Origin of the sequence: Hoyosella altamirensis (assembly GCF_014191505.1) — a bacterium.
In the GTDB taxonomy this organism is placed as follows: Bacteria; Actinomycetota; Actinomycetes; order Mycobacteriales; family Mycobacteriaceae; genus Hoyosella; species Hoyosella altamirensis.
In genome coordinates, this window is the sequence record NZ_JACHWS010000001.1 from 1653208 (window position 1) to 1710878 (window position 57671).

Genomic DNA, 57671 nt, shown 5'->3' on the forward strand with positions numbered 1-57671 from the left:
GTTGGTCGAGGCGGGTTCGGCACGGTCTATCGATGCGTCCAGGCGGCTGTGGGACGTGTAGTCGCCGTCAAGGTCTTGTCCTCCGACCTCGACCGCGACAATCGCGAGCGCTTCCTGCGCGAGGGCCACGCCATGGGACGGCTCTCCGGACACCCGAACATCGTCAACATCATTCAGGTCGGGACTACCGATTCGGGCCGCCCCTACATCGTCATGCCCTTTCACCCGCGTGATTCGCTCGCCGTCCGGTTGCGCCGCCATGGCCCAATCGCCTGGAGCACGGCGATAAGCATCGGCGTGAAACTTGCGGGCGCGCTCGAAACCGCGCACCGCTGCGGAACTCTTCATCGTGACGTCAAACCCGGCAACATCCTGATGTCGGACTACGACGAACCACGCCTCACCGATTTCGGTATTGCACGCATCGAGGGGGGCTTCGAAACCGCCACCGCGGCGTTCACTGGCTCTCTTGCCTACACCGCGCCGGAGGTCCTCGAGGGGAACAAACCAACGCGCGCGGCGGACATCTATGCTCTCGGTGCTACCTTGTTTGCGCTGATCACGGGTAAAGCTGCGCACGAGCGGCGCACCGGGGAGGAACTCGTCGCGCAGTTCGTGCGCATCACGACACAGCCGCTACCGGACCTTCGGGAGCGAGGCATACCCGACGATATTTGCGCCGCGATCGAGAAGTCCATGGCAATCCGCACTGAGGATCGCTGGCAGACCGCCGAAGAGCTCGGCCACGAACTTCAGGCTGCTCAGGAACGTCACGGACTGCCCGTGGACGATATGGCGATTCCCGAGTTCGACGCCGATGATCTCGACACCGCCAGCTCTGCGTGGCCGGCGGACGGCGCGGCCGACTTCGAGGAAACCGAGGCCTCACCACGCGCACCCGAGTTCACCGGGCCGAGCGAAGTACACGCACCCGCCGGGGAAAGCCGCGAAACGCAGCCGCCCAGCATCCCAGTCGCGCCTGTGCCCCCAGTCGCGAACCCCGCAGCGCCCCCGCCGATTCCAGTGTCGCCGGAACCCAGTTCCGGGCCACCGGATAAGTCGTCATCACGCCGGAACTCTCGTGTGCTGACTTATGCGGCGATCGCCCTCATTCCCATTCTTGTCATCGCGGTGGGCTGGGCGGTGTGGCCGCGCACCAGCCCGGCCACCTGTACACAGCCGCCCTACTCGGCTGAAGAATGCACGTTCGAAACCGTGGCTGATTCCTGGTCACCGTATCCAGACGCGCCGCTAGCGCGTCAGCAGACAGCGACTGCCGTCGATGATGGCGGCATCGTCTGGGTCATTGGCGGGCTCGACGAGAACGGAACGAGCACTGAGGCGGTACGGGGCTACGACCCCGGTGGCGGAAGGCAATGGCGTACAGGTCTCAGTCTCCCGGAGCCGGTGGACCACGCCGCCGCCGTGTTCTACAACGGGGAACTCGTCGTGATCGGTGGCTGGCTGGACGGGGGCAGCACCACCACCGGTCAGGTACTTGCACTCCGGGACGGGCGGAGGTGGGTCGAACTGCCTCCCCTCAATCATCCGCGTGCTGCCGCCGCAGCGGCCGTCGCAGGAGGCAAGATCGTTGTCTTCGGCGGGCAGTCTGGTGGCGAACTGGTGCCCGAGACCGAGGTTTTCGACGGTGAACGATGGGTCGACACGGCTGCGCTTCCAGTTCCGCGTGAACACCTCGCGGCCACGACCGATGGGTCCTTCGTCTACGCGGTCGGAGGTCGGCAGCTATCTGTCGACGACAACACCGCTGCGCTCGATCGGTATGATCCCGAGGCGGAAACCTGGACGAGCTTGCCCGAAATGCCAACACCTCGCGGTGGGCTCGGCGCGGCATTCGCTGATGGCCGCATTCTCGCGGTGGGCGGCGAACTCCCAGACCGGGTCAGCGGTGTCACCGAAAGCTACGACATTGCTACACAGACGTGGTCTCGGCTGCCTGAGATGACGACGCCCCGCCACGGCATGTCCGTAGCCGCGGTGAGAGGCGAAATGTTCGCCATAGGCGGGGCCAGCCAGATCGGCCACCGCGGCACCACGAACGCCACGGAAACACTTCGAATCCCTGCTCCGCGTACCGACCCCGACTGGTGGGTGGAAACCGCGCGCTCCAACACACCACGGCAGTGGGCGGCAGCAGCGGTGGTCGACGAACTCCTGTGGGTAGCGGGCGGCATAGATGATCGCGGGTCCACCACTCTCGTGGAGGCGTTCGATCCGAGTGGCCGGCCTCCCGATTGGCGCCGCGGAATCGCTCCCCCACTGCCTGTCGACCTGAATCACGCAATGGCAGTCAGCTACCGAGGTGAGCTTTTCGTCATCGGCGGCTGGTCAGCGCAGGGCGGTGATACGTCGGCGATCGTTTCGGATCGTGTGTTCGCGTTACGCAACGGGCAGTGGGCGGAAGTCGCCTCGCTGAATCACGCACGCGCCGCTGCCGCAGCCGCGGTGGTCGGGAACCGGATCGTTGTGTTCGGTGGCCAGGCCGATGGTGAACTGGTTGGCCCCACCGAGGTGTTCGATGGCAATGAGTGGACCGTCGCTGGTGACATTCCAACACCACGGGAACATCTCGCAGGCGCGAGCGACGGTACATACGCCTACGCGATCGGTGGACGCGCCCTAACTGTCGACAACAACTCGGCAGCAGTCGAACGATTCAACCCGGCGACTGGCGAGTGGGCCTTCATGCCGGGCATGCCAGAAGCGCGTGGCGGAGTCGCAGCCACATACGTCCCCACTGCGGCACGCGAGGGATACATCGTCGTGGCGGGTGGCGAAGAGGCCGCGCACGTTCTCGATATCGTCTACGCGCTCAATCCAGCGACGGGCGCCTGGACGCAGCTGCCTGATCTGCAAACTGGCCGTCACGGAATGTCGCTGACAACAATCGGTGACACCGTCTACGCAATCGGCGGTGCGACCCGGCCAGGCCACACCGCCTCAACGAACGCTGCGGAAACTCTGCGCTTCGGATGAACGCGTGTCAGACGCACAAACCATCGTCGGTGACACCGCGGGCGCACATCACGGTGCGCTCGACAGTGCGCAGAGTAACCGTTCCGTTCTCCTCGATACCGAACACCAGCAACCGATAGCCCATCGTCGCGTCGTCACCGAGCCCGATCACGTCATAGGTGACTTCGTGAAGGTCCCCGCGGGTCGCCGGGCCAGACTGCACGACTCGCGCTGGCGGCTCCACGGGCGCGAAATAGTCAGCGACCATCTCACCGAGATCTTCGATCGAGTCCGCCGTGTATCGGCCTTCAGATTCTACGATTTCGCTCGTCGCGTCATCGGTCTGACCGAGCTCGGTACTATTGCGCGCGTTAAGCCAGCCGCTGCCCTCATCGCTCTCCACCTCGAACCATGTTGAGTCGGGCAGTTGCCAGTTGTTTCCAGTGGCGGAAAGAGTCACAGTCAATGGGTCCAGTTCGGCGACAACTGATTCCGTAGCCCCAGGGTCCTCAAGCAGCGCGATCGTGTCCGGGTAGGTCACGCCGACGATCGCGACGTCCGCCCCCTCAGACGGCCCGAACAGACTCGGTTCACCGGGCAGCGCATCCTCATCATCTGCAGGCGCCTCGGTAATCGGTTCCTCAGCAGTGGCAGGCGAGGTGCCCGGCACAGTGGTTTCGCCAGGGTCGGGCGCGTCTGGCTGTGCACACGCGGACACTACAAGGAACGCCACGGCGGCGCCCGCGACGACAAGTCGTTGCTTAACACGGCAGTCCATGCGCCCCATGCTACGACCCGGTGCCCGGTTTGCGGATAACGTCGCAGCAGCCGTGACCCTGCCGATACCTGAAGGTTTCCCACTGGCACTCATCGGCGAGGATGGAGGCATGCCTACGCCCGCGACGTCACCACATTCGCCGGTGACCGCCACCGTGAACCCCTGGGCTGGGCTGTGGGCTTTGTGTCTCGGCTTCTTCATGATCCTGGTGGACACGACAATCGTGACGGTCGCAACCCCGACGATCATGCGGGAACTCGATACCGACATCGCGACAGCGGTGTGGGTAACGAGCGGCTATCTGCTGGCCTTCGCGGTGCCATTGCTCATCACAGGACGCCTCGGCGATCGGTTCGGTCCTAAACGCGTATACATGGCCGGGCTCATCACGTTCGCCTGCGCGTCGGTCGCATGCGGTCTGTCCGGCAGCATCGCCATGCTTATCGCCGCCCGCGTGGTGCAGGGACTTGGGGCATCGCTGATGTCGCCGCAAACAATGGCGATCATCACGCGAACGTTTCCGCCCGAGCGTCGTGGCGCTGCGATGGGCATGTGGGGCGCGGTGGCGGGAGCCGCAACTCTCGCTGGTCCCCTGCTCGGCGGTGTCATCGTGGGCACGCTCGGCTGGGAATGGATCTTTTTCGTCAATATCCCGCTGGGCGTCCTCGCATTCGTGCTTGCGTGGCGGCTCGTGCCCGACCTGCCGCGGACAGCACGGCGAATCGACGCGCTGAGTGTGGCCCTCAGCGCGTGCGCGGTGTTCCTCATTGTCTTCGGGATTCAGGAAGGCTCGAAATACAGCTGGGGAATCATCATCGGATTCGTTTCCATACCGCTCATCATCGCGGCCGGAGTCGTGACCTTCGCGCTTTTTCTGCTGCGCCAGGCGATTGGGACGCACGACCCGCTGCTACCGCTTTCGATCTTCCGTGACCGCAACTTCTCGCTGGCAGCCTTCGGTATCTCCACCATGGGCTTCGCGTCGGTAAGCATGTTCCTGCCGGTCATGCTCTACGCGCAGGAGGCCCGCGGATTCTCTGCCGCGCGGGCCGCCCTACTGCTAGTGCCTGTCGCTGTTCTCGCGGGCGTCCTCGCCCCGTTGGTGGGGCGTGCCGTTGATCGTATCGACGCCCGGATGATCGCTGTGCCGTCCTTCCTTCTTCTCGCTGCATCCACCGCGTGGCTGGGTCTGATAATGCGCCCAGACACCGAGTTCTGGCTGCTCGTGATCCCGCTGACGCTCATCGGCATCGCAAACGCAGGAATCTGGTCACCGCTATCAACGACGGCAACGCGCGCGCTCGCACACACCGTCGCGGGTGCGGGTGCGGGCGTCTACAACACCACTCGGCAGACGGGCGCTGTACTCGGCAGCGCGGGGATTGCCGCGCTGATGGCGATGCGCAGCACGGCACTGGGGGTGCCGGTAGCTCCGGACGGCAATACGGTCGTCCCTACGGGTTCCGCTGATGCGTTCAGCATCGCGATGGGCCAGTCGCTTTTCCTCCCCGCAGCCGTCCTGCTTGCGGGTGCTGTGGCAGCGTTCTTCTTCGTACCTCGTCACTATCGCACTCCAGCACCGACCGCGTCGTAACCGAGCCTGCCGACGCTGCCGGCGCTGCCCGCCCAGCACTGCGTGGATTTCCCGTATTTCGTTACATCTGGATCACGTATGTGGTGATCTGATCCAACGCGGCTGCCGACTGAGTCCGAGGTGACTAGGGTCGGGTCCGTTCTATTTGCCAGTGACTAGACGCCAAAAACAACGAGAAGGCATGCGGGTCAATCGCGAGCAGAATCGTGGCGCGTGAGTGCGTGGGAGCACGGCGGGCAGGTTGTTTCGTATGCCGCAGATGGAAGGGAAACCGTCCCCGTGGAGACGACAGCAAGGAAAGCCCTCAGTAATGCACGGCGAACTGGATACTTGGCGGGTGCAACGGTGTTTGCGGCCGCGCTGAGTGGCTGCGCCAGTGGATCCCTCACAGTTGACGAACTCGCCGAGCAAGGCTCCATCAGCGTTGGCTTCGCAGGAGAAGCGCCCTACAGCTTCGAAGAGGCCGGCCAGCTCACCGGTGGCACGGTTGCCCTGCACCGCGAAATCTTCGGGGCGCTCGGCATCGGCGAAGTCGATGGTATTCAGACGGAGTTCGGTTCGCTGATCCCCGGCCTGAACGCGGGTCGCTTCGACGCCGTCAGCGCCGGCATGTCCATCCTTCCTGACCGCTGCGAGCAAGCAGCGTTCAGCGAGCCTGAAATCGTCTACACGACCGCCTTGATGGTGCCGGAAGGCAACCCGCAGGGGCTGACTGACATGCAGTCCATTGCTGATGCGGGCGCCAGCATGGTCGCCCTGACCGGAGCGATCGAAGTTGATTACGCGAACGCGCTTGGGATCGACGTCACACCTGTGGGCAACCCCGTCGACGGCATGGACGCCGTAATCGGCGGGCGTGCTGACGTGTTCGCGCTCACCGGTGTCTCACTGAACTACATGGCCGAGAACCGCCCTGACGCGCCCGTCGAGGTCACCGAGTCTTTCGTGGCGGAAATCAATGGAGTCCCGCAAGTCGGTGCTGGCGCGACAGTGTTCCGCCAGGATGACACGGAACTGCTCGACGCCTACAACGAGCAGCTCGCGGAGATCAAGTCCGACCCCGATCGCTGGCTCGAGATCATGGAGCCCTTCGGTTTCAGCATCAATGAGTTCCCTGGTCCGGAGCTCACGACCGAAATGCTCTGCGAAGGTGTCCCCGGTATCGGTGACGGCGGTGCCGACGAGGACGGTGAATGAGCAATTTCGACGCGTTAAGAGAAGCGCTCCCCCGCATCATTGACGGCGTCATCGTCACTGTGCAGCTCACGCTCGGGGGAGCGCTGCTCGCACTCGCCGTCGCGATACTATTCGGGCTCGCCGCCCGTCTGCGCAATCCAATTGTGCGGGGCGGCGCCAGGGCGTTCATCGAGGTCTTCCGGGGCACTTCCCTGCTGGTGCAGGCATTCTGGCTGTTCTTCGTCCTCCCCGCCTTCGGGATCCGTCTAGACCCGATCGTCGTAGGCATCCTGGCCTTGGGCCTCAACTATGGGGCCTACGGGGCCGAGGTGGTACGCGGCTCCATCAACGCTGTCGCCAAGGTCCAGTGGGAAGCTGCGATCGCGCTGAACTTCAGTCCGGCGCAGCGCATGCGGCGGGTGATCTTCCCGCAAGCCTGGGTCCTGATGATCCCAGCGCTGACGAACCTCATGATCCACCTGCTGAAAGGCACCGCGATCGTCACTGCGATCACTTTGCAGGACCTGACATTCCAGATCAATCGTCTCCGGGAGAGCACGGGCGACACGTTCTTCGCGTTCGGTATCGCGCTCGTCATCTATTTCATACTCGCCTACATCCTCACGCTGGTGATGCAGCTAGTAGAAGCGCGCGCGAAATTCAAGCTCGGGCGCGGCCCTTCGATGCGCGAGATATTCAAGCTCAAACCTGACGTCGACGAGGCCGTGACCGTGGGGAGGAGGTAGCCATGTGGAGCTGGCATCACGCGTGGGAGTCGCTTCCAGTCCTCCTGGAAGGCTTCCGCATCACCCTGCTCGCCACTGTCCTGGGCTTCGCGATCGCCGCCACTGTCGGACTCGTCGTGGCGGTGCTGCGCATTGCCCTGCCGAAATGGCTCAGCTGGCCGCTGCACGCGGCGATGGAGTTCGTACGCCTCACACCACTGGTCGTGCAGCTCCTTTTCGTCTTCTACGCGGTACCGCCCGGCGTATCGGGCCTGCAGGTCGGCATCATCGTGCTGGGCATCCACTACTCGGCCTACATGGCTGAGGTGTACCGGGCAGGCATCGAGGATGTGCCGAAGGGACAGTGGGAGGCCGCGCGAGCGTTATCGCTGCCACCGACACGTACCTGGCGGGCGGTGATTCTCCCGCAGGCGATCCGGCGGATCATCCCGTCGCTCGGCAACTATGCGGTGTCAATGTTCAAAGACACCCCCTTCCTCTTCTTCATTTTCGTGGCTGAGATGGTGACCCGGGCGCAGCAGTACGGCGGGCAGACATTCCGCTACACAGAGCCGATCACCATCGCTGGGGTCATCTTCCTCATCGCCAGCCTCGTAACCGCCTACTTCATCCGGAGACTGGAGAACCGTTATGCCACACAGCCAGGGTGAGCCTCACCCGAAGATCCGGTTTGAGGACGTCGTCAAGCAGTTCGGCGACAACGTTGTGCTCGACCATTTGAACTTCACCGTCGACCGCGGTGAGAAGGTCACGCTGATCGGTCCTAGCGGCTCGGGTAAGACAACGATCCTGCGACTGCTAATGACCCTCGAGAAAGTCAACGAAGGTGTCATTTGGGTCGATGACAACCCGTTTTCGCATGAGCAGCGGAAAGGCTCGCTTGCCCCGGCAAGCGAGAAGTACCTTCGGCAGGCGCGACGCAAAATAGGGATGGTCTTCCAGCACTTCAACCTCTTCCCGAACATGACGGTGATCGAGAACCTGACCGAGGCACCGGTCCATGTGCTCGGGCGAAGCAAGGAAGAAGCAGTCGACCGGGGCAGAAAATTACTCGACATGGTGGGTCTTGCGGAGAAGGAGAACGCGCACCCCTCGCAGCTTTCGGGCGGTCAGCAGCAACGCGTCGCGATCGCCCGGGCACTCGCGATGGACCCGGAAATTCTTCTGCTCGACGAAGTGACCTCAGCTCTGGACCCCGAACTGGTCGTCGGCGTACTCAATGTCCTTCGCGACATCGCGCTCTCCACCGACATCACCATGCTCATCGTGACGCACGAAATGCAGTTTGCGCGCGACGTTTCGGACCGCATCCTCATGTTCGACAAAGGGAGAATCATCGAGGAGGGCGCACCTGAGCAGATCTTCACGGCACCACGAAACGAACGTACGAAAACGTTCTTACATGCGGTGATCAGCCACTGAGCCCCTCTCCAGCGGCTGGGCGGGGAATCGCCCAGCCCAGCCTTCCAAATGCGGGCCGTACGCCACAAACCGGGCCCCGAGTGGCCTAGTTCACGAACTTACCCGTACGATCTTGTCGATCGTGATAAATCTTCCCCAGTGGACTGCGATAAAGGAGCACGCGTGGGTAAGGCACAAAACGCTGGCGGCAGTGGCCGGCGAACGCCAGCACTCAGGATACTGGTCGCGCTCGCCGCGCTACTCATCCCACTTGTCAGCGCCGCCCCGGCAAGTGCACAGCCCGGCCCTCGTGTCGACCGGATCGATCGCATCGGTGATCGATTCGCGATTGTGCATGTCTACTCCCCCTCGATGAATCGCGTGATTCCCAATGAGGTGTATCTTCCTGCCAACCAGGGCGCGGCAAGTCCGACCCTCTACCTCCTCAACGGAGTTGACGGCGGCCAGGAAGGCAAGAGCTGGTTCCAGAGCACCCGGCTACGTGACTTCTTCTCGAACAAGCATGTCAAGGTTGTCAGCCCGATCGGTGGGCGCTACAGCATGTACGCCGACTGGCGGCACCCCGATCCGGTGCTGGGCGTGAATAAATGGCAGACCTACATGACGTCGGAACTGCCGATTGCGATCGATAACGCGTTCCCGTCGACGGGGCGCAATGCGGTGGGCGGACTTTCCCTCAGCGCTGCTTCCGCTCTTGACCTCGCAGTCCAGGCGCCGAACCGGTATCAGGCAGTCGCCTCTTACAGTGGCTGCGCCCGGACCAGCGCTCCGGAAGGCGTCGCGGCGAACGCGGCGGTCGTCGCGTTCGGCGGCGGAAATGTCTTCAACGCCTTCGGCCCGCCGGGTGACCCCTCATGGGTTCAGCACGATCCCTTCGTCAACGCAGAACGCCTCCGCGGTAAAGCAATCTACCTCGCGGCTGCGAGCGGTATCCCGGGCCCAGCAGACGGAGTGACGGGCCTCGCTGTCATCGGACAGACCCTCGGACCGGGGGCCGTAGAGTTCGCAACGAACCTGTGCTCGATGGCTTTCAAGAGCCGGCTGGATTCCCTCGGGATTCCCGCGACGCTCTCTCAGCAGGCGACCGGTGCACACACCTGGGGGCTGTTCGAGCAGCAAATGCGTGATTCGTGGCGAGTGATCGGCCCCGCGATCGGCGCGTGACGGTGAACGCCCGCTAGCGTTGCCTGTGTGATCTTCCTGATCCTGGCACTGACGCTGTCGGGCATTTTCCTGTACCGGCTCCTGAGAGAGCCCAGGCGCCTCAGCAACGGTGTCTACTTGATCTTCGCCCTCATGCTGACGGCACTCTGGGCGATGACTGGTGACACCGCGACCCCACTCCCCGCACTAGTCGGGCTCTTGGTCCTGGCCTCGCCCTTGCTCGTTCTCGCGCTTGCCGGTTTCCTGCTCACCAACGGCGTCGTTATGGTGCGCCGCGAAGGCGTATCAGCCGCCAACATGCTGTCATTCCTGGCCGGTTCCCTCCTGCTGGCGCTGCCGGTAGGTGCAGCGCTTGCCATCGCATCCGGCTCTCCCGTGCTCACAGTGGCCGCCCTCTCCCTCACGCTCGCAAGCACTTACGCAGGTTTCGCATTCACCTGCTTCCTGCTTTATGCCTGGGTGTACAGTCGGCTTCCCGTGCGCCGCGGGCATGGTGCGATCATCGTGCTCGGCGCTGGGCTGCTCGATGGCGAGATCCCGCCGCTACTCGCCAATCGGCTCGATCGTGCGCTCGCTCTCTACGAACGCGAACGCAAAGCGGGCCATCGGCCGGTCATCGTCCCATCGGGTGGTCAGGGCGATGATGAGCCAATGCCCGAAGCGCACGCGATGGCACGGTATCTGACAAGTCGCGGGATAACCCCGGCTGAACTTCTGCCTGAAACGCGCTCCACGTCAACCGACGAGAACCTCCGCTACAGCAATCACGAATTGACTGCAGCCGGTGTACAGGGCCGACTCCTTGTCGTGACGAGTAACTATCACGTGCTCCGCGCCGCGATTCTGTCGCGCCACCTAGGCCTTCGCGCGCACGTCACTGGTGCGCCGACAGCACGCTATTACCTGCCGAGTGCATTCCTGCGCGAGTTTGCGGCACTGATGGTGCAGTACCGGGCGCTTAACTTCACGGCATGTGTTGTGCTGTTGGCGGTCCCACCGCTGCTGTATCTAGTGGGGGAAGCGCTGCACACTGCCTGGTAATGCGGGTTTGCGCTGAGAGCAAAAGGGACAGATTTCAACGGCCCCACCATGAGTGAGCCTGATGGCCTACGGTGGGTGGCATGACGATAGCGTCCCGTGCACGGCCCGCGATGCCGTGGTTCCGCCGGACCGTCGCCGCAGGTTCCGCGAGCGCGCTGTTACTCACCGGAGGGGCCGCGGCTGCGGGCGCGCTTCCAGCTGCGAATTCTCCTGTTCAGCAGCAGTATCTGTCAGCGCCAATCCTGTCAGGCATCGATGCGATGGACGTACCGTCGCCCCTGCCTCCGCAGGGCAGCCTGATCAGATCGTCGCCGCTCGACAGCACGGTGAGTGTCCCCGATTCGGGGCTCAGCTACCGAATTCTCTACTCGACGCTGAATCAGCGGGGCGAGCCGGCAGTCAGTACGGGGACAGTGTCTGTGCCGCCGGGCACGCCGCCGCCCGGAGGCTGGCCCGCCATCATCTGGGGACACGGAACCACAGGTATCGGAGATGACTGCGCTCCCTCCACATTGCCGAGCAATCCCTCGCGAGAAGTCGCGGCCAACTACCCGTCCTACTGGCTGCGTCAGGGCTACGCCGTCGTCGCCACGGACTACGCAGGCCTTGGAACCCAGGGCCTTCATGCCTATCTGAATACCCAGGCCGCTGCGCACAGCATGCTCGATGCGGCGACAGCGGCGCACGAGCTCAATCTTCGGCTCTCGCGGACCGCCGTGGCGCTTGGACATTCTCAGGGCGGTGCCGCAGCCCTCGCGGCCGCCAATGCCGCGCCCCGTAACGGTGCGCTGGACTTCCGCGGTGCGATAGCCGTTGCCCCTGCGGCACACACCGACGCATTGCGGCAAAGCGCGCGCCCGTCACCAGAGACTCTTCCCGGAAATCTGACCGCGTATGTTCTCTACGCACTTGCTGGCTTCCGAGATACCTACCCTGACTTGGATATCGACGCCCGTCTCACCGACAAGGGCCGAGAACTTCTTGCACTCGCGGAACGTCTGTGCAGCTCAGAGATGGGTGCTGCGGCTAGGCCGTATCGCATGAATGAGCTCTTTGCAGAGCCGCTCGGCGACATCCCCGGATTCGATCAGGCACTCGACGAATATATGCGTCTACCCTCGAACGGCTACTCCACATCGTTGCTCATCGTCAGCGGGCTAGATGACGATCTGCCTCCTGAGCCCGCGATCAGCCTCGCTGAGAACATCCGGGCAAGCGGTGGCCACGCGGTCAGCCGGACCTATCCGGGCGCTACACATGTGAGTGTGCTCGAGCATTCCCTCGATGATGTGCAGAGTTTCATTGGTGCACTCTTCAGCCCCAACCCGGAGCGGGCATTAGATGCGGCGGGATTTTAGCGAAATACGGTGAACTGGCGCGCATTACGGGCGTGGCGCGAATAGGGTCATCACAAGCAGTGCTGACCGTCGAGGAGTTCACGTGATGAAACGAACTGGCCGCCTAGTCGCCGCATTAACTATCAGTGCTCTTGCGCTGACAGCATGCTCAGGAGAACCCGGTGACCCACTCGCGACCGATGGACCATCCGGGCAGGTCGTAGTGGGTTCAGCCAATTTCCCGGAGAATGTTCTGCTCGCGGAGATCTACGCGCAGGCACTCGAGGCAGAGGGCACGACTGTGCGGCGCCAGTACAACATCGGCAGCCGCGAGATCTACTTCGGACAGGTTGAGCGCGGGGCTATATCCGTGCTCCCCGAATACAACGGCGCCCTGCTCGCCTACGTGGACGACGGGAGCGACGCCCGGACGACCGACGAGATCAACGAAGAGCTGCGCGCGGCGCTGCCCGAAGCGCTCACAATTCTCGATTCCGCGCCCGCGGAGAACAAGGATTCATTGGTTGTCACCGAGGAAACCGCGGACGAATTCGAGCTGAGTTCGATCGAGGACCTGGCACCCGTTGCCGCAGAAATGCGCATCGGGGCTGCCCCCGAGTTCCGGGACCGGCAGCAGGGACTCGTTGGGCTCGACGAGGTGTACGGCATCGAGTTCGGCGAGTTCGTGCCCACTGATAATTCCGGACCGATCACGATCAGCTCGCTCGAACGAGGAGACATCGATGTTGCGAATATCTACTCGACAGACCCATCACTGACCACGCGGCCGTTCGTTTCACTTGACGACCCGGAAGCGGTGTTCGGTTCGCAGAACGTCACCCCGCTAGCAGGGGCAGAGGCACTCGATGAGCAGAGCATCTCCGTGCTGAACGATGTGTCCGCCCGGTTGACCACTGAAGTTCTGACCGAGCTCCTCAGCCAGGTCGTCGTTGAACGTCGTGACGTTGACGAAGTTGCCCGCGAATGGCTGGAATCCGCTGGTTGATGATCACTTTCGATGAGGTTACCAAGCGATACCCGGACGGGACGATAGCGGTCGATGGCCTGTCACTGGACGTGCCCAGTGGTTCGCTGACGGTTTTCGTCGGGCCGTCGGGGTGCGGGAAGACCACCTCGCTCCGCATGATCAACCGCATGATCGAGCCGACATCCGGCCGCATCATGCTTGGCGGCCAAGATGTCCTCACCCGCGACGCCCATCACCTCCGACGCGGGATCGGATACGTCATCCAGCATGCCGGACTATTTCCGCACCGCACCGTCATCGACAATGTCGCCACTGTGCCGAGATTGCTCGGTGCCTCACGCCGGGATGCGCGGTCGCGCGCCGCGGAACTACTCGAACGTGTCGGGCTGGGCAGCGAGTTCGCGAAGCGTTACCCGTCGCAACTCTCGGGTGGCCAGCAACAGCGCGTCGGGGTAGCCCGTGCACTCGCGGCGGACCCTCCCGTGCTGTTGATGGACGAGCCCTTCTCCGCTGTCGACCCGGTAGTCCGAAAAGATTTGCAACAGGAACTGCTGCGGCTGCAATCGGAGATCAGCAAGACGATCGTCCTCGTCACCCACGACATCGACGAAGCGATCACTCTCGGCGACCGGGTTGCCGTCATGCGTCCTGGAGGTACGCTCGCGCAATACGCGGCCCCTGCGGAACTCCTGACCGAGCCTGCCGATGATTTTGTGGCCGAGTTTCTCGGCCTCGATAGAGGTGTTCGCCTGCTGTCTTTCTTTGGCGCGAATGGTCTTCCGCTGCGCACCGACATTGTTGTCTCGCATTCAAACCACGAACAGCTCAGGGCAGCGCAATCCGGTGAATGGTTACTGGTCACCGACGACGATGACCGTCCACTCGGCTGGCTCGACGGTGCCGCATCCGGCGACGGAACATCGCTCGGCTCCGCTGCGCTCCACAGCATCGGGCACGGATACACACCGGAGACCGATTCGTTGCGCGCTGCACTCGACTCCGCGGTCCTCTCCCCCTCAGGACACGCGGTTGCGCTGGACGGGGACCGTAGGGTCCTCGGTGTCATCAGTCAGGAAGACCTCGCGCAGCAGATCCGCAAAGCGCATCTTCGCTCGTCGCGGAAGGCAGTACCGTGATCGTGGCGCTGTCGACGTTCAGCATCCCTAGCTACCTCGGCACATTTACCGAGTTGCTCGGCCAGCATTTGTACATGGCGCTGACCGCGTCACTTCTCGGGCTGGTCATATCGCTGCCTGCGGGGCTCGCGTGCGTGCGATGGCCGCGCCTCTATCCTCCCGTACTCGCGGTTGCGAGCGTGCTGTACTCCATCCCCTCACTCGCGTTCTTCGTTCTCCTGATCTCCTTCACCGGCATTACACCCACAACCGTGATCCTCCCTCTTGCGCTCTACACGCTTTCCGGACTGATACCGAATGTGGTGGACGGCTTGCGGTCGGTTCCATCTGAGACTCGGCAGGCGGCCACTGCGATGGGAATGCGCCGTCCGCGTCAGCTGGTCACAATCGAACTGCCCCTCGCATTCCCAGCCGTGATGGCCGGTCTCCGCGTTGCGACAGTCGCGAACATCAGCATGGTCAGTGTGGGCGCCCTGATCGGCATGGGGGCTTTCGGCTCCCTCTTCACCGCGGCGGCGCAACTCGACCGGGTAGAACTCGCTGTGACGGGCATCGTCATCACGATCATCATGGCGCTGACCGTAGATCTCGTGCTGCTTGCCGCACAGTGGTATGCCACACCGTGGACGCGTGCGGGCGGCTCAGCACCGATCGCACGGCGCACACCATTTCGTTCGCTGCGCCGCGCCACGCGGCAGACATTCGCACCGGGGGTGCGGACTCCATGACGACGCTCTGGTTCTATCTCACCGACTTCCTGAGCAACCCGGAGAGCTGGCGTGGCACCGACGGCATCCCCAACCGGATGATGGAGCATGCTCTATATACGGTCCTCGCGCTCGTGATATCGATTGTGCTGGCGTTCCCAGTGGGTCTGTGGACGGGTCATTCGGGTCGCGGCGGAGCGGCACTCACCGCCCTCGCAAACTCGGCGCGCGCACTGCCCACCTACGGTGTGCTTGTTCTGCTTGTGGTCCTGATGGGCATCGGGCTTGTCCCCGTCCTGATACCTCTCGTCGCGCTGGCTATACCCCCGATTCTTCTGAACACTCATGAAGGTATTCGCGCAGTTAACCCGCAATTGACCGACGCTGCGCGCGGAATGGGCATGACAGGCTCGCAGGTACTACTCCGGGCGGAACTCCCTGTCGCACTGCCGTTCATCCTGGTCGGTATGCGGACCGCTGCTGTTCAGATTGTCGCAACCGCAACGATCGCTGCCGCCGTCAGTTTTGGTGGCGTCGGGCGCCTCATCGTCGACGGTCTGGCCCGGCGTGACTTCACGCTTGTCGTGGGCGGAGGCGTTCTAGCGGCCGTCGCTGCACTCATCGTGCTCGCGTTCTTCGCTGCGCTGCGACGCTTCCTTGTGTCTCCTGGGCTGCGCGCTCACGCCAAGGGCGGGCACTGAGCCGGAACGATCCGGCAGTACCCGCCCCGTGCGCTGCGCGAAATCAGGCGAACGGCGACCCTGAAATCGGTGTCAGCGGTGTGAAATCGCGGCTGCCGAGGTGCTCCGGCCGTGGTTGCGTTCCTGCGAACGGCTGCTCGAGCAGATTGTCCACGCTATTGAACACCAAGAAAATGTTCGCACGCGGGTAGGGCGTGATGTTGTTCGACGACCCGTGCATTGAATTCGAATCGAAGAACAGGGCGCTGCCAGCGGGCCCCGTGAACTGTTCGATACCGAATTCGTATGCGAGCTCCGTGATCGCGTCCTCGCTTGGGACACCGATTCGCTGCTCCTGCAGTGAGGATTTGTAATTGTTTTCCGGCGTTTGACCGACGCATGGCACAAATGTGCGGTGCGCGCCCGGCATTAGCATCAGTCCGCCGTTGAACGGATAATTGTCAGTCAGCGCGATTGATAAACTAACCGCGCGCGGGACGGGCATTCCGTCTTCCGCGTGCCACGTCTCGAAATCAGAATGCCAGTAAAAACCCGTACCAGCAAATCCAGGCATGCAATTGATCCGGCTCTGATGAATGTACACATCGGACCCGAGAATCTGCCGCGCACGATCAAGAATTCGCGGAGTTCGGACCAGCTTGTCGATCAGGGGGCTGACCTCGTGCACCGCGAAAATCGAACGAACTGTGTCGGAACCGCGTTCCCGCACAATCAGTTCGGTCTTCGCGAGCTCGGGATCAGCCGAAAGACGCTCCACTTCCGACCAGCAGTGCTGGATCTGCGCGGGCGTCAGGAGCCCCTCTTCGATGTGGAAGCCTTTTGCTTCATACCTGGAAAGGGCATCGGCCGTAAACGGCCCCGGAGTGCTGCCCCACCTTGTGGGATGAGGGCGCCCGAAGCTGGCTGCCCTTGAGGAAAGACGCGAGGGATAAAGGTCACCAATCGCGTTCCGAGCGGTTGTCATATTAACACACCCTCCTAAATCAGAGCCTGCGGCAATAAGCAGGCACAGTTATTAGTCGGACGCAACCACGGTAACGCAGTTCTCGTTACCGTGGAAACTCACGGATGCAACGGCGCGCTTCCGGCGTTACAGCGGGTGACAAATTCACCCTCAATTAGTGGCGTGGATCACAGATGTCACGCATTGCGTAATGCGGAGCTGCGGTACGGACTCACCCGCTGCGGTTCAGAGGCTTTCCCCGGTCCACGTCATCAGAGAACCGCCTAGCGCGAGAGGCACCCGGAGACCAACACCACGTGCGTCCTCATCAATAAGTACCTCCTCTCCACAGCCGGGATACTTCAATTCGCTGGTGAGCGCGCGCGGCGTGCCAAGCACATCACCGTGGCCCAGCTCCAACGTGTGCATCACCAGCGGAGCTGTGTCCACCCGAGCGCACAGTGTGCCGCGCCAGAACCCCAGACCGTGCTCGCCCCACCGGCCGATCTGAACACGTTCGTTCAGCCGTACCACGGCAGACGCAGCGAGTTCCAATTCAGTCGTCGCGTCGTGCTCCGCCCGGCCAGCCACGATCAGGGGTTCTGGCTCCCAATCCAGATACCCGTCAGTCCCGACGCCAAACATCCAGTGGGAAGCCGATCGAACGAACTTTTCCCCAGGCAGCGCGACAGAAGCTGCAACGGAGCGGACAATAAGTCGCGCGCCATCACCGACTGTCACTCGTGCGCTTATCTCATCGCCACCGAGCGGGGTCATCGCTGTTCCGATCACATGAACCGTGTCCGGTCCCGTTATCCGCGCGGCCAGGCCCCCCGATGACTGGATACGGGGCGAGCGGCCTTTTTCTGCGTCGATTACCAGTTCAGTGCGCATGTACTCCGTCAGCTCCGGAGTCTGATTCTGTTCCGGAGCTGAATCGCTGCACCTGCGCACGTACCCACTCCAGCACGGGACTCGCGGTGGGGTCCTGTGTCAAGGAGGTGAAAACCGTGGGGCGCCCTTCCCGGACCTTGGCCGCGTCACGATCCATCACTGAGAGGTCTGCACCGACCAGTGGAGCGAGGTCAGTTTTGTTGATCACCAGCAGGTCCGAATAGGTGACGCCAGGCCCACCTTTGCGGGGCACCTTATCCCCGCCTGCCACGTCGACCACGAAGATTTGCACGTCGATCAGTCCGGCGGAGAACGTCGCGGTCAGGTTGTCCCCACCCGATTCGACGAAGATGAGATCCAGCGGCGGATTCGTTTCGATCAGGTCATCGATCGCGTCGAGGTTCGCGGTGATGTCATCACGGATCGCTGTGTGTGGGCATCCTCCGGTCTTGACGGCCGTAATACGTTCGTCCGGCAGCACTGCGTTGCGGCGCAGGAAGTCGGCATCCTCGGTCGTGTAGATGTCATTAGTGAGGACAGCGAGTGACAACTCCGCATACAGTTCCCGGCACAGACTGGCGACAAGCGCTGTTTTTCCCGAGCCCACGGGCCCTCCGATGCCGATGCGCACCGGTTCGCCTGGCCGCCGCTCGCGTGCAGGACGGGCTGCGGCATGGGAATGTGGTTCTCCACCTAGAAGATGCGGGGGCATTGGCACTCTTTCTCTCAGGACACGAACAGCGGCATCTCACGGCGGGTGTGCCGCTCAGCCAGAACATCGAACAATGGGTCAGACAAGCTCTGCAGCTCGGTAGCCGCGCGCTGGGCGGTCGCATCGCACAGCGATGACAGGGTGAACGTTATGCGGGTCACGTGCGCCGGATCGAGCGCGAGCAGTCGTTGCGCTGCCGTGGCTGATCCCGTCATCGCCGTGTAGACAACGGACAGTGCAGTTTCCTGCGGGGTGAGGTCACATCTGCGGGCTACCGCGCCAGCGACCACGGGCAGGTGAGGCTTGGCGGTGAAGCCGGTCCAGTCGTCTCCGGGCCACACACTGCGCGCCAGCCGGAGAAACCCTCTGCCCTGTGCTCGGGATGCGGCACGGGCGGCAGGTGACGGGGTGCGCGCGTCAGTCTCGGCATCAGCCTCGCTGATGCCGAGACCGTCGCACACCGCAGCGGCAACCGAGCCCGCCACTAGACCGCTGGTGCGAATTCGTCGTACCAAAAAAGCTTCGAGGGTGCCCAGGTCGCGAACAAGACCGGACGTCACGGCCTCTTCCATGCCACCGGAATGGACGTGTCCCCCGATCGGCAGCCTCGAATCAGCCAGGGCGAGAAGATTACTCAGCATCACGTCAGAACAGAAAGTATCGCTGAGCCATGGGGAGTTCCGCAGCTGGCTGCTCGTTCCACACTTCACCGTCGATTCGCACCGTGAACGTATCGGGGTCCACCTCAATCGACGGGCGGGCATCGTTGAGCGGCATGTCGGCCTTACCCACCGTCCGGGTGTCCTTCACCGCGACAAGGCGACGATCGCAGGCGAGTCGCTCCGCGAGACCATCTTCAAGCGCGACCGGCGCTACGAAGTGGACCGATGTTGCCGCAGCGACTTTGGGTGCGGCACCGAACATGGGGCGGGGCAACGCGGGCTGAGGAGTGGGGATTGAGGCGTTTGCATCGCCCATCGCGGCCCACGCGATTGCACCGCCTTTAACGACCGCATGCGGGCGGACGCCGAAGAACGCCGGGTCCCAGAGAACGAGGTCCGCGAGCTTTCCCGGCTCGATGGAGCCGATCTCACCGTCAAGACCGTGCGCGACTGCAGGGCAGATCGTGTACTTCGCTATGTAGCGCTGCACACGATTGTTGTCCGCAGGACCGTCGCCGGGTAATGCACCCCGCCGTTTTTTCATCATGTGTGCTGTCTGCCAGGTCCTCATGATGACCTCACCGACGCGTCCCATCGCCTGCGAGTCACTGCCAATCATGGAGATTGCGCCGATGTCGTGGAGCAGATCCTCCGCCGCGATCGTCGAGGGCCGGATCCGGCTCTCCGCAAAAGCCAGATCTTCCGGTATCGAAGGGCTGAGGTGGTGACACACCATGAGCATGTCAAGATGCTCGTCTACCGTGTTCACGGTGTGCGGACGGGTGGGGTTAGTCGAACTCGGCAGCACATTCGGGTGCGACGCTACGGTGATGATGTCGGGCGCATGGCCGCCACCTGCACCTTCCGTGTGATACGCGTGAATGCTGCGGCCTTTGATCGCGCCGAGCGTCGATTCGACGTAGCCAGCCTCATTGAGTGTGTCGGAATGCAGGGCGACCTGGATACCTGAGGCGTCGGCCACCCGTAGGCACGCGTCGATTGCTGCGGGTGTCGAACCCCAGTCCTCGTGCAGTTTGAGGCCGGACGCCCCGGCGCGAATCTGCTCCCACATGGCGTCTTCGCTGACCGTGTTGCCCTTGCCGAGCAGCGAGAAGTTCATCGGCGAGGAATCAAGCGCCTCCAACATGCGGGCGAGATGCCAGGCGCCAGGGGTGACAGTGGTCGCTTTGCTGCCTTCAGCAGGACCGGTGCCGCCGCCGATCAAAGTCGTAAGCCCGGACCCAATGCCCTCGTCGAGAATTTGCGGACAGATGAAGTGCACATGGCAGTCGATGCCGCCGGCAGTGAGGATTTTCCCGTTACCCGCGATGATTTCAGTTGACGGGCCTACAACCAGGCTAGGGTCGATCCCGTTCATCGTGTCCGGGTTACCGGCCTTGCCTATTCCCACGATCCGGCCGTCGCGGATGCCGACGTCCGCCTTGATGACGCCCCAATAGTCAACGATGACCGCTCCGGTAATGACAGTATCGGGCGCGCCATCCGCGCGTGTGGCGCGTCCTTGACCCATCGACTCGCGCAGCACTTTACCGCCGCCGAAGACGGCTTCGTCGCCCGCTCTGCCTGGCCCGCCGGACCGGTCTTCAGTGATTTCGATGAAGAGGTCTGTGTCCGCGAGCCGGATGCGGTCCCCGGCAGTGGGCCCGAATAGCTCCGCGTAGCGCGCTCGACTTATTCGTGTCATCAGCGATCCAGCTTTCCGGGAGGGGTGAGGCTCAGGCCATGCACTTCGCGGGTGCCACCGAGAGGAACAAGGGACACAGTGTGCGCGATGCCAGGTTCGAACCGGATCGCGGTACCCGCGGGAATGTCGAGTCGATGCCCGTGCGCGGCCGCGCGGTCAAAGTCGAGTGCCGGGTTTGCTTGCGCGAAGTGAAAGTGGCTGCCCACCTGAACGGGGCGGTCGCCAGTATTGACCACCTCAGCCTCGATTCGCTTAGCACCGTCGTTCAATGTGAGTTCACCCTCAGCGGTGATGACTTCCCCCGGAATCATGCGGCCTCCTCGGGCGCTGCTAACGAATGGGATGGTGGACAGTCACGAGCTTCGTTCCGTCGGGGAAGGTTGCTTCTACCTGGACGTCATGCAGCATCTCGGGGACACCTTCCATCACGTCGTCACGCGTGAGAACTTCCCGGCCAGACGCCATGAGTTCGGCGACCGTACGCCCGTCGCGAGCGCCCTCGAGAACGTGGTCGGTGATGAGCGCGACCGTCTCCGGGTGGTTGAGCTTCAGGCCACGCGCTTGCCTTCTCCGTGCGAGGTCCGCGGCATAGCTGATCATGAGCCTTTCTTGCTCATGCGGCGACAAACGCATCGAATCTCCTCCGGCTGGGCCACGGCGGTGCTTGGGGACTGCTCAGTGCTCGGCAGGTGCGAGGTTAGCAGCCAGTTCACCACGTGTCGTTCGGCGATTCAGGAAAGGTGAAAGCTGTTAACGGGGGCTTAACGTGACGCCGCCACGCTGGGTTGACGAGACTGAGCAGCCAGCGAAAACGACAGGCTGTGAGATGATGGGACAAAACGAATCCGAACCCACAATTTGTTAGGGGGGTCGCAGGTGACTGGAGTTCTAGTCGGACTCTTGGTAGTCATTCTCATCATCGCCGTTATCGCCGTGATCGCTGTCGTCAGCATCTACAACGGACTGGTAACGCGCCGCAACGGTTACAAGAATGCGTTCGCGCAGATCGACGTCCAGCTGACGCGCCGGCATGATCTCATTCCGAACCTGGTAGAGACTGCCAAGGGCTACATGAAGCACGAACAGGGCACGCTCGAGGCTGTCATCAATGCGCGAAACTCTGCTGTGTCCGCGCAGAACAGCGCCCGCCAGAACCCTGGCGACCCGAACTCGATGAACGAGCTTGCGGGGGCGGAGAACACGCTGACGCAAACCCTGGGGCGCCTGTTCGCACTCACTGAGTCCTACCCGGATCTCAAAGCGAACCAGAACATGATGCAGCTTTCCGAGGAACTCACCTCCACGGAAAACCGTGTGGCCTTCGCACGCCAGGCGTACAACGACGCCGTCATGGCCTACAACAACAAGCGGGAGGTGTTCCCGTCGAACATCATCGCGGGGATGTTCAACTTCCAGGCTGCTGCACTGCTCGAAGCAGAAGGACCTGACACGCGTCAGGCTCCGCGCATCACCTTCTGAGGGCCGCTCGATCAACGGGACGCGCGTCACTGACTTCGCGTCCCGTTGTGGTTTCACTGTTAAGGGTCGATGTGCGCGTGGGAGAGACACATGAATTTCTTTGAGCGCCAGAAGCAAGTGCGCCGGTCTTCGACAAGGCTGGTGGTGCTCTTTATTGTCGCGGTGCTGGCAATTGTGATGCTCGCTAACCTTCTAGTCGTGGCCGCCTCGCTTTCTGGCGGCTCCGATCCGGGCGAGGTCGCGACATTTGCGGTCCTGGTGACAATAGGGACGCTGGTCTTCATCGGCGGCGTGTCATTCGTCCGCACCATGTCGCTGCGCAGCGGCGGTGGCAGCAAGGTCGCGCTGGCGCTCGGGGCGGTACCAGTGCCCGACGACACGACGGATCCGCACCTGCGCCGCTACCGCAACGTCGTTGAGGAAATCGCGATCGCCTCGAGCACACCGGTACCCGATCTGTTCGTGATGCCAGGTGAGCGCGGCATCAACGCGTTCGCCGCAGGCTACACGCCTGCAGACGCCGCGGTGGCCGTCACCCAAGGCGCACTCGAGCGGCTCAATCGCGACGAGCTTCAGGGTGTGATTGCCCACGAGTTCAGCCACATCATCAACGGCGACATGCGTCTCAACATCAGGCTCATCGGAGTGCTTGCGGGATTGACGGCACTGTCCGTTATTGGTCGGGTCCTGCTCTATTCCGGTGGCGGCAGGCAGCGCGGGAACAACAACGCGGGTGCCCCCATCGCGCTCATCGGCATCGTAGCGCTGCTCGCCGGCTTCATCGGGGTTTTCTTTGGCCGCCTCATCAAAGCAGCCGTCTCGCGCCAGCGTGAGTTTCTCGCCGACGCTTCGGCCGTGCAGTTCACTCGCCAGACTTCCGGGCTGGCGGGCGCTCTCAAGAAGATTGGCGGCCTCGACGACGGGTCAAAACTGCGCAACGCGAAGACTGAGGACGTCAGTCACATGCTGTTCGGCGAAGGGATGAACTTCTCCTCGTTCTTCGCGACGCACCCCCCACTAGTCAAGCGGATCCAGACGCTCGAACCCGAGTTCAGCCCTGAAAAGCTCGCGGACCTGCAACAGCGGTGGCGCTCGAATCCGCCTTCGGGGCTGCGCGAGGACGTTCAGCTCGGTCTCGTGGCCGAACACGATATCCCGCCCTCGAGTGCCGACGGAGCACCGCGGCGGCAAGCACCTTCGTCGGGCGCACGTTCCCGATCACCGATCTCCGTCGATCCCGCAGCAGTGGTCGCGGGCATCGGCGACCCCTCCTCAACGTCGTACGCACACGGTGAGCGGATACGACGCGATATCCCGCGTTCGCTTGCCGACAAGGCGCACGACGGCACTGCTGTCGTGCCACTCGTGTTCGGTCTGCTCATGTCCACCGAACACGAAGTGCGGACACGTCAGCACGCGATAATCGCGGAAAAATATGGTCGTGAAGTAGCAGACGCGTCCTGGCACGCCGGTGGCGAAGTGCAACAACTTGACCCTCATCTGCGGCTCCCCCTGGCAGAGATCGCGTTCCCGGCCCTGCGCCACCGTGGTTCGGACGACGTCCGGGAAATCATGGGCACGCTGAGTGACCTCATCGCCGCCGACGGCCGCGTCAGCGTCTTCGAATACTGCCTCGGCACACTGGTATTCACCGGATTGCATGAAGTCCTGACGCACAAGCCGCGCTGGGGAGGCCGCCGCCACAGCCTCAGCGGCAGCCGTGATGCCGTGTCCACGCTCCTCGCGGTTCTCGCGCGCGTAGGAAATGACGAACAAGCCGCTGCTCAGAAGGCATTTCAGGCCGGTATGAACGTGGTTTTTCCCGGTGAGCAGGCGACCTTCGCGCTACCGGACGAAGGCATCCTCGCACTAGAGCACGTATGGCCGATTATCGACGGACTCGCTGGGGAAGAGAAAGGCAGACTCGTCGAGTCCGTCGTCACAACGGTGATGGACAACGGCCGGGTGACGCTGGAGGAAGGCGAACTCATCCGCACGGTGTGTGCTGTCCTGCACTGCCCAGTTCCACCTCTAGCCTGAAAACGTGGGCAGCGATAGCGACTCGTGGAATGCGCGTAAGGCGCCGGTAACGACGCTGCGCACGCTGCTAATGCCAGGCGCTGGTCCTGCTGGGCCCCCGGCTGAAGGGCCTCCACTCGGGTACCTCGACACCTCGACATACGACATCCCCCTACCCGAATCCGGTGCTGCATCCACTCAGGATGCGTGGAACGACCTCCTGAATCGCAGCCGGAGACAGATGTCACACGACGGTGTCTCCTACGAAGCGTATTGCCGCGCAAGCGCGGACATCACCATGAAAGGCGGAACGACCTCCGGGATCGTGTATCCGCTTGCTGTCTGTGAGGTGGCACGCTCGTTCAGGCTCCGCAACGTGGGCGGTGCGTCCGCTGGTGCGATCGCCGCTGCGGCGGCAGCCGCAGCTGAACTCGGACGAATCCGGATGTCCGCGCGGCTCCCACTCGATCCACCGGATGACGGGCCCGCACCAGGCTTCGCCGGGCTGGCAAGCATCCCACAATGGCTGACGCAGCTCGAACCAGAGGCACCGGAACGTGAGAAGCACCGTCTCGCAGAGCTTTTCACTCCCTCATCGAAGTCAGCCGGGGATACGAGAGCTTTCCGGGTGATCGCGTTCTGGCTGAGTCGCGGCTCCCGGATTCGGCAGCTGCCATCGTTGCTGCGAGGTGTCGGGATTCCCCCCGTGGCAGTTCTTTTCGCCGCACTCGCTGTACTTTTCGGCGCGCTGGCACTTGAGTCTGCGGGCACCGTAAGCGGCCTTGTCGCGCCCTGGTGGGCGCTGGCCCTTTCCGTGTTCGCGGCGGTCGCGGGAACAATTCTCGTGGCCGGTGGCAGCGCTAGTGCAGCAGCGACTCTGGTGGCATGGTGGCGCCAGGGCCGCGCTGCGGCGCGAACTCGACCGTGGTCCGGTGAAAACCGTGAGTATTGGGCGCTTCGCGCCTCCGGCGCGCCTCGTGAACCACTGCCGGTGCGCGCCGTCTTTGTCGCAGTCCTGTGGCTGCTCGCGGGTCTCGCGTCCTGGGGCGTGGTGGCCGCAGCCCTAGCTGTGGATGACAACGTGGACGTCACACTCACGCTTGCGGTACTGGCGGCGACAGTGGTCGCCGTCGGCCTGGTGGTCGCTCTGGTGGTGTGCGTGGCGGCGCTGCGGGTCTACCGGACCTTTCGTTCGGAGCGGCACTTTGGCGTGCTCACCGGGGACACGCTTGTGCAATGGATCGACCTGCAGATGCGTGGACTCGCGGGACAGAAGTCCGCAGTCACGTTCGGTGATCTGTGGCGGGGCGCCCGCGACGCATCACCGGCGCTGACTGAGCAGCTCACACGCGATCCATTTGAGCGAACGGTGAATCTCAAACTGATGGTCACCGACCTATCCCAGCAGCGTCCTTTCCAGTTCCCGCTGCCGCCGCAGCAGCAGCTTGAAAAGTCCATCGGCAGCAAAATCTATGTCTGCCCAGACGATCTGCGAGCGATCTTCGGTGACGGCCTCACTGACGCGATCGCGCCCCCGCATGGTGGCGGCGGGCTGTATTACTGCTGGGACGACGCGAGCGGGGGTTACGAGCCCCTGGAGCTGCGGCCCCTGGCGGAACCGTGGGATCTGCCAGTGGTGTTCGCAGTGCGCGCGAGCATGTCACTTCCGTTCCTGTTCCGGGCGGTGCGCACGTTCCGTGTTCGCCCGCCAACAACGGTGCGTGACAACTTCGGGATCCCGATCCCCGCGGACGGCGCGGCTTATACATCACCGACTCCACCTCGGAACCCGCAGGCAGGGAACCCGCAGACGGACACGCATCCCTGGCTGCTCGCCGAGGAGCTCTGGCTTTCCGATGGCGGCATCACGTCGAACTTCCCGGTTCACCTTTTCGATCGTCAGCTTCCCGAGTGGCCCACCTTCGGCCTCAACCTCGGATCCCATCCCCTGGGTTATGAGCACCAGGACGTCTGGCTGCCGGAAGACTGGCAGGCGAACGTCCCGCGCTGGGTCCGCGTTGGCACGACGCCCGGGAGCTTCCTCAGTGCCATCCTGGACACCGCGCGTGGATGGCGGGACGTGATGCAAACCCACATGCCTAGTGCGCGGGGCCGCGTGGCGTGGGTGTGGCTGCGGCGCGACGAGGGCGGAACCAACCTTTTCATGCGCAAAGAGACCGTAGCGTCCTTGTGTATGCGCGGGGCACTCGCAGGGATGCGCCTGCGCACGCGTTTCGAAGGCGACAGTGACCGTTGGCATCGACACAGGTGGCTGCGGTTGCGCGCGACGGTTCATGCACTCGACGAACTGAGCGACGATGTGACGATAGCTCTTCCGCAGTACCGCGACTTGCTCGACCCTGTCGGCGCTTCCCGCGCTGCCCGAATCGACACGGTCGAGGCACCGCCGCCAACTTTCCTCCCCGGGAACGATTTCTGGCCGGCGGCCCGAGACCTGCTCGACGGAGTGGCGGCACCCCGCGCCGCGGACGCTGACTTGCGGAGAAACACCCCTCACCCCGCACCGGAGCTACGGCAAGTACCACGGGTGTAGGCTCATTCGTGATCACGCCAGAAGGAGACAGTTCTTAAAGTCTCACGGTGTTAAGGGCACAGAATGACTCACACTGCCTTTCTCGAGGTTCCCCATCAGTCTGTTCCTGTGTCCGCCGGTCAACTGAGGTATCGCCGAATGGGCGCGGGAGAGCGCCCGCCAGTTCTGTTTCTGCACGGCGTGTTCGTCAACGGAGATGTGTGGCGCAATGTCGTTTCCCGCCTCAGCGGATCCTTTGACTGCGTCGTCCCTGATCTGCCATTCGGTTCGCATCACACACCCATGAATGCAGACGCCGACCTCAGTCCACTCGGCATCGCGGACCTGATCGCGGACTTTATCCGTGCGCTCGACATCGCGCCAGTTCGCCTTGTCGCAAACGACAGCGGCGGGGCGTTCGCGCAGATTATGACGGCGCAGCATCCAGAGCTCGTTGATTCACTAGTCCTGACGAATTGCGACTGCTACGACAATTTCTTCCCCCTCATATTTCGTTATCTCACTCCCCTTTCCCGAATTCCGGGCGGACTTTGGCCTATCGCGCAGTCTCTGCGGCTGAAACCCATTCGCCGGTCACCTCTCGCGTATGGCTGGTCAACCGCGCGGCCACTGCCGCCACAGGTCGAGAAGGCGTACGTCGCCCCGCTGCTCCGCAGCGAGATTCGCCGCGACATCGCTAAAGCGATGAAGGACGTCCATCCGCGTTACACGCACGCGGCAATCGAAGCGCTCCGTACGTACTCGGGGCGCGCACTAGTCGCGTGGGGCGACGCCGACAAGTACTTTCCGCTCAGACTGGGTGAGCAACTGGCGCGCGACATTCCCAACGCTACTTTCGTAAAAATCCCGGGTGCACGCGCGTTCGTGCCTGAAGATGCACCAGAGGAGCTCGCTAAGCTGGTCAGCGACTTCTTCACATGAGCGGCAGTCCGGTTTGCGCAGGTACAGTCGAGTCCGGAACGGTCAGCAGGCAAAGGAAGGTGCTGATGAAGGGCAATACGCTCTCTGTGCGGCGGACGATTCCCGTTGAACCAGAGAAGATTTTCGCACTGCTCGCGGATGCCGCGAAGCATCGCGAGTTCGACGGCTCAGGCACCGTTGTCGGTACCCGCGAAGAGTCCCGCCCACTGGCGCTCGGCACCAAGTTCGGAATGTCAATGAAAATGGGCTTGCCGTATTCGATGGCGAACGTCGTCATCGAATACGAGCCGGATCGCCGGATCGCTTGGAAGACAACCGGTTTGGGTGGTCTGCTCGGTGGCAGAATCTGGCGGTATGAGCTCGAACGCATTGACGGCGGCACCGCGGTCACCGAGACGTGGGATCTATCCGAGGACAAGCAGCGCTTCTTCCTGAAACGCAGTAAATTCCCGGCAGCGACAAGGACGAATATGGCGCGGACGCTGGAGCGGATCGAAGAAGCTGTCGCACGATAGCGGCGTCCAGGTGACAATAAGCGGGTGACTGAATCCCGGCTGCTCATTCGCGGCGGCTGCGTGCTCACCATGAACGGGCAGCTGACCACCTATGATGATGGTTTCGTTGCCACGCGGAACGGGGCCATCGAGGCGGTGGGGGCGGGTACGCCTGAGCCAGCCCAGGGAGTGCACGTTATCGATGCGAGCGGCTGCGTCGTACTCCCTGGTTTTGTCAACGCGCATACTCATCTGGCGATGACCCTTTTCCGAGGCATCGCGGACGATCTGTGCTTGCAGGACTTCCTGACTCGGGTGGTGGGCGAGGAATCACGCACCCTTGGACCGTCGCGGGTTCTGGCCGGCGCGATCGACGCGTGCCGGGAGTCGATCCTGTCAGGGACCACGGCGGCGCTCGACATGTACTGGTTTCCCGATGAGACGGTGCGGGCTGGGGAACGTTTCGGCGTCAACGTCGCGACGGGACCGGCATTCGCGAACTTCGCCACTCCCGAGGGCACGAGCGTGGAGGAGAAACTCGACCACGCCGAGCGCCGACTGGCTCAGTCCGCTGCAAACCCGGGATCCGCGCCGCAATGGCTGATGCCCCACAGCACCTACGCCCTCACGGGTCCGCAATTGCGGGCTCTGGGTGAGCTCGCCGCCCGGTACGGTGCGCGGATTCATGTGCACGCGGCGGAAAACGCGCGTGAAGTCGAGTCCGTTCGGGACATGCACGGCGGATCACCGATAGAGGTGCTCGCGGAGACTCGGCTGCTCACCGCGCGTACCGTCGTGGCGCATGCGGTCGAACTCAGTGAGCGAGACATCGTGCTCCTCGCCGAAGCGGGCGCATTCGTCGCGCACTGCCCCTGGTCAAACCTCAAACTGGCGTCGGGAATCGCACCGGTACGCGCCCTGATCGAGGCCGGAGTCAAGGTGTGCCTCGGAACCGACGGCGCCGTCAGCAGCAACTCGCTGGATGTCTGGTCGTCCATCCGGCTCGCTGCGACACTGCATAAATGGCGCGAACGTGACCCCGCTGCCGTAGGTTCACGCGACGTCATGGCGATGGCGACGCACCTCGGTGCGGCTGCTCTCGGACTGGAAGAATCGCTCGGCTCCCTCGAGCCGGGTAAGCAGGCGACAATGCAGATCGTGGAACTCAGCGGACCACATCATGCGGGTCCAGCGGACGTGTGGTCCGCGCTCGCCTACTCGGCACGGCCCGGTGACGTCCGTGACGTCATCGTCGCGGGCAGACAGATCGTGCGCAATCGCAGCATCGTTCACGGCGATTCCTGAGCGGTGCGCCATCCGGCAAGCACTTCGTGTATGGCCCCGGCGCCGAACAGTGGCCTGTCGGGTAGTGCCAGTCCGGCTGGATGCAGCAGGAAGGGCCGTGTCTGCGCGCCTCCGAGACCGCCATGCGAGCCGACCTGTTCCTCGAACGCCGCTACCTCGTCAGTGACCGGTGAATACACACTGTTGATCATCAAGTCCGGCGTATTCCGAAAGCTATCGGTGCGGCGAACCCGCTCGAGAGCGAGCTGACCAAAACTCTCAAGTGGATTCTCGCCTTCCACTTCACCCGTCTCGACGGCAATCGATCCGTGTGGACCTATCACGAGAGACCCTCCGCGTTCGCGCGCAACGAGCACAAACCCGATTCCGGGATGCCCGGCGAGTGTGGGAATGAGGGCAGGGTAATTCTCGCTGATCCACTCCAGCGTCGCACGTCCAGCAATCCATGGGAAGCTGACCAGCCCGAGGTTCCCTGAAGCCAGCACGATCGGCTCGGTTGACGGCTGATGCTTTTCAGGTGCGTCGATCTCACTGTGCAGCGCGGCCGCGGCAAACTGGAGCGTCTCCGCTCCGCGCCCCAGCGCGCCTGTTTGTTCGTCACCTGCCTGCGCATGGGCGATCTGGCGGCGACGCGTCAGTATCCCACTGAGATGACGCGGCAGCGGGTGGTCCGGCGGCGGGAGCGCACACGCGCGATGCACGAGAGCACGCAGCGGCTCCTGGTACCGCTGCCTGAACGTCGCACCCTGGGACTGTCCATGGTCCGAAAGCACAATGACGTGGTAGTCGCGCCGGACTTCCTTCACGACCGACAGCAGCAGCCCGATCTCAGCGTCGAGCCGGCGCAATACTTCGAGGGTCTCCGGGCGGTCCACGCCCGAATGGTGCGACACCTCGTCGTAACCGACGAGATCCGTGTAGATGATGTCGCGCCCCTTGATGAGATCACCGATGACCGCCGCCACCGCGACGTCGGTCAGCACCACCGTCGCGAAGGCACGGATAAACGGGTAGAGGCCACCCCGGCCGACACGCGGCTGGAAGTTGTACCGCCGCTGCCGCCCTGACTGCCTGATTTCCCGCACCACCTCGGCAACGAAACGGACCGTCGTGCGCGTGGCATTTGCAGGGTCGATGAAGTACGCGCCGTACCCGTTTCCTGCCCCCATCCGCGGGCCCCGGAACTGGCTCACAACCAGCATCGTGTCGTCCGCACCCCCCGTGAAGAGATTCCCCCGGCTCGCTCCTCCGGCGAGAAGGGCAGCGTCGTTCATTCGCTGCCTCTCCAGCCACAACGTGTCCTCGGGGCGGTTGCTGACGATGACGCGTTTCTCGTTCTTGTCGTACCAGCGGAAGGCGGGCACGTCCCAATTCGTCCCGTAGAAGATGCCCAGCTGGCTCGCTGATGTTTGGCAGCTCCAGTCGGTTTCCCAAGAAACCAGCTGGTGAGATCCAGTGCGCACGAGTGTGGCGATGTTCGGCACGTGGCCCGAGGCCACGGCACGACGCAGCACATCGTAGCCAAGCCCGTCGATCTGGATGCACAGCATGCCAGGCGGACCTGCGCGCTCCGCGTCGCCGACACGGCGCAGTCGCCTCCGTTCGCGCCGCATCACCATCAGCTGATACGCCTCGTCATGAGTGGAGGCGATGACGCCCGAAACCAGGGCGGTAACCACAGCGACGACCGCGAATGTCACCACAGTCGCGAGAGTGCCTTCGATCGCCGCGATCGGCACCACGTATATCGCGATGAGAAAGCTCACGACGCTGAACGCCATCACCACCACGTACAACAGCACAGGCCCCACCCAGAGCATGGCTTTGAGAAGCAGTGGCCATAAAACCGCGTTGAGAACACCGAAAACCACGGCGATAGCCAATGCCCGCACGAACGCTACGAACGCCTCGTCAGTCGCTTCCCGCAGCGAGAACCCTTCAAGGAGCCCGTCTAGCATCAGGAGTGTTATCGCGATCAGCGCGGTGAGTAGCGCAAACTCACCCAGTGTGCGCAATCGGCGATTCATCAGCGCGACCTCCCCATCGAGAACCGCATGATCACAATAGCCCGAAACGACAGCCGCCGGGCGCTTGCCACACCCGCGCGCCGGAGCCGACGAGCGAGCTATGGGCTTAAGCTGGAGTTTTCAGGTACAAACAGTAGAGTCCACCAGTGTCGATTTCAGTAGGCGAGAGTATCGCGTGAGGCCAAAGCCAGCAGTTTCGATTCAGTGGCACGGCCACGCCACCACGACGATCGTCGATAGTGGTACCCGAGTCCTCACCGACCCCGTGCTGACGAATAGAGTCGGGCACCTGCGCCGACGTCGGGGCCCACGCCCAGGCGACGCTGTCTACTCACCCGATGTTGTCGTGCTCTCGCACCTGCACAGCGACCACACACACATACCATCGCTGCAGCTACTCGACCCTGGTGTCCCTATCATCGTTCCCGCCGGGGCTGTCGGTGCGGTCCGCGGGTTGCGCGCATTCGGCGATCGGCTCATCGAGGCACGCATCGGTGACACGATCGCGATCGGCGCGCTCAGCATCGACGTCACGCCCGCTGAGCACGACGGCCGCCGCTGGCCGAGGGGCCCGGCGCATGCCGATGCCGTGGGATACCTGATCAGAGGAACCGCGACCACTTACTTCGCCGGGGACACAGATCTGTACCGCGAGATGGACCAGTGGGCGCCGAACTGCGATATGGCACTGATTCCGGTCGGCGGCTGGGGGCCCAATCTGGGGCCCGGCCACCTCACCCCGCAGCGCGCTGCGGAGGCTGTCGCCCATATCGGTGCGAGTCACGCTGTACCAATCCATTTTGGGACGCTGTGGCCGATTGGTCTCGACAAAGTCCGACCCGAGCGCTTTCACGACCCCGGCGCAGACTTCGTTACCCACGCCGCACGAGCAGGCGTGGCTGCAACAGAACTCGAACCCGGCACCACCGTCTCGTGGCGCGCATCAGCGTAGCCGTTCAGCCTCCTTGGCGAGACTGACGAGCGAGTCGACAAGCTCGCGCAACTCTCCCCCGTTCGCGCCCTCGGCGATTGCCGTCGCCACGTCTTCAGCCGCGCAGCGGACCTCGAAAGCCCGATCCACCAGAGCTGACGCTTCAGACGCTGACAACACGACAGCATCCGACGGAATCGAGGTTCCCCGAACTGTCGTCCGGTGTTCGTACGCACGCTGGCGACACGATTGCCGACAGTACTGCCGACGCCGTCCCACCCCGTTATCCGGTACTTGTCTCCCGCACCATTGGCACGCGTGCGGGCGCCGTGCAAGTCTCGCCACGGGGATAGACATTAGCGCCCGAAATGAACGAAGCCACGGATCAACGCGCCTGCACGCCGCAATGCCACCACGAGCGAGTAAAATGTAGCGGCCACCTTCTACCGGGAACCTTTCCCGATGCCGGTGCGTTGAAATGCTATGTACGATCCGGCGGGCGAACACGCGCGGCAGCGCGAGTCCGACGATGAAAGGGGAAAGCGATGGCAGATCGGGTCCTTCGAGGGAGCCGTCTCGGCGCTGTAAGTTACGAGACCGACCGGGACCATGACCTCGCCCCGCGCCGGTATGCCCGGTACCGCACCCCTAGCGGTGAAGAGTTCGAGATTCCTTTCTCCGACGATGCGGAGATCCCCGGCACCTGGCTGTGCCGCAACGGTGAGGAAGGCGAACTGGTTGAGGGCACTGCTCCCGAAGCAAAGAAGGTGAAGCCGCCGCGCACACACTGGGACATGCTTCTCGAGCGCCGCAGTGAGGAAGAACTCGAAGAGCTTCTCACTGAGCGTCTCGAACTGCTCAAGCAGCGCCGTCGGCGGCCAGCTTCCAGCTAGCGCTACAACGACAAAGGGCGGCACCCGAGGTAACCCCGGGTGCCGCCCTTTGTCGTTGTCGTTATGCCTTCTTACGGCGCAACTTATTGATTCTGCGCTCCCATCCCCACTGGGTGACCTTCAGCAGCGCTTCACGAACGATATTGCCACTCATCTTCGATTCGCCGCGCTCACGTTCGGTGAACGTGATGGGAACTTCACGGACGTTGAACCCGGACTCGATGCTTCGCCACGCGAGATCGACCTGGAAGCAGTAGCCATGCGACTCGACCTCGCTGAGATCAAGGTGCTCGAGAACGCTACGGCGGAAAGCCCTGTATCCACCGGTGATGTCCTTCAAACCGACTCCCAGCGCAAGACGCGAATAGAGGTTACCGCCGCGTGAAAGCCATTCGCGGCGCTTCGGCCAGTTGACGACAGAGCCGCCAGGTACATACCGGGAACCCAGGACGAGGTCGTAGCCAGCGTCGATCTGGTCAAGCAACCGGTGCAGCTCCTCAGGTGCGTGGCTGCCGTCCGCATCCATTTCGACGAGCACACCGTAATCACGCTCGAGGCCCCAATGGAAACCAGCGATGTAAGCCGCGCCCAGACCGTTCTTGGCTGTGCGGTGCATCACGTGGATGCGGTTCTGCAAATCAGCATCCGCGAGCTTGTCAGCGAGTTCCCCGGTGCCGTCCGGGCTGCCGTCGTCGACCACGAGGACGTGTGTGTGAGGAAGCGCGGCATGCAGGCGCTCAATGATGATTCCGAGGTTGTCACGCTCGTTGTAGGTGGGGATGATTACGAGCGTGCGCGCGCTCGGCCGTGACTCGTCAGAACCCGAGTCATTCTGGCCACTCGCCCCTGGGGTGCCCGCCGCCATTGGCTGTCCTTCCTGCCGGTCTCGCATTACTTCCACGTGTTGAGCCACACGCGAACCACACGCGAGTGTATGCGTTCAGCTCGGTGTTGAATCTAATGCCACCGTCTGTGGTTTCGCTTGGTGCCCGCGGGATTCGTTGCGGGCCTCATCTTGACGGTGAGCGATCACACCTGCAACCGCAGCAATGAGAGCAAGTGCGCCGACGAGTCGCTCTGGCCACGGCCCGAGAACGGTGGCCAGCGTGTTTGCCGTGTGCAAGGGCACCTCAGCGACGAGCACATCTGGAACGAAAATGTCGGACTGCTGCTCTATGACCCCGGTCGGAGAAACGATCGCGCTGACTCCGCTGGTTGCTGCGACGATTACCGCGCGGCCGTGCTCCACCGCCCGCACCTGGGACATTGCGAGCTGCTGGAAGGTCATATCCGTATCGTCCACGGTCGTGAATGTCGCGTTGTTCGTAGGCACTGCGAAATACTGAGCGCCGTTGCGCGCCGCGTTTGTGAACGCCCGGTCAAAGGCGACCTCGTAACACGTCGCCACACCGAGCGGCACGCCTGCGGCCGACACGACGAAGTCGCTATCCCCCGGCACGAAGCTGCCCGCCATGTCAACGAGATCGGAGAAGAACAGCCCGAAGAAGCCGCGCATCGGCATGTACTCACCAAACGGCTGGATAATCGCTTTGTCATGCCGGTCCGCAGGCCCCACGTCCGGTTCCCAGACGACAGCGGTGTTGGAGAACGTATTGTCGCCGTTGTACCGGACCGCTCCTACGAGAATCGGCGCCCCGACTGCCCTAGCGGCACCGGTGATGATCTCAGTGGCATACATGTCACGGAACGGATCGATGTCGGATGAGTTCTCCGGCCAGATCACCACATCCGGCTGAGCCACGTCACCGCGATCGATCGCACGGGCCAGTTCGTGCGTCCGTTGTACGTGGTTGTCCAGCACGGCACGGCGCTGCGCATTGAAGTCGAGGCCGAGCCGCGGCACATTGCCCTGTACCGCGGCGACCGTCAGTGTCGAGGATGACTCAGCGAATCGCGCCACCGCGGGAGCGAGAACAGCGGCCGCAACAAACGGTACGGTCAGCGCGAGTCCACCCACAACGAGGCCAGGCAGAGCACGCGCCCGGACCGCCGCTACAAGGCCGATAGTTCCCGCTCCCACGAGGGCCACCGCGAAACTCAGCCCCGGCGCCCCCAGCGTCGATACAAGCGCCAGCAATGGGCCTTCAGACTGCCCGAACGCCAGTCTTCCCCACGGGAAGCCGCCGAACGGGAACATCGACCGGAGCCATTCAGCCGCTGTCCAGCACGCTGCGGCCGCTGGTATTGCGAACACGATCGGTAACCGCCACACCAGCACAGTCCCAATGCCGAACACACCAAAGTAGACGGCGCACGCGAAGGCGAGGCCGAGCCACGGCACGGGACCCACATACATCCCAACCCATGGCAGTAACGGGACGAAGAAACCGGCACCACCGAGGAAGCCGTAACCAAAACCGGATCGGACGCTTGCCCCGCCCGCACCGATGCGCGTGAGAACGGCGACGAGCACCGCTACCCCGATCGGTGCGAGGAACCACGTCGTTCGCGGCGGGAAGCTGAAGTAGATCAGCAGCCCCGCAGCGAACGCGAGCAGGCAGTTACCCGCGACACGCAAGGTCGCACCCGTGTCGCCGTTCATGCGCGGCGCTCGTAAATGACGCGGCCTCGGTGCACTGTTCGTAAGCAGACCGGCAAGGCATCCTCTAGGTGAGGCAGTGCGGGGACACGGGACCGTGGGTCTGTGGACCACCGCTGCACACTGTCGCGGGGCGCCGAAACTACAAGGTCGCCCGTTTCCCACACTGCGTACGATGCGGGTGACCCGGGGACGAGGGTCCCGGCGAGTCCATCGCGGACCCCGCCTGCCCGCCAGGCACCCCGAGTGGCAGCCGAGAATGCCGCGCGGGGCGATACACCGTGGCCTTCCGTGTTGTGGTGAACAGCAGCGCGGATCATTTCCCAGGGCTCAATGGGGGTTACGGGGGCGTCGGAACCGAAAGCCAGCGAGACTCCCTTCGCGGCGAGCATCGAGAAAGGGTTGAGTTCCGCTGCGCGCTCGGCGCCCAGACGCTGTGCGTACATACCCTCAGGACCACCCCAGAGCGCGTCGAAAACCGGCTGCATACTGGCGATAACTCCGAGACGCGCAAGCACTTCGGCCTGCGTGCTGCTCACCATCTCGACGTGTTCGAGCCGATGCCCACAACGGGCAACCTCTGGGCCACTGAGAGTCGTTTCCGCGCGTTCATATGCCCGCACCGCCGCAGCCACCGCAGCGTCACCGATCACATGGAAGCCCGTTTGAATTCCCGCCCTGGTGCACGCGATGACGTGACTCGCCATCGTGTCCTCGTCGAGGTAGGTGCGGCCGAACTGATCCCCCTGCCCATCGTGGTAGGGGTCGCAGAGCCATGCCGTGTGCGAGCCAATCGCACCGTCCGCGAAAAGGTCACCGCCAAGTGCGTGTGCACCCGTTACAGCAATAAGTTCTTTGGCTTCTTCCGGGGCCGACACGGCTTCGCCCCAGTAGCCGCGCACCTCGACACCATGTTCGGTCGCGAGGAGTTCCCTGAAGTCGGTGAGGCCCGCGATCTCAGGGCCACCACATTCGTGGACACACGCCACCCCGCGCGACGCGGCGTGACCCAGCAGCGCCTCCCGCGCGCGCGCTCGCTGTGCCGGCGTGAGCAGATCGCCCGCGGCGGTTCGCACCAGATGGTGTGCTTCTGCCGTCAATGGAGCGTCAGCGGAGAATCCCGGTGCCCCGGTGAGTCCGGGCGCGGCCTCGCGCAACGCCGCGGAGGCCGCAGCGGAATGAGCGTCAACCCGCACCGCATACACGGCGCGGCCAGGTGCCGCGGCGTCGAGTTCCTGCGTGCTCGGGGGACGCTGGCCGGGCCACGCTGTTTCATCCCACCCGGTGGCCCAGATGACGCCATCGTCGTGGCTACGTGCGTAATCGGCGATCGCATCGAGCATCGCGTCACGTGACCCGCAGTGCGTGACGTCCAGGCTGGTGAGAGCCAAGCCAGCTGCGGTGGTATGCACGTGCGGGTCAACGAACACCGGAGTGACGAATGCGCCCTGCAGATCAATCACGTCAGCGTCGGGGTGCAGAGCGCGCCCGGGCCGATCTTCACCGAGCCAGACGACTATTCCGTCGGTTACGGCCATTGACGTTGCGCCGGGCGAGACGGGGCTGTAAATGCGCCCGCCGACTAGAAGCTGAGTTCCCACGACGTGTCAGTCTGCCTCGTACCGGCGGCGCTCGCGCTCACCGTCGCTTTCGCGGGGTGTGTCGTCGCGGTTTCGATCGAGTTCACGGATGTAGTCGTCGTCGGAGTTGTTTCCAGCGTGAGACGTCTCTTCTGAATACTGGCCCGGCTGGCGCTGGTCTCTGTCCGGGTCCTCGACAGTTTCTTCACTGACGACGACGCCATCGACCACGCCATGACGGGAATCGGCTGGAGACCGGTACGCGCGCATCGTTCCCCATCCTGCGGCGCCTGAAGCCGCGGCGACGCGGTACCGCCGAACCGCGAGAAGCATGATCACTGGCCGGATCAGTGCGCGCGTCGGCGGGAACAAGATGAGCACGCCCAGCGCGGTGGTGACAAGACCAGGGATGATCAGCAAAAGCCCCGCAATGGCGATCAGCATGGTGTCAGTGACCGCGCCCGCCGGGGAACCCCTCCCATCACGCAAGGCCCCGAGCTGTCGCAAAGCCGATTGTGTCTGCATCCCGAAAAGCATGAAGCCCAGCAGGGTCGCGCCGAGCACCACCGCCACCGTCCAGAGAATGCCGACCGCCTGCGCCAGCAGCACAAGGGCCGTCACCTCGGCGATGACGTAGAGCAGAAATATCAGCAGAAACACGGATAACCCTTCCGGCGGCACAGATCGTTATGTCCAGTGTTCCGCAAAAGACTGATCTGCGGCTACTGCTCGCGTCATGAACCCGGTCTCACCAAGCCGTTCTCGTAGGCGAACACCACTGCCTGCACCCGGTCGCGGACGCCCAGTTTCGACAGGACTCGACCGACGTGGGTCTTGACGGTCGCCTCCGACAGGTGGAGCGCCGACCCGATCTCAAGGTTCGATAGGCCGGCCGCGACAAGTCCCAGGACCTCTCGCTCGCGTTCGGTCAGCAGGCTCAGCTGTTCGGGTTCTTCGCTCGGTGCGTGCTCGCCTGCGAGGAAACGATCGAGTAGGCGCCGAGTGATCTTGGGTGACACCACCGCGTCCCCTGCGGCGACGACTCGAATGGCGGAAACCAGATCCTCCGGGGGCGTGTCCTTGAGCAGAAACCCGCTCGCACCTGCCTGCAGCGCACCTAGGACGTGCTCATCGAGATCAAACGTCGTCATCACGAGAACCCGCGTTTCACAGTGCGACTTCACGATCTGCCTGGTCGCCGCTATCCCATCGAGCACCGGCATACGAACATCCATGAGTACGACGTCCGGTGATGAGCGCCTGACCTCGTCCACTGCTTCTTTGCCGTTACCGGCCTCACTAATCACTTTGAGATCAGGATGCGCATCGATAATCATACGCAACCCCATGCGCATGAGTTCCTGGTCGTCAACGAGAAGTATTGTGATCGGCACGCCCTCACCCTAGTTACTCGGTGGGCAACTGAGCGTGCACCCTCCACCCTTCTCCCGGCCTGTGGCCAGTTTCCAGCGTGCCACCGAGCACCGCTACCCTCTCTCGCATCCCCACAAGGCCCTTGCCACTTCCGATGTCTCGCCCGGTGCGGGATTCGCCATTTCCACCGAAGTCACTGATGGTGACATCGACCACCCCGTCAATTCGCCGAACCTGAACGCGCGCGCGAGCACCCTCTCCCGCGTGCCGCAGCACGTTCGTCAGAGACTCTTGAACCAGACGGTGGATGCCCAGACCAACAGCCGGACCGAGGGCATCGAGATCGCCGGTCAATTCCAGTTCGACGGGAAGACCGGCGTCACGCATCAACTGGGCGGTCCGCGCGAGCCCAGCTGTTCCATACTCAGGCATTTCGTCCGGGACCTGCTCCGTGCGCAGCAGCGCGAGAGTCCTGCGCAGTTCTGCGAGCGCCTGCCTGCCCGTCGACGCGACGGTTCCCATTGCGCGTTCCGCGAGTTCGGGGTTGTTCTTGATGGCGTAGGTGGCGCCCTCGGCCTGCACGATCATCACGCTCACCGCGTGGGCCACCACGTCATGCAACTCCCGCGCAATCCGTGTCCGCTCCGCGGCCACAGCATCCTGCGCAAGCCGGTCGCGGTCTGACTCGGCAATCACCAGTTGCGCTGCGATCTCCTCGTGATAGCGATGCCTGACAGCCAGCACCTCCGCCGTAAGCCAGGCGATCGAGTAAAACAGCACGAGGAAGAATGCGCTGGCAGGCATGTCATAGCCGAGCAGGTCAACCTTCAGGGCAGTATCTACGACCAGGCCTGCCGCGAACACTCTGGCGACTTTCCGGTTCACATGGATCACAAGCGTGTACAGCGCGACGAGCAGCAGCACGCCTGACGGGTGGCCAATGTTCGACTGCTCGTGAATCGCGAGCATCACGGTGCTTGCGATAGAAGCAAACAGAATGACGAACGAGGAGATGATCGGATGGGAGCGGCGCCAGATCACTGGCACACACATCGCCAGTCCCATCAGAAGGAACAGCGGTGGATTGTCCGTCGCGGGGGCCGTGATCGCTTCGAGGAGCACGAACAGCCCCGCGAGCAGGCCGTCGGCTACCCTCGGCTTCTCCCGGAGCCACATACTGAATCGGCGCACAGGCCTAAGAGTAAGCGCTGTGCCTGTCGAGTTCCCGTGGCACACCGGCTAGCCTCGACAGAGTGAGCGCTTCCCGGCCCGTAGACGACGAATTCCTCTCGCTGCCAACAACGCTTCTTGCTGAAGCCGCACTGGCGACTGCCCAGAAACTGGGTGCATCCCACGCGGACATCCGAGTGCATCGCGTTCAGTCCCAATCCCTTCGGCTGCGCGATGGTGTCGTCCAGTCCGCCACGGAAAGCACGGACATCGGATTCGCCGTGCGGGTAATCGTGGACGGGACCTGGGGCTTCGCGTCACACGCGCAGCTCAGCCCCGATGTCGCTGCGGAAACCGCCCGTCGCGCAGTGGATGTCGCGAGGGCACTGAGGATCCTCAACCGCGAGACGGTTGAACTCGCCGACGAGCCCGTCTACCGGGACGCCACCTGGGTCTCGCAGTACGACGAGGACCCTTTCACGATTCCCTTGCCGGAAAAGACCGCACTGCTCGCAGACAACTCTCAGCGTCTTCTCGCAGCGGCGGGAGTACACCACGTGACAGCGTCGTGCCTCATCGTGAAAGAGCAGTCGTTCTACGCCGACACCAGCGGCTCATCCATCACGCAGCAGAGAGTGCGGCTGCATCCGCAATATGAGGCGATCACTGTCGATCACGAGGCCGGCGCGTTCGAGACGATGCGGACGCTGGCGCCGCCGGTGGGCCGGGGGTGGGAGTACCTGACGGATCATGCGCTCTGGGACTGGACGAGCGAACTCACTGATATCCCTGAACATTTGCGCGAGAAGGCGCAGGCTCCCTCGGTAGTCGCTGGCGCCACAGACCTGGTGATCGACCCGACCAACCTGTGGCTGACGATTCACGAATCGATTGGCCACGCAACGGAGTACGACCGTGCCATCGGGTACGAAGCCGCTTATGCCGGAACGTCATTCGCCACACCAGACAAGCTCGGAACACTGCGGTACGGCACTCCGATCATGCACGTGACCGCTGACCGGACGGTCGCCCACGGGCTCGCCACAATTGGCTATGACGACGAGGGTGTCGCCGCGCAGAAGTGGGACCTCATCCACGAGGGCACCCTGGTCGGCTATCAGCTCGACCGTACCTTCGCGCCACGACTTGGACTTGACCGCTCGAATGGATGCTCGTACGCCGACTCCGCACACCACGTCCCGATTCAGCGGATGCCCAACGTGTCCCTGCAGCCAGACCCTGAAACGGACAGGTCGACGAACGATTTGATCAGCATGGTCGATGACGGCGTCTACATCGTTGGCGATCGATCATGGTCAATCGATATGCAACGCTACAACTTCCAGTTCACCGGCCAGCGCTTCTACCGGATCAGAAACGGACGGCTTGCGGGCCAGGTTCGCGACCTCGCCTACCAGGCGACAACCACAGAATTCTGGGGCTCGATGGAAGCAGTCGGAGGGCCCGGCACCTGGCGGCTCGGTGGCGCGTTCAACTGCGGCAAAGCGCAGCCCGGTCAGGTAGCGGCCGTGAGTCACGGCTGTCCTTCAGCGCTTTTCCGCCAGGTCAACGTTCTCAACACCAAGCAGGAGGCCGGTGCATGATTCCCGCGGCTGACCTTGTCGACCAGGTCCTGGCCCTCTCTGTGGCCGACCATGCGATCGTGATTGTCACCGATGTGAGCGAAGCCTCCTTACGATGGGCGAACAGCTCGATGACTACCAACGGTTCGTCGGCGTACCGCCGCTGGACCGTGCTGTCATTCATGGACAAGCCTGACGGCACGTCCGTGGGGGTAGTGAACTCAGCGAGCGCCGATGCCGGCGACATCCCTGACCTCGTGCGAGCTAGCGAGGAAGCCGCCCGGGACGCCGCGCCGGCAAAAGACGCGATGCCCCTCCTTGGCGGACACGGTGACGAATCCGATTGGTCTGCGCCCGCGGAATCCACCGCAATAGAGGTTTTCTCCACGTTCACGCCCACCCTCGCGCAGCAATTCAGCGGGCAGGACCGCCTGTTCGGCTTCGCACATCACGAAGTTCACACCACCTGGCTGGGTTCGAGCACAGGTCTGCGCCGACGGTGGGTGCAGCCCACGGGATCCATCGAGATCAACGGCAAACGTGATTACGGAAGTCACACCACCAGCGCATGGGTAGGCGCTGGGACGCCAGATTTCACCGATCTCGACGTCAACGCTCTCCTCGCCGACCTCGACACCCGGCTGGGCTGGGGGGCTGTGCAGCGCGAACTGCCCGCGGGCCGGTATCAGACGATCCTCCCGCCCTCCGCTATCGGTGACCTTCTCATATACATGATGTGGAGCATGGAGGGCCGCGGCGCTGAGGAGGGGCACACTGCGTTTGCGCGGCAGGGCGGCACGCGCATCGGTGAACATCTGACGGACATCCCTCTCACGCTGGCGTCAGATCCGCACGCACGCGGACTTGAGTACGCACCGTTCGTGACTGCCACAGTGTCGAGCGATCTGGTGTCGGTTTTCGACAACGGTATGCCCGCGGAACGCGCCGAGTGGATCCGCGACGGGGTGATCAATGCGCTTGCCTACCCACGCGCACACGCGCACGAGTTCGGCGCCACACCCACGGTCCCCGGTGAGAACCTCCTGCTCACCGGTGGTTCGAAGGCGACGCTCGATGAGATGGTCAGCAAGACCGAGCGGGGGCTCTTGCTGACCTGCCTTTGGTATATCCGCGAAGTAGATCCGGCTTCCCTGCTGTTGACGGGTCTGACGCGGGATGGCGTCTATCTCATCGAAGACGGAGCCGTCACGTGTGCGGTCAACAACTTCCGGTTCAACGAGAGCCCGATTGATCTGGTGCGGCGGATCACCGAAGCTGGCCAGACAGAGCGAACCCTTCCCCGGGAATGGAAAGACTGGTTCAACCGGACGGCGATGCCTCCGGTCCGTATACCGGACTTCCACATGTCGTCGGTCAGTAAAGCGACCTGAGTCACGCCCTGCTCTCGTGTTCCTGGATGAACGTGGTAACCGTCGTGACGTAATCATCGGGATGCGTGAGGTGCGGGAGGTGTCCGGCACCCGTATACAGCATCGTCGTGACATTTGGCAGCGCGTCGGCAAGCTGAGAAACGATCAGGCCGAACATCTTCGGACTCTCAGAGCCTTCTGTCAGCAAAACTGGACGGGCGAAGGTGCCAAGCCCGGCAAGATCCGCGTTGAGCGCCTCCGGATCCCTGATTTCGTCAAGAAAGGTCGGTGCATTGGTGACAAAGACATCGCGAATGACCTGAGGAAGCTTCCGCCAACTACCCGGGCCGAGCGCGACATTCTCGACGAAATACTCCGCGGCGCCCGCATGGTCACCAGATTCAATACGCGCGGCCACGTCCATGATGCTGGACCGCGCACCCTCCATCACTACGCGCGTATCTGGGTCTTCGACTTCGCTCAGCAGGCCCATCAGTGGTGGTTCATGCACCACAACTCCCCGCAGCAGGTGCGGATTAGCAACCGCGAGCCTCAGCGCAATGCACGAACCGAACGAGTTCGCGACCACCCAGGCGGGGACGATGTCGAGGTAACTGATAAGCGCCGCGAGATCTTCCGCGTCCTCAGAAATACTTCCCTGCCCTGGAGGACGCTCGCTATCACTGTGCCCGCGCCGATCGTACGAAACGACGCGGAACGATTCCGCGAAGCGCGAAAACACAGTTTCCCAATTCGTGTGAGACGCCCAGGAGCCGTGAACGAAAACAACAGGAACCGGACTTTTTCCGGCAGTCTGATACGCGATGCGAAAGCCATTGATTTGCGCGAATTCCATAGTCATCATCTCCCGAACTACGCCTCTTTAATCATGCCACTTCCCTGCCCGCCAGGCGAGCGCACAGCTAACCACCGGGATCTGGAGGTGAGGGCGATACGATCGTCGAAGCGCAATTCTCAACTGGGCAGAGAGTCGTACCGATGCCGATTCCCACCATGAGTGCGCTGACGAACGCGAGCACCCACGGCCAGATGTGCCGCCCGGGGATATTCGCGTGCGCACAGTTTCGGGGCCTGTTCATACGTTCGTCCTCCGTTGTGTTTTTCCACCTACGGAGCTAGCGTGACGAAAGGGTCTGACAAATTCGAAGCGTGTAATTCGCTATTCTGTTAGCGAACAGCTGAATCACATAAATGGCATTTACTGCGGGACGGTAATAGCGAGACCGATTGTGCCCTTGCGGCCTCGGCGAAGGATGCTTGCCTTCACGCCGATCCAGCCTTTGATTCCGTATTTCTTCGCGATTGCAGCGCGCGCCTCTTCAGTGCCGGCGTCATCGAGCACCTCGGCTGCCGCCTCCACCGGTTCGCTTTTGGGTCGGCCCCGGAGATCGCAGACCGAAACCTCCACGCGTGGGTTACGCCGGATTCTTTTCACCTTGTACGAATCTGTGGGCGTCCAGACGAGAAGACGCTCCCCGTCCGGGGCAGCCCATACCGCGGTCGCCACACCTTCGCCGCTTTTGCGGAAGCTGGTGAGGAGGATGTATTCCGCTTCCGCAAGGTCAGAAAAAGACGGTGCCATTGGTGCCATTTCCTTAGCGTACGGCGTCAGCGAGGTAAGCGCCCGCCTTCACCGTGAGCAGCGAAAAGATGCACGTGCTCATCGGTGACCGTCACATGAATAACCTCACCCTTTGCGGGCGGCCGGCGCCAGTCAACTCGAGCCACAAGCTGTTCCTCGCGGCCACCAATCATTGCCCGGCCGTAGACGAACGCTTCCGAGCCGAGTTCTTCAACCACATCGACCTCGACACGAAGCCCAGAACTACTCACTTCGAAATGCTCCGGGCGGATACCCACGATCAGTTCACCGCCCGCCTCGTCGGCCGCGGGGCGCGGTACGCGGATTGCCAGTTCACCGAGGTTGACAATGCCACCAGTGACCGGCGCCGGGTAGAGGTTCATCGCCGGCGAACCGATGAAGCCCGCCACGAAGACGTTCCGCGGGTTGCGGTAAAGCTCACGAGGATTGTCGCACTGTTGCAGTACGCCACCGTTCAGGACGGCGACGCGGTCCCCCATCGTCATCGCTTCCACTTGATCGTGGGTGACGTACACCGTCGTTGTCGCGAGGCGGCGCTGCAGCTGGGCGATCTGAGTACGTGTCTGTACGCGCAGCTTCGCATCGAGGTTGGAGAGAGGTTCGTCCATCAGAAACACCTGCGGCTGGCGGACGATAGCCCGTCCCATCGCAACCCGCTGGCGCTGACCGCCAGACAGAGCCTTCGGCTTTCGGTCCAGAAAGTCGCTCAGCCCGAGCAGTTCGGCTGCATCAGCAACACGTGACTGAATTTCCGCTTTAGGGGTCCGGGCCAGTTTGAGAGCGAAGCCCATATTCTGCGCAACCGACATGTGCGGATAGAGGGCATAGTTCTGAAAGACCATGGCGATATCGCGGTCACGGGGATCAAGATGTGTGACGTCTTTGTCCCCGATGAAGATCTGACCTGCGTCGACATCCTCAAGACCGGCGAGCATTCGCAGGCTGGTGGACTTCCCGCAACCCGAAGGACCGACGAGGACGAGGAATTCTCCATCAGGGATGTGGAGGTCTAGCCGGTCAACGGCCGCAACGCTGGAACCGGGATACACCCTTGTCGTTTCAGCGAACGTTATCGACGCCATTGATCCGCTCCCCTTCACTTCTGCTGCCACAGTGCTCGTTCCGCGCATTCACTGTATGTGACGCCGGGCGGACCGCAGCGATGTGACGCTCCGGTTCACGGCACACCCGGTCTACCGACCAGGACCCCGCTGCAGCGGGTGTGTGGCCGGGACAGCGGGTGTGTGGCCGGGACAGCGGGTGCTAGTTCGCTAGCCCGTATTCGTCGGTCTCCCCAAAAGGTCCGTCCTCGTCACCGGTGTAGTACACGGCCGCGAGAATTCCGACGGCGGCGCCGGCCGAGCCGCCGATGACCATCGCGAACAAGATAAGGTCGGCCACAGCCACGAGCGCGGCCAGGGCAACACCAGAAACGAGCAGCATCCACACTGCGACGTTGGTGGCGGAGTTCTTCGATGCGGCAGACATGCGGGCTCCTCGCGGAAACCGAATCGGCCCTAGATCGGGTCGACGATTTCGTAATGATCGGTGCGGCACTGCACGCGAAACGACGGCAAAACGGTTCCGACCAGGATAGCGGGAGCGGAGCCTGCAGAGTAGTCAGGCGCGGGAGAACTCTGACGCCCGCGCAATCAGGCCGTGGCTGGGGCGGACACCGGTGTACAGAGCGAATTGCTCGGCGGCCTGCAACGCAACGACCTGCGCACCGGTGATGACAGTTCGCTCGGCAGCGATCGCCGAATCAATCAAGGGTGTGCGCACTGGCATCGCAACCACATCGAACACAGTCTGTGCGTCCCTGATCTGTTGCTCAGTGAACGCGAGTTCGTGCTCCTCAGCCCCACCAGACATACCGACGGGCGTGACGTTGATGAGCATGTCCGCCGTTTCACCTTCTCCGCTGGGACGCCAAGTGAACCCGTAGCGGTCAGCGAGTGCGAGACCGGTTCCCGCGTTCCGCGCGGCGACCGTGACGTCAGTGAAGCCTTCATCCCGCAACGCGGCGACCACAGCTTTGGCCATCCCTCCGCTGCCCCGTACGAGCACGCGCGAACCCGTGTCGACCGGTTCGAGCAGGCTGCGGACAGCGACATAGTCCGTGTTGTACGCGCTCAGGACTCCGTCGTCATTAACGATCGTGTTGACCGCATCAATCACCGCAGCGGACTGATCGATGCGGTCCACCAGAGGAATCACGTCCTCTTTGTAGGGCATTGACACGCCACAGCCCCGGATACCGAGCGCCCTGATCCCGGCGACAGCCGCGGGCAGGTCGGTCGTAGTGAACGCTTTGTAGAGGTAATTCAGCCCGAGTTCGCGGTACAGGAAATTGTGGAAACGCGTGCCAATGTTGCTCGGCCGCCCAGACAGGGAGATGCAGAGGTCCGTGTCACGATCCGGCATTGAAATCACAGCTCAGTCTCCTTCGAGATCGCCTTCGGTGCGCAGATACGCTTCCTTCAGTGCGCTGAGTGTGGCCGCGGATGGCTTCTCCCACATCCCGCGCTCGGCAGCTTCGAGAAGACGCTCCGCTATTCCATGCAGAGCCCACGGGTTCGATTCCTGCATGAACTTGCTGTTCGTCTCGTCAAGCACATAGTTGTCCGTTAACTGTTCGTACATCCAATCGGACACGACTCGGGCCGTGGCATCTAGCCCGAACAGATAGTCGACAGTCGCCGCCATTTCGAACGCCCCTTTGTACCCATGACGGCGCATGGCGGCCATCCAGCGCGGGTTGACCACGCGAGCGCGGAACACACGCCGGGTTTCTTCGCTCAGCGTGCGGGTGCGAACGCTGTCGGGGCGAGTGCTGTCACCCACGTAGGCTTCGGGGTCTTTGCCTGTCAGTGCACGCACCGTCGCCACCATGCCTCCGTGATACTGGAAGTAATCGTCGGAGTCCGCGATGTCATGCTCACGGGTGTCGGTGTTCTTCACGGCCACACTTATGCGCCGGTAGGCGTCACGCATGTCGTCCGCTGCAGGCACACCGTCGAGGCCACGGCCGTACGCGTATCCGCCCCAGGCGGTGTAGACCTCGGCCAGGTCAGCGTCGGAGCGCCAGTTCTTCGCGTCGATCAGCTGCAGGAGTCCCGCACCGTACGTACCTGGCTTCGAACCGAAGATCCGGGTGGTCGCACGTCGCTCGTCACCGTGCCGCTGGATATCCGCGGCGGCATGGGCTTTCACGAAGTTCTCTTCGGCCGGCTCGTCGAGCGCGGCCACCATGCGGAACGCGTCGTCGAGCAGCGCCAGAACGTGCGGGAACGCATCACGGAAGAAGCCACTGATACGCACCGTCACATCGATGCGCGGTCTGCTGAGTTCCTCGAGCGGTATCACCTCGAGCGAGCGGACACGGCGCGACGCTTCATCCCACACGGGGCGCACACCGATGAGAGCGAACACTTCCGCGATGTCGTCTCCTGAAGTCCGCATCGCGGACGTCCCCCATACGGAAAGGCCGACAGATCTGGGCCAGTCTCCCTGATCCGCGCGGTACCGCTCGACGAGTGACTCGGCCATCGCCTGCCCGGTCTCCCATGCCAGCCGCGAGGGGATGGCCTTGGGATCCACAGAATAGAAGTTGCGGCCCGTCGGGAGGACGTTGATCAGCCCCCGCAGCGGCGATCCGCTCGGCCCAGCCGGGATGAAGCCGCCCTCAAGCCCGTGCAGAATCCGCGGGATCTCGTCCCGGGTCGCCCGGAGGCGCGGAATGACTTCATCACATGTGAACTCGAGGATCCGCGCGACCGTGTCGTTGTCCGTGAGCTTGCGAACCTTTCTGCGCTTCCATTCTCTGGCCGCGAGCTGTTCGAGGAGGTGCCGAGCTTGCTCCTCCACATCGTCGACACGTGCCCGGCTCTCATCGCCGGCCTCACTCAAGCCTAAAGCTTCGCGCAGGCCAGGAACCGATTGCTCGCCGCCCCACATCTGGCGAGCCCGCAGCATCGCGAGAACCAGGTCGATCTCCTCGTCACCCTCCGGTGCCCGGCCGAGGATGTGCAGACCGTCGCGAATCTGAACATCCTTGATTTCGCACAGCCACCCATCGACGTGCAGCAGCATGTCGTCGAACTCTGCTTCGTGAGGACGCTCATCCAGGCCAAGATCATTATCCATTTTTGCCGCTGTCATCAGCGTCCAGATTTGCTGCCGGATCGCGGGGAGCTTCGCCGGGTCAAGCGCCGCGATGTTCGAGTGCTCATCGAGCAACTGCTCGAGCCGCTGGATGTCACCATAGGACTCGGCGCGAGCCATCGGGGGGATGAGATGGTCGACGAGTGTCGCATGAATACGGCGCTTAGCTTGGGTTCCCTCCCCCGGGTCGTTCACGAGGAAGGGGTAAATCAGCGGCATGTCCCCGATCGCGGCATCGGTCGCGCACGAAGCCGACAGGCCGAGGGTCTTACCGGGCAGCCACTCAAGATTGCCGTGTTTTCCGAGATGGATCATCACGTCGGCGCCGAAGCCACCCTCCTCGGGCGGGCCGGAGATCCAGCGGTACGCAGCCAGGTAGTGGTGACTTGGGGGCAAATCGGGATCGTGGTAAATCGCGACCGGGTTCTCTCCGAATCCGCGCGGCGGCTGGACCATGATCACCAGGTTCCCGAACTGCAACGCAGCGAGAACGATCTCGCCGCCCGATTTGTTCGATCGGTCGACAAACAGTTCACCTGGTGCAGGACCCCAGTGGCTTTCGACATCCTCCCGGAGGTCCTTAGGAAGGGTGTCGAACCATCTCCGGTACTTCTTCGCTGAGATGCGGAGCGGGTTGGCTTCGAGCTGCGTCTCAGTCAGCCAGTTCGGGTCCTGTCCACCGGCGGCGATCAGCGCGTGAATCAGTTCGTCGCCGTTCCCCGAAGCCAGGCCGGGAACGGCGCCGTCACCGTCATCAGGTCCAAGGTCGTAACCGGCCTCACGCATCGCTCTGAGCAGATGAATCGCACTCGCCGGGGTGTCCAGCCCCACTGCATTGCCGATCCGGGCGTGCTTGGTCGGGTACGCAGACAACATCAGTGCGACGCGCTTCTCGTGCGGCGCGATGCGCCCGAGCCGCGCATGCTTTACCGCGATACCCGCAACCCTGCCCGCACGCTCGGGATCCGGAACGTAGGTCGACAACCCGTCGTCATCGATCTCCTTGAAGGAGAACGGAACCGTGATCAGCCTCCCGTCAAACTCCGGCACGGCTACCTGAGTGGCGACATCGAGTGGGGTAAGCCCATCATCATTGGCTTCCCACTGGGCCCGGCTGGAGGTGAGGCACAATCCTTGCAGAATCGGGATATCGAGGGCTGCCAGTGCCTCCACATCCCATGCTTCATCGTCGCCGCCAGCGCCGGCAGTCGCGGGTTTCGTTCCGCCCGCGGCGAGCACCGTTGCAACGATGGCGTCGCTCTGGCCCAGCGCATCGAGCAGTGCCGGGGCTGCGGTGCGCAGCGACGCGCAATAAATCGGGATCGCCTGCGCGCCCTGCGCTTCGATCGCGTCACTGAGCGCGTGCACATAGCCGGTGTTACCCGCAATGTGCTGGGCCCGGTAGTAGAGAACAGCAACAACGGGCGTGTTCTCCGGGTAGGCCACGACTTTACGTTCGAGGTATCCCCAGTCCGGGAGCTGTTTCGGCTCTGCGAAGCCATACCCCGTGAGCAGAATCGTGTCCGACAGGAAGTTGAACAGCTGACCCAGGTTTTCCGCACCTCCCTGAGCCAGGTAGTTGTGCGTCTGCGCGGCGACGCCCGCGGGGACCGTGGACTCTTGCATCAGTTCGGCGTCCGGGGCGATCTCGCCGCTCACCACGACCGTAGGCAGATCAGCTGCGAGGACCGCTTCGATGCCTTCTTCCCAGGCACGCTTGCCCCCGAGGATCCTCACTACGACGAGGTCCGCGCCGTCAAGCAATCCTGGCAGGTCCGTCAGGTCGAGCCGCGCCGGGTTGCCCAGCCGGTAATCGGCCCCGCTTGCGCGGGCTGACAGCAAATCTGTGTCCGAAGTGGACAGAAGCAGGATCACGCGAAACCTTTCCCCGCCGGAGGTCACCCAGCCGTCAAACGACTGCTCATCGGGAGGGATGCTACCGGTTTGCCCCGCACGGCGCTGAGGCCCATTCGAGTGTCCCGCAGGGGTGAGGCCGTCAAAGTCGATGGTCAAGGGCATGGGCGGGGCAATGGATCTCGTCCACGGTGCCCGAAAAGTCATCGTCCTCATGGAGCATACCGACAAACATGGCAACCGAAGATCGTCGGCAAGTGCACCCTGCCACTCACCGGCAAAGCCGTGGTGCAACGCATCATAACCAGCATCGCGGTCATCGACGTCACCAATAGCGGCCTGGTCCTAGCGGAGACCGCTCCTGGCGTCACCGAGGAGCAAGTCCGCGCCGCCACCGGCGCGCCTCTCACTTGATCCCACTCGTCTGACCGATCTCGACGGCTAGTTCCGCACGACTCGTCACACCCCGGCTTTTCCTTCGCGGCGCGCAAGACGCACTAATTCGCCTGCGAGACCGGCGAGTTGCCTGGGCGGCCGCCACACCGCGCGAAGCGCTCGTACAAGATCGAGACCTTCGACGTCGACGAGTCGCAGCTCGCCGGAGCCTAGCTGGTCGCCGACAGCGAGCGTGCTCATTACAGCGGGCCCGACGCTGCCCAGCACGCTGGTGCGGATCGCTGCTGCACTTCCGAGTTCGATTAGTGGCTCAGCCCGGTCGTACTCCTGCAGGGCAAGGTCCAGGGTTGTGCGCGTCCCTGATCCTGGTTCTCGCACCAGCAGTGGCGTGGCCGCCAGTTCTGCCATAGTGAGTGGTTTACGCCGACGGGCCCAAGGGTGTGCTGGGTTGACCACCACGACTAGTCGATCACGGGCAACCGTGACGCTGTGCAGTCCGCGGGGCACAGTCGGCGATTCGACGAAGCCGACGTCGCACACACCGTCTGCAACTCGTTCGCACACGTGTGCCGAGTTGTGAACCTGGAGATGGACGGTAACTTCTGGGTGCATTCGATGGAATGAACCAAGCCAGGCAGGCATCAGGTGCTCTGCCACCGTCAAACTAGCGCCCAACGTCAGCTCTGCGGAGCGCTCCACACGCAAACCCGCCGCGACGTCAAGCAGCGTCGCGGCGTCTGCGAGGATCCGGCGCGCCCAGTGCGCAATCACCGTCCCCTCAGCTGTCAGTGTTGAGCCACTGGGATTTCGGCGCACCAGCGGAATTCCGAGATGTCGCTCGAGCTGTTTGATCGATCTGCTCGCGTTGGGCTGCGCGATCTCCGCCTTCCGGCTTGCGGCACTCAGGCTGCCGTGGTCATCCACTCCCACGAGGAGCGCCAGGACATGCAGATCAGGCAGGCGCTGGGACATACATAGATGATATAGCGCTACCGCTACACATATCTGATTGATATGGGCCTATGCGAAAATAGCGGGTACTGCATCCGCCCGCGCTGCCAGACGATTGATGGGTGACCAACACGCACGCAGCCGCCGCGATGATGGAGAAAGAACCAGCGACGCGATCGGCGCGTTCTCGCCCGATCCGCGCCGTAGCGACGCTGAGCCCTGGGCTAGCGGCATGCGCCGTGGCAACAGCAATCGCGCTATCCGCGAACTACTATCTGTCCACCGTAAGCCCCTTGCTGGTTGGAATCGTCTGCGGTGTGCTTTTCGCGAACGTGGTACAGGTACCGCAGCGCATCCGTCCGGGCTTGCAGTTCTCGTCAAAACGACTGCTCCGTCTCGGCGTTGCCCTCCTCGGACTGCAGGTGATGTTTACTGACATCATCGGCCTCGGTTGGGGAATGCTCGCGGTGGCAGTTGGCGTCGTTTGCCTCGGGATCGCAGGAACGATGCTGGTCGGCAAGCTTCTTGGCCTTTCCTGGACGCAACGATTACTGATCGCATGCGGATTCTCGATCTGCGGTGCCGCCGCGGTCGCCGCCGCAAGCGGCGTCGTACGGCCAAAAGACAGAGAAGTGGTCACAGCCGTGGCGCTCGTAGTCATTCTCGGCACGCTTATGATCCCTGCCATTCCGCTGCTCTCCAGCGTGATTGGGTTGTCGAACACTGAAGCCGGGTTGTGGGCCGGGGGCTCAATCCACGAGATCGCGCAGGTTGTGGCGGCGGGCAGCGTGATCGGCGGTACAGCTCTCAGCGCAGCCGTACTCATCAAACTCGCGCGGGTGCTCATGCTCGCCCCGGTGATGGCGGTACTCAGCCTGCGGCAGCGCTTCAGAACAGACCTCGAAGCCGGGCAGAAACGTCCCCCGCTGATTCCGCTGTTCGTTCTCGGATTCCTCGCTTGTGCTGGCCTGCGCTCAATCGGGGCGCTCCCGGATGATGCCCTGTCTGCTATGTCCGTCCTGCAAACTGCGCTGCTTACCGCCGCCATGTTCGCACTCGGCGCTGACCTGCGCGTATCGGCTTTGCGTCAGGTCGGGGCGCGGCCCTTCATCCTCGCGGCAGTCTCGACCGTCTGGGTTGCGGGGCTCGCGCTCGCCGGGATCTTCATCGCACGCTGAACTCCAGGTAAGGACGCAGACACGCAACCCTGCTCGCACCGCCCGCGTCTCGGCTGGACGTACCCGGGCATTGCCCGGAATATGGGACGATGTAATGAGTCGCATCACACCACAGCGCTGATGTGACTTACCCGATATGTCAAAACCTGACTCGTGAGGAGACCATGGAAGCCAGCGTTCACGACGCAATGCGATCCGCGCTACGGCGAGTTAAGGCGGACACGCAGCTCCCTGTCGTGTTCTCGGGCGATTACACCGGGAAAACGCTGACACTGAATCGGTTCATCGGGATGCGGACCGACGGTCTTCGGAATCTGTCGGTTGAGAGCGGGGCGGGACTGGGTGGGCGCTGCGCCGTCACCGGGCGACCGCTGGTGGTGACCGACTATACGAGCAGCGACAACATCTCGCGCGAGTATGTCAACAATGTGCGGCTCGAAGGTCTCCGCGGGATGCTCGCCGTTCCGGTCGTCGTGAACAAGGTCGTGCGAGCTGTTCTCTACGGGGCAGTCCGCGAGGCAACGAACTTCGGCGACTCCGTTCGGGGCGCCCTCCTCACCTCCGCTAAGGAACTCGGTGACGAACTGCGAGTCCGCGAGGAAGTCGCGCGGCGCGCCGAACAAGCTGAGTTCATGCGGGCTGACCTCAAAGCTGAAATGGCAGGCACCGACCGCGAGACCCTGCGGTTATTGCACAGTGAGCTCCGCGCCATCGCTGCGCAGATCCCCGACCCGGATCTCCGCGAACGACTCACCAAGGCGGGCAGCGCACTCGTGGCAGTGGGTCAGCAGGCTGCGCCGGCTTCGACGCCCGCCACGAAGCCGGCGCTACTTCAGGTACCCACACTGGCCCCGCGCGAGATCGACGTTCTGTCCCAAGTAGCGCTCGGGTGCACGAACGCTGAAATAGCGTCCCAGCTCGCCCTCTCTGCAGAAACCGTGAAAGCGTACTTGCGCAGTGCCGCAATGAAACTCGGCACCCGCACGCGAATGGAATCAGTCACGCGGGCGCGTTTACTCGGCTACCTTCCCTGAGCTTTCGGAGTGCCCCCTGAGCACTACACCCTTTCGGGGGTATTGGTGCGTGACCCGCATCACTACCTTTTGTCTTACACCAGACAACCTGCCCGATATTTCGGGCTTGATCCGAGAGAGTGAGACAAAGGGTGTCTACGATTCGTACTGCCCCACCGCCACCGCCTCCACCGCCGCAAGCCACAGCTCCGTCGGCACACAAGGATCCCAATCAGAAGAAGACGAGCATGCGCCGCGTGGCGGCAGCGAGCTCGATCGGCACCACGATCGAGTTCTACGACTTCTTCATCTTTGGTACCGCCGCAGCGCTAGTGTTCCCCGCGGTATTCTTCCCCGCGGCCGATCCGGTAGCGGGCACCCTCGCCTCGTTCGCGGCATTCGCCGTCGCGTTCTTCGCACGGCCTGTAGGCGCTATTCTGTTCGGCCACTTCGGTGACAAAATCGGCCGCAAGCGCACCCTCGTGTGGACGCTGCTCATTATGGGCTTCGCGACGGTCGGCATCGGGCTGCTGCCTGGCTATCAAACAGGTGTCTTCGGCCTCTTTGAAGGCGGCATTGGGATCTGGGCGCCAATCCTGCTGGTCACAGCCCGATTCTTGCAGGGCTTCGCCGTCGGCGGCGAATGGGCCGGTGCGACGTTGCTGACCGCGGAGTACGCCCCCCAGGGGAAGCGCGGGCTGTACGCGATGTTCCCCCAGCTGGGTCCCGCTTTTGCTTTCTTCCTCTCCAGCGCCACATTCCTCATCGCCAGCCTCACGCTCGGCACAACCAGCACCGCGTTCCTCGAGTACGGATGGCGTATTCCGTTCATCCTGTCCTTCGCGCTTGTCGCAGTCGGACTCTGGGTCCGCCTCGCTGTTGCTGAAACCCCCGTCTTCCGCGAGAAGCTCGAGAAGAGGGCCGCAACACCGTCTGCTGATGTGCCCGCCGCCAACAAGCTGCCGTTCCTCGACGCGTTCCGGTACCAGAGCAAAGAGATCTTCATCGCAGCCGGTGCGCTCGCGAGCTTGTTCTCCCTCTTCTACATGGGCACCGCCTTCATGACGAACTACGGTGTCGGCACACTGGAGCTGTCCCGGAACTACGTCCTCGCGATGGGCATGCTCGCCGCAGTGTTCTTCGGTCTTTCCACCGCCGCTTCAGCGCTGTGGTCCGATCGCATCGGGCGCCGCAAGGTCATCATGGTCTCCTGCGGCCTGGCGATCCCCTGGGTACTCGTGCTGTTCCCGATCCTGAACATGGGCGGCCCGCTGGCCTTCGCTATCGGCCTTTTCGGCACGCTCACCATCTTCGGTGTCGCCTATGGCCCGGCTGGCGCACTGCTGCCAGAGATGTTCCAGGCCAGGTATCGCTACACCGGTGCGGGCATGGGCTACAACCTCGCCGGCATTCTCGGTGGTGCACTTCCGCCGCTGATCGCCGCACCGCTCATCGCAGGGCCCGGCGCCATCTGGGTTGGTGTCATGCTCGCCGCGCTGTCCACCATCAGCGTCCTGTGCACCTACAAGATCCTCGAGACGAAGGACCGCAACATCAACGCCTGACCCGGCGCGTTGCTCCTCCTACCTCCACGATTGGACGACAAGACATGAAATTCCCGCTCACCATCGCTGACCATCTCTACCGCGCACAGACGGTTTATCCCGATCGGATCGCAATCGTCGACGAGCCGAACCAGCCCGCTCAATCCCTCGGAGCGTTCACCTACCGTGAAATGGCTGACTACGCTGCGGCGCAAGCTGCACGGCTTGACCAGCTTGGTGTTCCTGCAGGAAGCCGGGTCGCGATCATCTCGCATAACTCAGCCCGGCTCCTGATCTCGCTGTTCGGCGTATCAGCGTGGGGCAGGATCCTCGTACCGGTGAACTTCCGGCTCGCGGAAGCGGAAATAAAGTACATCATCGAACACTCCGGCGCTGACGTCGTCCTCTGCGACCCGGAGCGCAAGGAGGTTCTCGACGCCCTCGACGTGCCGCACAAATATGTGCTGGGTGAGGATGACGACAAGATCTTCGCCTTCGGTGTCACACCGGTGGCGTGGGACGGCGACGAAGATGCTACTGCCACCCTGAACTACACATCGGGCACGACTGCCCGGCCGAAGGGCGTGCAGCTGACGCACCGGGCACTGTGGCTCAACGCGGCGATCTTCGGCCTGCACGCAGGGGTGAATGACAACGACGTCTACCTCCATACTTTGCCCACGTTCCATGCCAACGGGTGGGGTATGCCCTACACGGTCACCGGCATGGGAGGCAAGCACGTCGTCATTCGCAAGATCGATGGTTTCGAGATCCTCAAGCGTGTTCAGGAGCACGGCGTCACCATGATGTGCGCGGCGCCGGCGGTTGTCTCAGCCGCTCTTGACGCCGTCGAGGAGTGGAAGGCGCTCGGCAACGGCAAGATTCCCGGGCACGGCACGCTGCGAATCATTGTCGCGGGCGCGCCACCCGCGACTCGCACGATCGAACGGGTGTGGGACGAACTGGGCTGGGAGTTCATCCAGATCTACGGCCTCACCGAGACCGCGCCGCTGCTCACGTTCAACCGGATGCGGTCGGAATGGCGTGACCTCGAGACTCGTGAGCGAGCACGCAACCTTGTCCGTGCTGGTGCTCCTGCGCTCGGCGTACGTATCACGACAAATGAGACCGGTGAGATCCTGGCACGCAGCAACCACTCTCTCGATGCGTACTGGGAGAACCCGGAAGAGACCGACCGCGTGATGCAGGGCAACTGGTTCCACACCGGTGACGGCGGCACCGTCGACAACGGATACCTGACCATCGCCGACCGCAAGAAGGACGTGATCATCACCGGTGGCGAAAATGTGTCGTCCATCGAGGTCGAGGATGCACTCAGCTTGCACCCCGCGATCCAGGAAGTCGCCGTGATCGGCATCCCTGACCAGAAGTGGGGTGAGCTCGTGACCGCACTTGTAGTGTCGCGGGATCCCGAGTTGACGGGTGAAGCGCTCATCGCACACTGCCGTGAGCACCTTGCGGGCTATAAGTGCCCGAAGCGGATCGACTTCATCGAGGCGCTCCCCCGCACCGCCACCGGCAAGGTCCAGAAGTTCAAACTCCGCCAGCCGTTCTGGCAGGACCAGGACCGACAGGTTCACTGAATCTGGGCCGCCACACACCCGCAGTGCCGACGGCACACCCTCTGCAGGGGGTGTGCCGTCGGCATATGCGGTGTGTGGTGCCAGCTGGCTGACCGCAGCTACCCTGGTCGAGTGAGTAGTAAGCCAGAAGATCGGTGTCCGGGCGCATTACGGTTACACGAAGCCGCGGACGGTTTGCTCGCGCGTGTCCGTTTGCCCGGCGGCGCGCTGACTTCAGAGCAAATGCAGACGCTGGCGATGATCTCACGCCAGCACGGCAACGACATTCTCGAGCTCACCTCGCGCGGCAACATTCAGATCCGCGGAATACGTGACGGCGAGACTGTCGCGGCGATGCTCGCCGACGCGGGCCTGCTGCCCTCGGCGACGCATGAACGAGTACGCAATATCCTGAGTTCGCC

At 63.0% G+C, this 57671-nt stretch carries 52 protein-coding genes and 1 pseudogene (2 of these 53 only partly in view); 29 read left to right on the forward strand and 24 right to left on the reverse strand.

From position 1 onward, the window contains the following. Positions 1 to 2997, forward strand: the 3' portion of a protein-coding gene (locus FHU29_RS08050; RefSeq protein ID WP_064438947.1) for a serine/threonine-protein kinase. The gene continues 93 nt to the left of window position 1, outside the view; the window shows 2997 of its 3090 coding nt (coding positions 94-3090); the start codon falls outside the window, past its left edge; its stop codon occupies positions 2995 to 2997. 7 nt (positions 2998 to 3004) lie between these two features. Here FHU29_RS08050 and FHU29_RS08055 read toward each other — a convergent pair whose 3' ends face one another. Continuing rightward, complete coding sequence (locus FHU29_RS08055; RefSeq protein ID WP_157094906.1) at positions 3005 to 3754, reverse strand: hypothetical protein; 750 nt, start codon at positions 3752 to 3754, stop codon at positions 3005 to 3007. 109 nt (positions 3755 to 3863) lie between these two features. Between FHU29_RS08055 and FHU29_RS08060 the strand changes: the two genes are divergently transcribed. From FHU29_RS08060 to FHU29_RS08115, 12 genes are all read left to right on the forward strand, one after another. Further along, complete coding sequence (locus FHU29_RS08060; RefSeq protein WP_221194883.1) at positions 3864 to 5348, forward strand: DHA2 family efflux MFS transporter permease subunit; 1485 nt, start codon at positions 3864 to 3866, stop codon at positions 5346 to 5348. A 330-nt stretch (positions 5349 to 5678) separates the two neighbouring features. Then, the gene (gene ehuB, locus FHU29_RS08065; protein ID WP_083962124.1) at positions 5679 to 6545 is read left to right on the forward strand and encodes an ectoine/hydroxyectoine ABC transporter substrate-binding protein EhuB; all 867 of its coding nucleotides are present in this window, start codon (positions 5679 to 5681) and stop codon (positions 6543 to 6545) included. After that, the gene (gene ehuC / locus FHU29_RS08070; protein WP_064438944.1) at positions 6542 to 7270 is read left to right on the forward strand and encodes an ectoine/hydroxyectoine ABC transporter permease subunit EhuC; all 729 of its coding nucleotides are present in this window, start codon (positions 6542 to 6544) and stop codon (positions 7268 to 7270) included. The genes ehuB and ehuC overlap by 4 nt, the downstream gene beginning before the upstream one ends. A gap of 2 nt (positions 7271 to 7272) precedes the next feature. Then, positions 7273 to 7920, forward strand: coding sequence for an ectoine/hydroxyectoine ABC transporter permease subunit EhuD (gene ehuD / locus FHU29_RS08075; protein WP_064438943.1), 648 nt, complete (start codon positions 7273 to 7275; stop codon positions 7918 to 7920). Further along, a complete protein-coding gene (gene ehuA, locus FHU29_RS08080; protein WP_064438942.1) occupies positions 7901 to 8692 on the forward strand; it encodes an ectoine/hydroxyectoine ABC transporter ATP-binding protein EhuA in 792 nt (263 codons plus the stop codon). Before ehuD ends, ehuA begins: the two co-directional genes overlap by 20 nt. A 162-nt stretch (positions 8693 to 8854) precedes the next feature. Beyond that, positions 8855 to 9856 carry an alpha/beta hydrolase gene (locus FHU29_RS08085; protein WP_064438941.1) on the forward strand — a complete coding sequence of 334 codons (1002 nt, stop codon included), beginning with the start codon at positions 8855 to 8857 and terminating at the stop codon, positions 9854 to 9856. Between the two features lie 27 nt (positions 9857 to 9883). Continuing rightward, positions 9884 to 10897 (forward strand): YdcF family protein, encoded by a 1014-nt coding sequence (locus FHU29_RS08090; protein ID WP_064438940.1) that lies wholly within the window; start codon positions 9884 to 9886, stop codon positions 10895 to 10897. Between the two features lie 80 nt (positions 10898 to 10977). Further along, on the forward strand, positions 10978 to 12255 hold the full coding sequence (locus FHU29_RS08095) for an alpha/beta fold hydrolase (RefSeq protein ID WP_083962123.1): 1278 nt from the start codon (positions 10978 to 10980) through the stop codon (positions 12253 to 12255). An 85-nt stretch (positions 12256 to 12340) separates the two neighbouring features. Next, positions 12341 to 13240: an ABC transporter substrate-binding protein gene (locus FHU29_RS08100; protein WP_064438939.1), complete on the forward strand. Its 900-nt coding sequence runs from the start codon at positions 12341 to 12343 to the stop codon at positions 13238 to 13240. Next, positions 13240 to 14358: an ABC transporter ATP-binding protein gene (locus FHU29_RS08105; RefSeq protein WP_064439131.1), complete on the forward strand. Its 1119-nt coding sequence runs from the start codon at positions 13240 to 13242 to the stop codon at positions 14356 to 14358. Before FHU29_RS08100 ends, FHU29_RS08105 begins: the two co-directional genes overlap by 1 nt. Then, positions 14355 to 15086: an ABC transporter permease gene (locus FHU29_RS08110; RefSeq protein ID WP_064438938.1), complete on the forward strand. Its 732-nt coding sequence runs from the start codon at positions 14355 to 14357 to the stop codon at positions 15084 to 15086. Before FHU29_RS08105 ends, FHU29_RS08110 begins: the two co-directional genes overlap by 4 nt. Further along, on the forward strand, positions 15083 to 15766 hold the full coding sequence (locus FHU29_RS08115) for an ABC transporter permease (protein WP_064438937.1): 684 nt from the start codon (positions 15083 to 15085) through the stop codon (positions 15764 to 15766). Before FHU29_RS08110 ends, FHU29_RS08115 begins: the two co-directional genes overlap by 4 nt. Before the next feature lie 43 nt (positions 15767 to 15809). Here the strand turns inward: FHU29_RS08115 and thpD are convergent, their stop codons facing one another. The 7 genes from thpD to FHU29_RS08150 form a co-directional block, all read right to left on the reverse strand. Further along, the gene (gene thpD / locus FHU29_RS08120; RefSeq protein ID WP_064438936.1) at positions 15810 to 16730 is read right to left on the reverse strand and encodes an ectoine hydroxylase; all 921 of its coding nucleotides are present in this window, start codon (positions 16728 to 16730) and stop codon (positions 15810 to 15812) included. A gap of 225 nt (positions 16731 to 16955) precedes the next feature. Further along, complete coding sequence (locus FHU29_RS08125) at positions 16956 to 17603, reverse strand: urease accessory protein UreD (protein ID WP_064438935.1); 648 nt, start codon at positions 17601 to 17603, stop codon at positions 16956 to 16958. Next, the gene (ureG, locus tag FHU29_RS08130; RefSeq protein WP_064438934.1) at positions 17593 to 18315 is read right to left on the reverse strand and encodes an urease accessory protein UreG; all 723 of its coding nucleotides are present in this window, start codon (positions 18313 to 18315) and stop codon (positions 17593 to 17595) included. The genes FHU29_RS08125 and ureG overlap by 11 nt, the downstream gene beginning before the upstream one ends. Positions 18316 to 18329: 14 nt before the next feature. Next, positions 18330 to 18956 carry an urease accessory protein UreF gene (locus FHU29_RS08135; protein ID WP_064439130.1) on the reverse strand — a complete coding sequence of 209 codons (627 nt, stop codon included), beginning with the start codon at positions 18954 to 18956 and terminating at the stop codon, positions 18330 to 18332. Positions 18957 to 18960: 4 nt separating this feature from the next. Then, positions 18961 to 20682 (reverse strand): urease subunit alpha, encoded by a 1722-nt coding sequence (locus FHU29_RS08140; protein WP_064438933.1) that lies wholly within the window; start codon positions 20680 to 20682, stop codon positions 18961 to 18963. After that, entirely contained in the window at positions 20682 to 20993 is a 312-nt protein-coding gene (locus FHU29_RS08145) for an urease subunit beta (protein WP_064438932.1), read from the reverse strand. Before FHU29_RS08145 ends, FHU29_RS08140 begins: the two co-directional genes overlap by 1 nt. A gap of 19 nt (positions 20994 to 21012) precedes the next feature. After that, positions 21013 to 21315: an urease subunit gamma gene (locus FHU29_RS08150; RefSeq protein WP_064438931.1), complete on the reverse strand. Its 303-nt coding sequence runs from the start codon at positions 21313 to 21315 to the stop codon at positions 21013 to 21015. Positions 21316 to 21558: 243 nt separating this feature from the next. Between FHU29_RS08150 and FHU29_RS08155 the strand changes: the two genes are divergently transcribed. From FHU29_RS08155 to FHU29_RS08180, 6 genes are all read left to right on the forward strand, one after another. Then, entirely contained in the window at positions 21559 to 22161 is a 603-nt protein-coding gene (locus FHU29_RS08155; RefSeq protein ID WP_064438930.1) for a LemA family protein, read from the forward strand. Between the two features lie 90 nt (positions 22162 to 22251). Then, positions 22252 to 24201 carry a M48 family metallopeptidase gene (locus FHU29_RS08160; protein WP_064438929.1) on the forward strand — a complete coding sequence of 650 codons (1950 nt, stop codon included), beginning with the start codon at positions 22252 to 22254 and terminating at the stop codon, positions 24199 to 24201. Between the two features lie 4 nt (positions 24202 to 24205). Further along, a complete protein-coding gene (locus FHU29_RS08165) occupies positions 24206 to 26734 on the forward strand; it encodes a patatin-like phospholipase domain-containing protein (RefSeq protein WP_064438928.1) in 2529 nt (842 codons plus the stop codon). Between the two features lie 138 nt (positions 26735 to 26872). Further along, positions 26873 to 27655: an alpha/beta fold hydrolase gene (locus FHU29_RS08170; protein ID WP_083962122.1), complete on the forward strand. Its 783-nt coding sequence runs from the start codon at positions 26873 to 26875 to the stop codon at positions 27653 to 27655. Positions 27656 to 27720: 65 nt separating this feature from the next. Then, positions 27721 to 28170, forward strand: coding sequence for an SRPBCC family protein (locus tag FHU29_RS08175; protein WP_064438926.1), 450 nt, complete (start codon positions 27721 to 27723; stop codon positions 28168 to 28170). A 24-nt stretch (positions 28171 to 28194) separates the two neighbouring features. Beyond that, positions 28195 to 29454, forward strand: coding sequence for an amidohydrolase family protein (locus tag FHU29_RS08180; protein WP_083962121.1), 1260 nt, complete (start codon positions 28195 to 28197; stop codon positions 29452 to 29454). Here FHU29_RS08180 and FHU29_RS08185 read toward each other — a convergent pair. Beyond that, positions 29439 to 31481 (reverse strand): phage holin family protein, encoded by a 2043-nt coding sequence (locus FHU29_RS08185; protein ID WP_064438925.1) that lies wholly within the window; start codon positions 31479 to 31481, stop codon positions 29439 to 29441. The two genes, FHU29_RS08180 and FHU29_RS08185, sit on opposite strands and share 16 nt — an antisense overlap. 175 nt (positions 31482 to 31656) lie before the next feature. On the opposite strand from FHU29_RS08185, the gene FHU29_RS08190 reads away from it, so the two are divergent. Further along, positions 31657 to 32433, forward strand: a complete 777-nt coding sequence (locus tag FHU29_RS08190) for an MBL fold metallo-hydrolase (protein WP_232322864.1) — start codon at positions 31657 to 31659, stop codon at positions 32431 to 32433. Here FHU29_RS08190 and FHU29_RS08195 read toward each other — a convergent pair. Beyond that, complete coding sequence (locus tag FHU29_RS08195; protein ID WP_064438924.1) at positions 32425 to 32769, reverse strand: hypothetical protein; 345 nt, start codon at positions 32767 to 32769, stop codon at positions 32425 to 32427. The two genes, FHU29_RS08190 and FHU29_RS08195, sit on opposite strands and share 9 nt — an antisense overlap. A gap of 188 nt (positions 32770 to 32957) precedes the next feature. Here FHU29_RS08195 and FHU29_RS08200 point away from each other — a divergent pair, with 188 nt between their 5' ends. Continuing rightward, positions 32958 to 33305 (forward strand): RNA polymerase-binding protein RbpA, encoded by a 348-nt coding sequence (locus tag FHU29_RS08200; RefSeq protein ID WP_064438923.1) that lies wholly within the window; start codon positions 32958 to 32960, stop codon positions 33303 to 33305. Between the two features lie 61 nt (positions 33306 to 33366). Here the strand turns inward: FHU29_RS08200 and FHU29_RS08205 are convergent, their stop codons facing one another. The 6 genes from FHU29_RS08205 to FHU29_RS08230 all read right to left on the reverse strand — a co-directional run bounded on the left by FHU29_RS08205 (position 33367) and on the right by FHU29_RS08230 (position 40010). Beyond that, entirely contained in the window at positions 33367 to 34170 is an 804-nt protein-coding gene (locus FHU29_RS08205; protein ID WP_064438922.1) for a polyprenol monophosphomannose synthase, read from the reverse strand. A gap of 75 nt (positions 34171 to 34245) precedes the next feature. Further along, positions 34246 to 35868, reverse strand: a complete 1623-nt coding sequence (gene lnt / locus FHU29_RS08210) for an apolipoprotein N-acyltransferase (RefSeq protein ID WP_064438921.1) — start codon at positions 35866 to 35868, stop codon at positions 34246 to 34248. Continuing rightward, entirely contained in the window at positions 35865 to 37466 is a 1602-nt protein-coding gene (locus FHU29_RS08215) for an amidohydrolase (RefSeq protein WP_064438920.1), read from the reverse strand. The genes lnt and FHU29_RS08215 overlap by 4 nt, the downstream gene beginning before the upstream one ends. Positions 37467 to 37472: 6 nt before the next feature. After that, complete coding sequence (locus FHU29_RS08220) at positions 37473 to 38105, reverse strand: FxsA family protein (protein ID WP_064438919.1); 633 nt, start codon at positions 38103 to 38105, stop codon at positions 37473 to 37475. 74 nt (positions 38106 to 38179) lie between these two features. After that, positions 38180 to 38839 (reverse strand): response regulator, encoded by a 660-nt coding sequence (locus FHU29_RS08225; RefSeq protein WP_064438918.1) that lies wholly within the window; start codon positions 38837 to 38839, stop codon positions 38180 to 38182. Between the two features lie 13 nt (positions 38840 to 38852). After that, positions 38853 to 40010 (reverse strand): sensor histidine kinase, encoded by a 1158-nt coding sequence (locus FHU29_RS08230; protein WP_064438917.1) that lies wholly within the window; start codon positions 40008 to 40010, stop codon positions 38853 to 38855. A gap of 62 nt (positions 40011 to 40072) precedes the next feature. On the opposite strand from FHU29_RS08230, the gene FHU29_RS08235 reads away from it, so the two are divergent. Further along, entirely contained in the window at positions 40073 to 41593 is a 1521-nt protein-coding gene (locus FHU29_RS08235) for a TldD/PmbA family protein (RefSeq protein WP_064438916.1), read from the forward strand. Continuing rightward, a complete protein-coding gene (locus tag FHU29_RS08240; RefSeq protein WP_064438915.1) occupies positions 41590 to 42963 on the forward strand; it encodes a metallopeptidase TldD-related protein in 1374 nt (457 codons plus the stop codon). The genes FHU29_RS08235 and FHU29_RS08240 overlap by 4 nt, the downstream gene beginning before the upstream one ends. A 1-nt stretch (position 42964) precedes the next feature. On the opposite strand, the gene FHU29_RS08245 is transcribed toward FHU29_RS08240, so the two are convergent. The 7 genes from FHU29_RS08245 to cobN all read right to left on the reverse strand — a co-directional run bounded on the left by FHU29_RS08245 (position 42965) and on the right by cobN (position 50605). Then, complete coding sequence (locus tag FHU29_RS08245; protein WP_064438914.1) at positions 42965 to 43798, reverse strand: alpha/beta fold hydrolase; 834 nt, start codon at positions 43796 to 43798, stop codon at positions 42965 to 42967. 67 nt (positions 43799 to 43865) lie between these two features. Beyond that, entirely contained in the window at positions 43866 to 44042 is a 177-nt protein-coding gene (locus FHU29_RS08250; protein ID WP_157094905.1) for a hypothetical protein, read from the reverse strand. Positions 44043 to 44161: 119 nt separating this feature from the next. Next, positions 44162 to 44545: a PPOX class F420-dependent oxidoreductase gene (locus FHU29_RS08255; RefSeq protein ID WP_064438913.1), complete on the reverse strand. Its 384-nt coding sequence runs from the start codon at positions 44543 to 44545 to the stop codon at positions 44162 to 44164. 26 nt (positions 44546 to 44571) lie between these two features. Then, positions 44572 to 45648, reverse strand: a complete 1077-nt coding sequence (locus FHU29_RS08260) for an ABC transporter ATP-binding protein (RefSeq protein WP_064438912.1) — start codon at positions 45646 to 45648, stop codon at positions 44572 to 44574. Between the two features lie 181 nt (positions 45649 to 45829). After that, positions 45830 to 46054, reverse strand: a complete 225-nt coding sequence (locus FHU29_RS08265; protein ID WP_064438911.1) for a hypothetical protein — start codon at positions 46052 to 46054, stop codon at positions 45830 to 45832. 132 nt (positions 46055 to 46186) lie between these two features. Continuing rightward, entirely contained in the window at positions 46187 to 46990 is an 804-nt protein-coding gene (locus tag FHU29_RS08270) for a shikimate 5-dehydrogenase (protein ID WP_064439127.1), read from the reverse strand. 12 nt (positions 46991 to 47002) lie between these two features. Next, positions 47003 to 50605 carry a cobaltochelatase subunit CobN gene (cobN, locus tag FHU29_RS08275; protein ID WP_064438910.1) on the reverse strand — a complete coding sequence of 1201 codons (3603 nt, stop codon included), beginning with the start codon at positions 50603 to 50605 and terminating at the stop codon, positions 47003 to 47005. Between the two features lie 130 nt (positions 50606 to 50735). On the opposite strand from cobN, the pseudogene FHU29_RS08280 reads away from it, so the two are divergent. Next, positions 50736 to 50998: pseudogene (locus tag FHU29_RS08280) on the forward strand (CoA-transferase); the annotation flags it as partial. Between the two features lie 45 nt (positions 50999 to 51043). Here FHU29_RS08280 and FHU29_RS08285 read toward each other — a convergent pair. Continuing rightward, positions 51044 to 51952 carry a LysR substrate-binding domain-containing protein gene (locus FHU29_RS08285; protein ID WP_064438909.1) on the reverse strand — a complete coding sequence of 303 codons (909 nt, stop codon included), beginning with the start codon at positions 51950 to 51952 and terminating at the stop codon, positions 51044 to 51046. A 128-nt stretch (positions 51953 to 52080) separates the two neighbouring features. Between FHU29_RS08285 and FHU29_RS08290 the strand changes: the two genes are divergently transcribed. The 5 genes from FHU29_RS08290 to cobG form a co-directional block, all read left to right on the forward strand. Then, positions 52081 to 53109: a YeiH family protein gene (locus FHU29_RS08290; RefSeq protein WP_157094924.1), complete on the forward strand. Its 1029-nt coding sequence runs from the start codon at positions 52081 to 52083 to the stop codon at positions 53107 to 53109. A gap of 164 nt (positions 53110 to 53273) precedes the next feature. Further along, a complete protein-coding gene (locus tag FHU29_RS08295) occupies positions 53274 to 54143 on the forward strand; it encodes a helix-turn-helix transcriptional regulator (protein WP_064438908.1) in 870 nt (289 codons plus the stop codon). Positions 54144 to 54370: 227 nt separating this feature from the next. Beyond that, positions 54371 to 55687 carry an MFS transporter gene (locus FHU29_RS08300; RefSeq protein WP_064438907.1) on the forward strand — a complete coding sequence of 439 codons (1317 nt, stop codon included), beginning with the start codon at positions 54371 to 54373 and terminating at the stop codon, positions 55685 to 55687. Positions 55688 to 55731: 44 nt separating this feature from the next. Continuing rightward, entirely contained in the window at positions 55732 to 57270 is a 1539-nt protein-coding gene (locus FHU29_RS08305) for an AMP-binding protein (RefSeq protein WP_064438906.1), read from the forward strand. A gap of 111 nt (positions 57271 to 57381) precedes the next feature. Next, positions 57382 to 57671 carry the 5' end (the start) of a precorrin-3B synthase gene (cobG, locus tag FHU29_RS08310; protein ID WP_064438905.1) on the forward strand. 841 nt of this gene lie beyond the right edge of the window, so only the first 290 of its 1131 coding nucleotides appear in the window; it begins with the start codon at positions 57382 to 57384; its stop codon lies beyond the right edge, outside the window.

Coding starts and splice junctions, on each gene's coding strand:
- FHU29_RS08055 (WP_157094906.1), bottom strand. CDS start 3,754: ATGGACTGCCGTGTTAAGCAACGACTTGTCGTCGCGGGCGCCGCCGTG.
- FHU29_RS08060 (WP_221194883.1), top strand. CDS start 3,864: ATGCCTACGCCCGCGACGTCACCACATTCGCCGGTGACCGCCACCGTG.
- ehuC (WP_064438944.1), top strand. CDS start 6,542: ATGAGCAATTTCGACGCGTTAAGAGAAGCGCTCCCCCGCATCATTGAC.
- ehuD (WP_064438943.1), top strand. CDS start 7,273: ATGTGGAGCTGGCATCACGCGTGGGAGTCGCTTCCAGTCCTCCTGGAA.
- ehuA (WP_064438942.1), top strand. CDS start 7,901: ATGCCACACAGCCAGGGTGAGCCTCACCCGAAGATCCGGTTTGAGGAC.
- FHU29_RS08095 (WP_083962123.1), top strand. CDS start 10,978: ATGACGATAGCGTCCCGTGCACGGCCCGCGATGCCGTGGTTCCGCCGG.
- FHU29_RS08100 (WP_064438939.1), top strand. CDS start 12,341: ATGAAACGAACTGGCCGCCTAGTCGCCGCATTAACTATCAGTGCTCTT.
- FHU29_RS08105 (WP_064439131.1), top strand. CDS start 13,240: ATGATCACTTTCGATGAGGTTACCAAGCGATACCCGGACGGGACGATA.
- FHU29_RS08115 (WP_064438937.1), top strand. CDS start 15,083: ATGACGACGCTCTGGTTCTATCTCACCGACTTCCTGAGCAACCCGGAG.
- thpD (WP_064438936.1), bottom strand. CDS start 16,730: ATGACAACCGCTCGGAACGCGATTGGTGACCTTTATCCCTCGCGTCTT.
- FHU29_RS08125 (WP_064438935.1), bottom strand. CDS start 17,603: ATGCGCACTGAACTGGTAATCGACGCAGAAAAAGGCCGCTCGCCCCGT.
- ureG (WP_064438934.1), bottom strand. CDS start 18,315: ATGCCCCCGCATCTTCTAGGTGGAGAACCACATTCCCATGCCGCAGCC.
- FHU29_RS08135 (WP_064439130.1), bottom strand. CDS start 18,956: ATGCTGAGTAATCTTCTCGCCCTGGCTGATTCGAGGCTGCCGATCGGG.
- FHU29_RS08140 (WP_064438933.1), bottom strand. CDS start 20,682: ATGACACGAATAAGTCGAGCGCGCTACGCGGAGCTATTCGGGCCCACT.
- FHU29_RS08145 (WP_064438932.1), bottom strand. CDS start 20,993: ATGATTCCGGGGGAAGTCATCACCGCTGAGGGTGAACTCACATTGAAC.
- FHU29_RS08150 (WP_064438931.1), bottom strand. CDS start 21,315: ATGCGTTTGTCGCCGCATGAGCAAGAAAGGCTCATGATCAGCTATGCC.
- FHU29_RS08160 (WP_064438929.1), top strand. CDS start 22,252: ATGAATTTCTTTGAGCGCCAGAAGCAAGTGCGCCGGTCTTCGACAAGG.
- FHU29_RS08170 (WP_083962122.1), top strand. CDS start 26,873: ATGGGCGCGGGAGAGCGCCCGCCAGTTCTGTTTCTGCACGGCGTGTTC.
- FHU29_RS08175 (WP_064438926.1), top strand. CDS start 27,721: ATGAAGGGCAATACGCTCTCTGTGCGGCGGACGATTCCCGTTGAACCA.
- FHU29_RS08185 (WP_064438925.1), bottom strand. CDS start 31,481: ATGAATCGCCGATTGCGCACACTGGGTGAGTTTGCGCTACTCACCGCG.
- FHU29_RS08195 (WP_064438924.1), bottom strand. CDS start 32,769: ATGTCTATCCCCGTGGCGAGACTTGCACGGCGCCCGCACGCGTGCCAA.
- FHU29_RS08200 (WP_064438923.1), top strand. CDS start 32,958: ATGGCAGATCGGGTCCTTCGAGGGAGCCGTCTCGGCGCTGTAAGTTAC.
- FHU29_RS08205 (WP_064438922.1), bottom strand. CDS start 34,170: ATGGCGGCGGGCACCCCAGGGGCGAGTGGCCAGAATGACTCGGGTTCT.
- lnt (WP_064438921.1), bottom strand. CDS start 35,868: ATGAACGGCGACACGGGTGCGACCTTGCGTGTCGCGGGTAACTGCCTG.
- FHU29_RS08240 (WP_064438915.1), top strand. CDS start 41,590: ATGATTCCCGCGGCTGACCTTGTCGACCAGGTCCTGGCCCTCTCTGTG.
- FHU29_RS08245 (WP_064438914.1), bottom strand. CDS start 43,798: ATGGAATTCGCGCAAATCAATGGCTTTCGCATCGCGTATCAGACTGCC.
- FHU29_RS08250 (WP_157094905.1), bottom strand. CDS start 44,042: ATGAACAGGCCCCGAAACTGTGCGCACGCGAATATCCCCGGGCGGCAC.
- FHU29_RS08255 (WP_064438913.1), bottom strand. CDS start 44,545: ATGGCACCGTCTTTTTCTGACCTTGCGGAAGCGGAATACATCCTCCTC.
- FHU29_RS08260 (WP_064438912.1), bottom strand. CDS start 45,648: ATGGCGTCGATAACGTTCGCTGAAACGACAAGGGTGTATCCCGGTTCC.
- FHU29_RS08265 (WP_064438911.1), bottom strand. CDS start 46,054: ATGTCTGCCGCATCGAAGAACTCCGCCACCAACGTCGCAGTGTGGATG.
- FHU29_RS08270 (WP_064439127.1), bottom strand. CDS start 46,990: ATGCCGGATCGTGACACGGACCTCTGCATCTCCCTGTCTGGGCGGCCG.
- FHU29_RS08285 (WP_064438909.1), bottom strand. CDS start 51,952: ATGTCCCAGCGCCTGCCTGATCTGCATGTCCTGGCGCTCCTCGTGGGA.
- FHU29_RS08290 (WP_157094924.1), top strand. CDS start 52,081: ATGATGGAGAAAGAACCAGCGACGCGATCGGCGCGTTCTCGCCCGATC.
- FHU29_RS08295 (WP_064438908.1), top strand. CDS start 53,274: ATGGAAGCCAGCGTTCACGACGCAATGCGATCCGCGCTACGGCGAGTT.
- FHU29_RS08300 (WP_064438907.1), top strand. CDS start 54,371: ATGCGCCGCGTGGCGGCAGCGAGCTCGATCGGCACCACGATCGAGTTC.
- FHU29_RS08305 (WP_064438906.1), top strand. CDS start 55,732: ATGAAATTCCCGCTCACCATCGCTGACCATCTCTACCGCGCACAGACG.